The 53,555-nt window shown below is 72.1% G+C and carries 59 protein-coding genes and 1 tRNA gene (2 of these 60 cut by a window edge); 26 read left to right on the forward strand and 34 right to left on the reverse strand.

Annotation, left to right across the window (positions count from 1 at the left end; all coding sequences use genetic code 11):
• Both U5911_RS10195 and U5911_RS10200 read right to left on the reverse strand, forming a co-directional pair.
• Positions 1-486, reverse strand: partial view of a GAF domain-containing protein gene (locus tag U5911_RS10195; RefSeq protein WP_336036930.1) — the 5' portion only. 228 nt of this gene lie to the left of the window's left edge; only the first 486 of its 714 coding nucleotides appear in the window; its start codon is at positions 484-486; its stop codon lies beyond the left edge, outside the window.
• Between the two features lie 34 nt (positions 487-520).
• The gene (locus U5911_RS10200; RefSeq protein ID WP_336036931.1) at positions 521-775 is read right to left on the reverse strand and encodes a hypothetical protein; all 255 of its coding nucleotides are present in this window, start codon (positions 773-775) and stop codon (positions 521-523) included.
• A 401-nt stretch (positions 776-1,176) separates the two neighbouring features.
• Here U5911_RS10200 and U5911_RS10205 point away from each other — a divergent pair, with 401 nt between their 5' ends.
• From U5911_RS10205 to U5911_RS10220, 4 genes are read left to right on the forward strand one after another with little or no spacing between them, the layout of a single operon-like run.
• Entirely contained in the window at positions 1,177-3,228 is a 2,052-nt protein-coding gene (locus U5911_RS10205; RefSeq protein WP_336036932.1) for a PrkA family serine protein kinase, read from the forward strand.
• Positions 3,225-5,489: a PrkA family serine protein kinase gene (locus tag U5911_RS10210; protein ID WP_336036933.1), complete on the forward strand. Its 2,265-nt coding sequence runs from the start codon at positions 3,225-3,227 to the stop codon at positions 5,487-5,489. The genes U5911_RS10205 and U5911_RS10210 overlap by 4 nt, the downstream gene beginning before the upstream one ends.
• The gene (locus U5911_RS10215; RefSeq protein WP_336036934.1) at positions 5,480-6,769 is read left to right on the forward strand and encodes a YeaH/YhbH family protein; all 1,290 of its coding nucleotides are present in this window, start codon (positions 5,480-5,482) and stop codon (positions 6,767-6,769) included. Before U5911_RS10210 ends, U5911_RS10215 begins: the two co-directional genes overlap by 10 nt.
• Positions 6,759-8,735, forward strand: coding sequence for a SpoVR family protein (locus tag U5911_RS10220; protein ID WP_336036935.1), 1,977 nt, complete (start codon positions 6,759-6,761; stop codon positions 8,733-8,735). Before U5911_RS10215 ends, U5911_RS10220 begins: the two co-directional genes overlap by 11 nt.
• 40 nt (positions 8,736-8,775) lie before the next feature.
• Here U5911_RS10220 and U5911_RS10225 read toward each other — a convergent pair whose 3' ends face one another.
• From U5911_RS10225 to U5911_RS10235, 3 genes are all read right to left on the reverse strand, one after another.
• Complete coding sequence (locus U5911_RS10225; RefSeq protein WP_336036936.1) at positions 8,776-9,330, reverse strand: class I SAM-dependent methyltransferase; 555 nt, start codon at positions 9,328-9,330, stop codon at positions 8,776-8,778.
• 89 nt (positions 9,331-9,419) lie between these two features.
• Positions 9,420-9,806 carry a thioredoxin family protein gene (locus tag U5911_RS10230; protein WP_336036937.1) on the reverse strand — a complete coding sequence of 129 codons (387 nt, stop codon included), beginning with the start codon at positions 9,804-9,806 and terminating at the stop codon, positions 9,420-9,422.
• A 288-nt stretch (positions 9,807-10,094) separates the two neighbouring features.
• Positions 10,095-10,541: a hypothetical protein gene (locus U5911_RS10235; protein WP_336036938.1), complete on the reverse strand. Its 447-nt coding sequence runs from the start codon at positions 10,539-10,541 to the stop codon at positions 10,095-10,097.
• A 248-nt stretch (positions 10,542-10,789) separates the two neighbouring features.
• Between U5911_RS10235 and U5911_RS10240 the strand changes: the two genes are divergently transcribed.
• Complete coding sequence (locus U5911_RS10240; protein ID WP_336036939.1) at positions 10,790-12,532, forward strand: DUF7343 domain-containing protein; 1,743 nt, start codon at positions 10,790-10,792, stop codon at positions 12,530-12,532.
• A gap of 10 nt (positions 12,533-12,542) precedes the next feature.
• Here U5911_RS10240 and U5911_RS10245 read toward each other — a convergent pair whose 3' ends face one another.
• Positions 12,543-12,989, reverse strand: a complete 447-nt coding sequence (locus U5911_RS10245; protein ID WP_336036940.1) for a universal stress protein — start codon at positions 12,987-12,989, stop codon at positions 12,543-12,545.
• 101 nt (positions 12,990-13,090) lie between these two features.
• Between U5911_RS10245 and U5911_RS10250 the strand changes: the two genes are divergently transcribed.
• Complete coding sequence (locus tag U5911_RS10250; protein WP_336036941.1) at positions 13,091-13,801, forward strand: DICT sensory domain-containing protein; 711 nt, start codon at positions 13,091-13,093, stop codon at positions 13,799-13,801.
• 53 nt (positions 13,802-13,854) lie between these two features.
• On the opposite strand, the gene U5911_RS10255 is transcribed toward U5911_RS10250, so the two are convergent.
• The gene (locus tag U5911_RS10255; protein WP_336036942.1) at positions 13,855-14,157 is read right to left on the reverse strand and encodes a hypothetical protein; all 303 of its coding nucleotides are present in this window, start codon (positions 14,155-14,157) and stop codon (positions 13,855-13,857) included.
• Between the two features lie 80 nt (positions 14,158-14,237).
• On the opposite strand from U5911_RS10255, the gene U5911_RS10260 reads away from it, so the two are divergent.
• On the forward strand, positions 14,238-15,989 hold the full coding sequence (locus tag U5911_RS10260) for a Rieske 2Fe-2S domain-containing protein (protein WP_336036943.1): 1,752 nt from the start codon (positions 14,238-14,240) through the stop codon (positions 15,987-15,989).
• A 25-nt stretch (positions 15,990-16,014) separates the two neighbouring features.
• On the opposite strand, the gene U5911_RS10265 is transcribed toward U5911_RS10260, so the two are convergent.
• Positions 16,015-16,242, reverse strand: coding sequence for a DUF8142 family protein (locus U5911_RS10265; RefSeq protein ID WP_336036944.1), 228 nt, complete (start codon positions 16,240-16,242; stop codon positions 16,015-16,017).
• A 356-nt stretch (positions 16,243-16,598) separates the two neighbouring features.
• Here U5911_RS10265 and U5911_RS10270 point away from each other — a divergent pair, with 356 nt between their 5' ends.
• The gene (locus U5911_RS10270) at positions 16,599-16,895 is read left to right on the forward strand and encodes a hypothetical protein (RefSeq protein ID WP_336036945.1); all 297 of its coding nucleotides are present in this window, start codon (positions 16,599-16,601) and stop codon (positions 16,893-16,895) included.
• A 38-nt stretch (positions 16,896-16,933) separates the two neighbouring features.
• Positions 16,934-17,368 (forward strand): DUF7112 family protein, encoded by a 435-nt coding sequence (locus tag U5911_RS10275; protein WP_336036946.1) that lies wholly within the window; start codon positions 16,934-16,936, stop codon positions 17,366-17,368.
• A 19-nt stretch (positions 17,369-17,387) separates the two neighbouring features.
• Here U5911_RS10275 and U5911_RS10280 read toward each other — a convergent pair whose 3' ends face one another.
• Positions 17,388-19,469 carry a GAF domain-containing sensor histidine kinase gene (locus U5911_RS10280; protein ID WP_336036947.1) on the reverse strand — a complete coding sequence of 694 codons (2,082 nt, stop codon included), beginning with the start codon at positions 19,467-19,469 and terminating at the stop codon, positions 17,388-17,390.
• A gap of 4 nt (positions 19,470-19,473) precedes the next feature.
• Positions 19,474-20,058 (reverse strand): response regulator, encoded by a 585-nt coding sequence (locus U5911_RS10285; RefSeq protein WP_336036948.1) that lies wholly within the window; start codon positions 20,056-20,058, stop codon positions 19,474-19,476.
• Between the two features lie 366 nt (positions 20,059-20,424).
• Between U5911_RS10285 and U5911_RS10290 the strand changes: the two genes are divergently transcribed.
• A complete protein-coding gene (locus U5911_RS10290) occupies positions 20,425-21,402 on the forward strand; it encodes a transcription initiation factor IIB (protein WP_336036949.1) in 978 nt (325 codons plus the stop codon).
• A 91-nt stretch (positions 21,403-21,493) separates the two neighbouring features.
• On the opposite strand, the gene U5911_RS10295 is transcribed toward U5911_RS10290, so the two are convergent.
• A complete protein-coding gene (locus tag U5911_RS10295) occupies positions 21,494-22,051 on the reverse strand; it encodes a DUF1684 domain-containing protein (RefSeq protein ID WP_336036950.1) in 558 nt (185 codons plus the stop codon).
• Between the two features lie 88 nt (positions 22,052-22,139).
• On the opposite strand from U5911_RS10295, the gene rtcA reads away from it, so the two are divergent.
• On the forward strand, positions 22,140-23,147 hold the full coding sequence (gene rtcA / locus U5911_RS10300) for an RNA 3'-terminal phosphate cyclase (RefSeq protein ID WP_336036951.1): 1,008 nt from the start codon (positions 22,140-22,142) through the stop codon (positions 23,145-23,147).
• A 36-nt stretch (positions 23,148-23,183) separates the two neighbouring features.
• Here rtcA and U5911_RS10305 read toward each other — a convergent pair whose 3' ends face one another.
• Both U5911_RS10305 and U5911_RS10310 read right to left on the reverse strand, forming a co-directional pair.
• Positions 23,184-23,627 (reverse strand): NUDIX domain-containing protein, encoded by a 444-nt coding sequence (locus U5911_RS10305; protein ID WP_336036952.1) that lies wholly within the window; start codon positions 23,625-23,627, stop codon positions 23,184-23,186.
• Between the two features lie 39 nt (positions 23,628-23,666).
• Positions 23,667-24,143, reverse strand: a complete 477-nt coding sequence (locus U5911_RS10310) for a carotenoid biosynthesis protein (RefSeq protein ID WP_336036953.1) — start codon at positions 24,141-24,143, stop codon at positions 23,667-23,669.
• A gap of 80 nt (positions 24,144-24,223) precedes the next feature.
• On the opposite strand from U5911_RS10310, the gene U5911_RS10315 reads away from it, so the two are divergent.
• Positions 24,224-24,631 (forward strand): hypothetical protein, encoded by a 408-nt coding sequence (locus U5911_RS10315; protein ID WP_336036954.1) that lies wholly within the window; start codon positions 24,224-24,226, stop codon positions 24,629-24,631.
• On the opposite strand, the gene U5911_RS10320 is transcribed toward U5911_RS10315, so the two are convergent.
• From U5911_RS10320 to U5911_RS10335, 4 genes are all read right to left on the reverse strand, one after another.
• On the reverse strand, positions 24,628-25,398 hold the full coding sequence (locus tag U5911_RS10320; protein ID WP_336036955.1) for an ABC transporter permease: 771 nt from the start codon (positions 25,396-25,398) through the stop codon (positions 24,628-24,630). The genes U5911_RS10315 and U5911_RS10320 overlap by 4 nt on opposite strands.
• Positions 25,395-26,402, reverse strand: coding sequence for an ABC transporter ATP-binding protein (locus tag U5911_RS10325; RefSeq protein WP_336036956.1), 1,008 nt, complete (start codon positions 26,400-26,402; stop codon positions 25,395-25,397). Before U5911_RS10325 ends, U5911_RS10320 begins: the two co-directional genes overlap by 4 nt.
• A 215-nt stretch (positions 26,403-26,617) precedes the next feature.
• Positions 26,618-29,299 carry a phosphoenolpyruvate carboxylase gene (gene ppc / locus U5911_RS10330; RefSeq protein WP_336036957.1) on the reverse strand — a complete coding sequence of 894 codons (2,682 nt, stop codon included), beginning with the start codon at positions 29,297-29,299 and terminating at the stop codon, positions 26,618-26,620.
• An 84-nt stretch (positions 29,300-29,383) separates the two neighbouring features.
• Entirely contained in the window at positions 29,384-30,325 is a 942-nt protein-coding gene (locus tag U5911_RS10335; protein ID WP_336036958.1) for a hypothetical protein, read from the reverse strand.
• A 90-nt stretch (positions 30,326-30,415) separates the two neighbouring features.
• On the opposite strand from U5911_RS10335, the gene U5911_RS10340 reads away from it, so the two are divergent.
• Positions 30,416-31,342, forward strand: a complete 927-nt coding sequence (locus U5911_RS10340) for a ketopantoate reductase family protein (protein ID WP_336036959.1) — start codon at positions 30,416-30,418, stop codon at positions 31,340-31,342.
• A 106-nt stretch (positions 31,343-31,448) separates the two neighbouring features.
• Here U5911_RS10340 and U5911_RS10345 read toward each other — a convergent pair whose 3' ends face one another.
• From U5911_RS10345 to U5911_RS10365, 5 genes are all read right to left on the reverse strand, one after another.
• Positions 31,449-32,702, reverse strand: coding sequence for a hypothetical protein (locus U5911_RS10345; protein ID WP_336036960.1), 1,254 nt, complete (start codon positions 32,700-32,702; stop codon positions 31,449-31,451).
• A gap of 173 nt (positions 32,703-32,875) precedes the next feature.
• On the reverse strand, positions 32,876-33,484 hold the full coding sequence (locus tag U5911_RS10350; protein WP_336036961.1) for a DUF6663 family protein: 609 nt from the start codon (positions 33,482-33,484) through the stop codon (positions 32,876-32,878).
• Between the two features lie 295 nt (positions 33,485-33,779).
• Positions 33,780-34,721, reverse strand: a complete 942-nt coding sequence (locus U5911_RS10355) for a winged helix-turn-helix domain-containing protein (RefSeq protein WP_336036962.1) — start codon at positions 34,719-34,721, stop codon at positions 33,780-33,782.
• 56 nt (positions 34,722-34,777) lie between these two features.
• The gene (locus U5911_RS10360; protein ID WP_336036963.1) at positions 34,778-35,281 is read right to left on the reverse strand and encodes a metal-dependent hydrolase; all 504 of its coding nucleotides are present in this window, start codon (positions 35,279-35,281) and stop codon (positions 34,778-34,780) included.
• 48 nt (positions 35,282-35,329) lie between these two features.
• The gene (locus tag U5911_RS10365) at positions 35,330-35,581 is read right to left on the reverse strand and encodes a hypothetical protein (RefSeq protein ID WP_336036964.1); all 252 of its coding nucleotides are present in this window, start codon (positions 35,579-35,581) and stop codon (positions 35,330-35,332) included.
• A 180-nt stretch (positions 35,582-35,761) separates the two neighbouring features.
• Between U5911_RS10365 and U5911_RS10370 the strand changes: the two genes are divergently transcribed.
• The 8 genes from U5911_RS10370 to U5911_RS10405 all read left to right on the forward strand — a co-directional run bounded on the left by U5911_RS10370 (position 35,762) and on the right by U5911_RS10405 (position 42,743).
• Complete coding sequence (locus tag U5911_RS10370) at positions 35,762-37,459, forward strand: right-handed parallel beta-helix repeat-containing protein (protein WP_336036965.1); 1,698 nt, start codon at positions 35,762-35,764, stop codon at positions 37,457-37,459.
• A gap of 73 nt (positions 37,460-37,532) precedes the next feature.
• A complete protein-coding gene (locus U5911_RS10375; protein WP_336036966.1) occupies positions 37,533-38,639 on the forward strand; it encodes a M24 family metallopeptidase in 1,107 nt (368 codons plus the stop codon).
• Between the two features lie 672 nt (positions 38,640-39,311).
• Positions 39,312-40,307, forward strand: coding sequence for a CapA family protein (locus U5911_RS10380; protein WP_336036967.1), 996 nt, complete (start codon positions 39,312-39,314; stop codon positions 40,305-40,307).
• A 125-nt stretch (positions 40,308-40,432) separates the two neighbouring features.
• Positions 40,433-40,747 carry a sortase family protein gene (locus U5911_RS10385; protein ID WP_336036968.1) on the forward strand — a complete coding sequence of 105 codons (315 nt, stop codon included), beginning with the start codon at positions 40,433-40,435 and terminating at the stop codon, positions 40,745-40,747.
• A gap of 49 nt (positions 40,748-40,796) precedes the next feature.
• A complete protein-coding gene (locus tag U5911_RS10390; protein WP_336036969.1) occupies positions 40,797-40,937 on the forward strand; it encodes a hypothetical protein in 141 nt (46 codons plus the stop codon).
• Between the two features lie 42 nt (positions 40,938-40,979).
• On the forward strand, positions 40,980-41,741 hold the full coding sequence (locus U5911_RS10395; RefSeq protein ID WP_336036970.1) for a proteasome assembly chaperone family protein: 762 nt from the start codon (positions 40,980-40,982) through the stop codon (positions 41,739-41,741).
• A gap of 299 nt (positions 41,742-42,040) precedes the next feature.
• Positions 42,041-42,238, forward strand: a complete 198-nt coding sequence (locus U5911_RS10400; RefSeq protein ID WP_336036971.1) for a DUF7501 family protein — start codon at positions 42,041-42,043, stop codon at positions 42,236-42,238.
• A 58-nt stretch (positions 42,239-42,296) separates the two neighbouring features.
• Entirely contained in the window at positions 42,297-42,743 is a 447-nt protein-coding gene (locus U5911_RS10405; RefSeq protein ID WP_336036972.1) for an Hsp20/alpha crystallin family protein, read from the forward strand.
• A gap of 22 nt (positions 42,744-42,765) precedes the next feature.
• On the opposite strand, the gene U5911_RS10410 is transcribed toward U5911_RS10405, so the two are convergent.
• On the reverse strand, positions 42,766-43,407 hold the full coding sequence (locus U5911_RS10410; protein ID WP_336036973.1) for a dienelactone hydrolase family protein: 642 nt from the start codon (positions 43,405-43,407) through the stop codon (positions 42,766-42,768).
• A 234-nt stretch (positions 43,408-43,641) separates the two neighbouring features.
• Between U5911_RS10410 and U5911_RS10415 the strand changes: the two genes are divergently transcribed.
• The gene (locus U5911_RS10415; RefSeq protein ID WP_336036974.1) at positions 43,642-44,274 is read left to right on the forward strand and encodes a phosphoribosyltransferase; all 633 of its coding nucleotides are present in this window, start codon (positions 43,642-43,644) and stop codon (positions 44,272-44,274) included.
• A 114-nt stretch (positions 44,275-44,388) separates the two neighbouring features.
• On the opposite strand, the gene U5911_RS10420 is transcribed toward U5911_RS10415, so the two are convergent.
• The 3 genes from U5911_RS10420 to U5911_RS10430 all read right to left on the reverse strand — a co-directional run bounded on the left by U5911_RS10420 (position 44,389) and on the right by U5911_RS10430 (position 46,325).
• Positions 44,389-44,769 (reverse strand): Hsp20/alpha crystallin family protein, encoded by a 381-nt coding sequence (locus U5911_RS10420; RefSeq protein ID WP_336036975.1) that lies wholly within the window; start codon positions 44,767-44,769, stop codon positions 44,389-44,391.
• Between the two features lie 105 nt (positions 44,770-44,874).
• Positions 44,875-45,039, reverse strand: coding sequence for a hypothetical protein (locus U5911_RS10425; protein ID WP_336036976.1), 165 nt, complete (start codon positions 45,037-45,039; stop codon positions 44,875-44,877).
• Between the two features lie 71 nt (positions 45,040-45,110).
• A complete protein-coding gene (locus tag U5911_RS10430; protein WP_336036977.1) occupies positions 45,111-46,325 on the reverse strand; it encodes a CBS domain-containing protein in 1,215 nt (404 codons plus the stop codon).
• A gap of 134 nt (positions 46,326-46,459) precedes the next feature.
• Between U5911_RS10430 and U5911_RS10435 the strand changes: the two genes are divergently transcribed.
• A complete protein-coding gene (locus U5911_RS10435; protein ID WP_336036978.1) occupies positions 46,460-46,615 on the forward strand; it encodes a C2H2-type zinc finger protein in 156 nt (51 codons plus the stop codon).
• Between the two features lie 813 nt (positions 46,616-47,428).
• Here the strand turns inward: U5911_RS10435 and U5911_RS10440 are convergent.
• Positions 47,429-47,502: transfer RNA gene (locus U5911_RS10440), tRNA-Thr, on the reverse strand.
• Between the two features lie 154 nt (positions 47,503-47,656).
• Here U5911_RS10440 and U5911_RS10445 point away from each other — a divergent pair.
• From U5911_RS10445 to U5911_RS10455, 3 genes are all read left to right on the forward strand, one after another.
• The gene (locus U5911_RS10445) at positions 47,657-48,016 is read left to right on the forward strand and encodes a 4a-hydroxytetrahydrobiopterin dehydratase (protein WP_336036979.1); all 360 of its coding nucleotides are present in this window, start codon (positions 47,657-47,659) and stop codon (positions 48,014-48,016) included.
• An 88-nt stretch (positions 48,017-48,104) separates the two neighbouring features.
• Entirely contained in the window at positions 48,105-48,779 is a 675-nt protein-coding gene (locus U5911_RS10450; protein ID WP_336036980.1) for a phosphoglycolate phosphatase, read from the forward strand.
• 58 nt (positions 48,780-48,837) lie between these two features.
• Entirely contained in the window at positions 48,838-49,866 is a 1,029-nt protein-coding gene (locus tag U5911_RS10455; RefSeq protein ID WP_336036981.1) for a PfkB family carbohydrate kinase, read from the forward strand.
• Between the two features lie 6 nt (positions 49,867-49,872).
• On the opposite strand, the gene U5911_RS10460 is transcribed toward U5911_RS10455, so the two are convergent.
• From U5911_RS10460 to paaB, 7 genes are all read right to left on the reverse strand, one after another.
• The gene (locus U5911_RS10460; RefSeq protein WP_336036982.1) at positions 49,873-50,196 is read right to left on the reverse strand and encodes a DUF5789 family protein; all 324 of its coding nucleotides are present in this window, start codon (positions 50,194-50,196) and stop codon (positions 49,873-49,875) included.
• Between the two features lie 64 nt (positions 50,197-50,260).
• Positions 50,261-51,019 (reverse strand): ribonuclease H-like domain-containing protein, encoded by a 759-nt coding sequence (locus tag U5911_RS10465; RefSeq protein WP_336036983.1) that lies wholly within the window; start codon positions 51,017-51,019, stop codon positions 50,261-50,263.
• A gap of 74 nt (positions 51,020-51,093) precedes the next feature.
• Positions 51,094-51,735, reverse strand: coding sequence for a helix-turn-helix domain-containing protein (locus tag U5911_RS10470; RefSeq protein ID WP_336036984.1), 642 nt, complete (start codon positions 51,733-51,735; stop codon positions 51,094-51,096).
• Between the two features lie 281 nt (positions 51,736-52,016).
• A complete protein-coding gene (gene paaE / locus U5911_RS10475) occupies positions 52,017-52,178 on the reverse strand; it encodes a 1,2-phenylacetyl-CoA epoxidase subunit PaaE (RefSeq protein WP_336036985.1) in 162 nt (53 codons plus the stop codon).
• Positions 52,175-52,567 (reverse strand): 1,2-phenylacetyl-CoA epoxidase subunit PaaD, encoded by a 393-nt coding sequence (gene paaD, locus U5911_RS10480; RefSeq protein WP_336036986.1) that lies wholly within the window; start codon positions 52,565-52,567, stop codon positions 52,175-52,177. The genes paaE and paaD overlap by 4 nt, the downstream gene beginning before the upstream one ends.
• On the reverse strand, positions 52,564-53,373 hold the full coding sequence (paaC, locus tag U5911_RS10485; protein ID WP_336036987.1) for a 1,2-phenylacetyl-CoA epoxidase subunit PaaC: 810 nt from the start codon (positions 53,371-53,373) through the stop codon (positions 52,564-52,566). Before paaC ends, paaD begins: the two co-directional genes overlap by 4 nt.
• Positions 53,373-53,555 carry the 3' portion of a 1,2-phenylacetyl-CoA epoxidase subunit PaaB gene (gene paaB / locus U5911_RS10490; RefSeq protein ID WP_336036988.1) on the reverse strand. Its footprint extends 138 nt past the window's final position, so only the last 183 of its 321 coding nucleotides appear in the window; its start codon lies beyond the right edge, outside the window — the gene reads right to left on this strand; it ends in the stop codon at positions 53,373-53,375. The genes paaC and paaB overlap by 1 nt, the downstream gene beginning before the upstream one ends.

Below are 53,555 nucleotides of genomic sequence, written 5' to 3' on the forward strand. Positions count from 1 at the left end.
GACGGCCTCGCCGGTCAGCCCGACGGTCGCGTTGTTCGAGCGCTCGGCGAACGCCTCCGTGAGCGGGAACTCGGCGCGCGAGTGGTCGCCGACGTACGCCTCCTTCACGAGGACCGCCTCGCCGTCGGAGGCGGTGGCGCGGCGGTAGACGCCCAGCCAGTCCGGGTTGGTCTCCTCGGCGAGGCGGCGCACCGTCTCGTCGAGGGCGACGAGGCGCGCGGTGTTCGGGTGGTCGCGGAGGCGCTCGGGGTCGTACTCCAGGCCGCAGATGGGCGCGAGGTTGTAGGGGTCGTCCGCGAGGCCGACGCCGCAGGCGCCGTCCTCGCCGCGCTCGGGGACCGGGTACACGTAGCGGTCCTCGACCGTCTCGGCGTCGACCGTGGCGTGGGGCGGCCGCGCGACGAGGGCGGCGCCGCGCTCGGCGGCGTCGGCGTGGTCGGCGAACTCCGGCAGGCCCACGGCCCGGAGGTAGGACTCGTGGTTCATACGTGGTGGTCGTCCTCCAGACTGAAAGCGTCGTTCACTCCGGCAGGGCGCCCGCCTCCAGCGCGCGCTCGCCGCGCTCGGTGAGCCGGTAGACGACCTCGCCGGAGACGGCCTCCACGAGCCCGCGGGCCGCGAGCTCCCGGCACCGCGTCTCGACGTACGGCGCGTGCATCCCGATGCGGTTCGCGACGATGGCGGGGTACTCGGGGTCGCTGTCCGCGAGGAACTCCAGGATGGCCGTGTCGGCGGGTCGGCTCCACGCTGGTCGGCTGGGCGCTGCACCGTGCATACAGCTACTGTGTCGCTCGGTACCATATAACACTATTGTCCGGGCGGCCGCCGCCCGCGAACGTCGGTCCAGGCGGCCGCCGCCCGCGAACGCCGAGCGTCGGGGGGTAGGACCGGGCTACGCGTCGCCCGCTGCGCATTTACTTCACCTCCACGAGGGGTCTCGCGCGACTGCGAGCCGACGGCGGCGACCGGCGCGTCCGTGCCGTCGCCACGTCGCCGAGTTCCGCGCACGGAGCGCGCGCTCGCGGCGCCGCGGCGTGCGAACCCGGGCGCAATAGTTATACGTTAACAATCCCCAATGTAATAGTCGTGCCGGTGTGGCACCCGGCAGTCGCCGCCCGTGGCCGCCAGTCGCTCGACGCCGCCCCAGGAGTGTCACACGGCCCGAAACGAACCAACATGACGGAAACCCTCGACCGCCTGGCCGAACAGTACCAGCGATCGGTGCCGTCGGACCTCCGGGACGCCCACGGGTTCGACTGGTACCTCGAGACCCTGTACGACGACCCGACCGTCGCGCGGAACGCCCACCAGCGGCTCGCGGACATGTTCGACCACTACGGCACGGACACCGACGGCGACGTCGTCGAGTACAAACTGGCATCCGAGGACCCACTCGGCGAGGGTGCGAACACCTTCTTCGGGCGCGAAGTCCACGAGGCCATCCACGAGTTCGTCAACAAGGTCAAGAGTGGCGCGCGCGGACTCGGCCCGGAGAAGCGAATCATCCTCCTGCTCGGTCCCGTCGGCTCCGGGAAGTCCGACGTCGACCGGCAGGTGCGCCGCTACTACGAGGACTACACCGCCACCGAGGACGGCCGCCTCTACACGTTCCGGTGGACGGACCTCTGCTCGGTCGTCGGCGACCAGGACCCCAACGACGACACGGTCGTCTCGCCGATGCACCAGGACCCGCTCGTGTTGCTCCCCCACGAGCAGCGCCAGCGGGTCCTCGAGGACCTCAACGACGAACTGGACGCACCGTACACGCTGCGCAACGACCAGAGCCTCGACCCCGAGAGCGAGTTCTACATGGACGAACTGCTCGCGCACTACGAGGACGACCTCGAGGCCGTGCTCTCGAACCACGTCGAGGTGGTCCGGCTGGTCGCCAGCGAGAACCGCCGGGACTGCATCGAGACGTTCGAACCGAAAGACAAGAAGAACCAGGACGAGACCGAACTCACCGGCGACGTCAACTACTCGAAGCTCGCGGTGTACGGCGAGAGCGACCCGCGCGCCTTCGACTACGCGGGCGCGTTCTGCAACGCCAACCGCGGCATCTTCTCCGGGGAGGAGCTGCTGAAGCTCCAGCGGGAGTTCCTCTACGACTTCCTGCACGCCACCCAGGAGCAGACCATCAAGCCGACGAACAACCCCCGAATCGACATCGACCAGGTCATCGTCGGCCGCACGAACATGCCGGAGTACCGCGACAAGCGCGCCGACGAGAAGATGGAGGCGTTCAACGACCGCACGAAGCGCGTCGACTTCCCGTACGTCCTCGAGTACGAACAGGAGGCGAGGATCTACGAGAAGCTGCTCGCGAACGCGGACATCCCGGACGTCCACGTCGAGCCCCACACCCTCGACATGGCCGGCCTGTTCGGCGTGCTGACCAGGCTCCGCGAGCCCGACGCGGACACCGTCGGGCTCGTCGAGAAGGCGAAGGCGTACAACGGCGAGCTCGACGACGTCGACGACGTCGACCCCGAGAAGCTCCGCGAGGAGGCCGCCGAATCCGGCGAGAGCGAGGGGATGTCCGGCGTCAGCCCGCGGTTCGTCGGCGACGAGGTCGCCGCCGCCATCATGGAGTCGATGGACCGCGACCGCGAGTTCCTCTCGCCGCTGACGGTCTTCAACCGCCTCGAGGACAACGTCGACCAGCACGGCTCCATCCCGGAGGGCAACGTCGAGGGGTACCGCCGGCTCCTGGAGCTCGTCCGCGAGGAGTACCGCGAGCGCGCCATCGAGGACGTCCGCCACGCGCTCGCGTACGACCTCGACGAGATCCAACAGCAGGGCGAGAAGTACATGGACCACGTGATGGCGTACATCGACGACGACACCGTCGCGGACGAGCTCACGGGCCGCCAGCAGGAGCCCGACGAGACGTTCCTGCGGGCCGTCGAGGAGCAACTCGCGGTCCCAGAGGACCGCAAGGACGACTTCCGCCAGGAGGTCTCGAACTGGGTGAGCCGGCGGGCCCGCGAGGGCGAACCGTTCCACCCCCAGGACAACGACCGGCTGCGCCGCGCGCTCGAGCAGAAGCTCTGGGAGGACAAGAAACACAACATCAACTTCTCGGCGCTCGTCTCGAACGCGGAGATCGACGAGGAGCACAACGACTGGGTGGCCGCACTCGTGGACCGCGGGTACTCCGAGGGCGGGGCGAGAGAGGTCCTGGAGTTCGCGGGCGCCGAGGTGGCGAAAGCGGAACTGGAGTCGTGACCGACCGCGACTTCGTCGCGACGGCGAACCGCGCGCTGCGGGACGCCTACGACGACCCGATGGACCTCGGGGAGTACGTCGACCGCGTCTTCGAGGAGCCGCTGGCGGCGGCGTCGGCCAGCCGCTACCTGCTCGCCGCCGTCGAGAGCGAGGGCACGCGGACCGTCGTGGAGAGCGGCGAGGAACTGGAGCGCTACCGGTTCTTCGACGACCCACACAACGACGGCGAGCACGCGGTCCTCGGGAACACGGCGACGCTGAACGCGTTCGTCGACGACCTTCGCGCGGCGGCCGCGGGCCGCGGGAACGACGAGACCATCGTCTGGTTCGCTGGCCCGACCGCCACGGGGAAGTCCGAACTGAAGCGGTGTCTCGTCAACGGCCTGCGCGAGTTCTCGAAGACCGAGGCGGGCCGCCGGTACACCGTGGAGTGGAACGTCGCGGGCGACCGGGACCCCACGGGGCTGACGTACGGCGACCGGAGCGGCCGCGAGGACGACTGGTACGAGAGCCCCGTGCAGGTGAACCCGCTGGCGGTCTTCCCGCCGGAGGTCCGCCGCGACCTCCTCGCGGCGGTCAACGAGGACCGCGGCGACGCCGACCGCGTGGGCGTCGACGTCGACCTCGACCCGTTCTCCCGGGAGGCCTACGAGACCCTCGAGGCGGCGTACCGCCGCGAGGGGCGCAGCGACCTGTTCAGCGCCGTCACGGACGCCTCGCACCTGCGCGTGCGGAACTACGTCGTCGACCGCGGCAGGGGCGTCGGCGTGCTCCACTCGGAGGACGACGGCACGCCGAAAGAGCGCCTCGTCGGGTCGTGGATGCCGGGCCTGCTCGCGGACCTCGACTCCCGCGGGCGGAAAAACCCGCAGGCGTTCAGCTACGACGGCGTGCTCAGCCAGGGCAACGGCTGCCTGACGGTCGTCGAGGACGCCAGCCAGCACGCCGACCTGCTGCGGAAGCTGTTGAACGTCCCCGACGAGCGCCGCGTGAAACTCGACAAGGGCATCGGGATGGACCTCGACACCCAGCTGGTCGTCATCTCGAACCTCGATCTGGAGGCCCAGCTGAACCAGCACGACGACCGCCAGGGGTTCGACCCCCTGAAGGCGCTGAAGCGCCGGCTCTCCAGGCACCGCTTCGACTACCTCGTGAACGTCGAACTGGAGGCCCAGCTGCTGCGCCGCGAGCTCACGGGCGACACCGACGTGTGGACGACGACCGACCGCGAGGAGCGCGCCGAGCGAGTGCGCGCGCCGCTGACCGTGCCGGTGCGGGACCGGGACGGCGCCGCCGACCGCGAGCTCGCGCCCCACGCCGTCGAGGCGGCGGCGACGTACGGCGTGGCGACGCGGCTTGACGGCGCGCCGGAGGGCCTCGACGTCGTCGAGAAGGCGCTGCTGTTCGACCGCGGGTACGTCGGCGAGGGCGACGACCGCCGGGACGCCGAGGAGTTCGACTTCGACGGCGACGCTGACGGCCGGAACGGCATCCCCGTGACGTACACGCGGGACGTGCTCGCGGACCTCCTGCAGTCGCCGGCCGACCGCAGCCACCCCAGCCTCCCCGTGGAGGACGTGGTGACGCCCGGGGACGTGCTGGACGCGATGGTCGACGGGCTGGCGGACGCGCCCGTGTTCTCGGACGCCGAGCAGTCCGCGTTCGAGGACCGCCTCGTCCCCGTGAAAGACTACGTCCACGGGCAGGTGGAGGCCGAGGTCCTGGACGCGCTGCTCGCCGACCAGGGCGCGACCGCGGCAGCAGTCCGGCGGTACGTCGAGCACGTCCACGCGTGGGCGACCGACGACACCGTGACGAACGACCGCGGCGAGGCCGTCGAGCCGGACGCGATGGCGATGAAGGTGTTCGAGACGGAGACCCTCGGCCGGTTCGACGACGCCGACTACCGCGGCGACGAGCCGACCGAGGACGTGCGGGCGTTCCGCGAGGACGCGGTCCTGACCGCGGTGACGCGGCACGCCTGGCAGCAGCGCGACGATGCGTTCCGCGCCGGGGACGTCGACCTCGCGGCCGTGCCGGTGCTCGAGGACGTGCTCGCGGGCAACGACTGGGCCGACGTCGAGCGCGTCCACCCGGACTTCGACCCGGCGCAGTGGGCGAACCCGCCGGCCGACACCGCGACGGCCGAACTGAAAGCGCGAGCCGTCGAGTTCCTCGTCGCGGAGCGGGAGTACTCGCCGGCGAGCGCGGAACTGGCGACGCGGACCGTCGTCGAGGAGGTGGCGCACAGATGGGACTGAGAGACGACCGCGAGCGGTTCCGCGAGGTGGGCGAGCAGCGCCGCCAGGACCTCGCCGAGTTCGTCCAGTACGGCGACCTCACCGGCAGCGACCCGGACGAGGTCCGCGTCCCGGTGAAGCTCGTCGACCTGCCGGAGTTCCGCTACGACCGCCTCGACCGCGGCGGCGTCGGCCGGGGCGACGTCGAGCCCGGCGACAGCGTCGGCGAGCCCGGGGAGGCAGACGCCGTGGGCGGGGAGGCCGGCGAGGAGGGCGGCGAGCACGAGTACTACGAGATGGACCCCGAGGAGTTCGCCGCGGAGCTCGACGACCGGCTCGGCCTCGACCTCGAGCCGAAGGGGAAGCAGGTGGTCGAGGAGGTCGAGGGCGCGTTCAACGACACCGCGCGCCGAGGCCCCCGGAGCACCCTGGACTTCGAGCACCTCTACAAGCAGGGCCTGAAGCGGAAGCTCGCGATGGACTTCGACGAGGCGTACGTGACGGAGGCGCTGCGCGTGGCCGGCTGGGGGCCGGCGGAGGCCTTCCGGTGGGCGCGCGAGCGACACGTCCCCGTCTCGAAGGCGTGGCTCGAGGACCGCGCACGCGGCCTCGAGGACGCCGAGCGGTGGGCGTCCGTCGAGGAGATGGAGCGCGAGTGCGAACCGGAGCCGACGCACGCCCGGCTGCGGGAGGGCGGCGCGGGCCGCGTGCCGCTGCGCCGCGAGGACGAGCAGTTCCGCCACCCCGAGGTCGAGCAGCGCCGCGAGCGCAACGTCGTCGTGGTGAACATCCGGGACGTCTCCGGGTCGATGCGCGAGCACAAGCGCGAGCTCGTCGAGCGCACGTTCACGCCCCTGGACTGGTACCTCACCGGGAAGTACGACCGCGCGGAGTTCGTCTACATCGCCCACGACGCAGACGCCTGGGAGGTCGACCGGTCGGAGTTCTTCGGCATCCAGTCCGGCGGCGGCACGCGCATCTCCGCGGCCTACGAGCTCGCCAGCGAGGTGCTGGCGGACTACCCGTTCGCGGACTGGAACCGCTACGTGTTCGCCGCCGGCGACGGCGAGAACAGCAGCAACGACACCGAGGACAACGTCGTCCCGCTGATGGAGTCCATCGACGCGAACCTCCACGCGTACGTCCAGACCCAGCCGGGGGGCGCGAGCCACGGCACCCACGCCGACCAGCTCCGGGCGGCGTTCGGGGACGGCGACGGCGTCGCGGTGGCGTCCGTCGACAGCGCCGACGACGTCCTCGACGCCATCGAGACGATCCTCACAACCGAAGATGCAGACTGACAACGAGAAACGACGGACGGCTGCGACGCTCGTGGAACCGGTCGGGGAGGCGACCGCGCTCGCCGAGCGCCTCGGCCTCGACCCCTGCGACGTCAACTACTGGGTGGTCGACCACGACGAGATGAACGAGCTCATCGCCTACGACGGGTTCCAGACGCGGTACCCGCACTGGCGGTGGGGGATGCAGTACGAGCGCCAGCGCAAGCAGCGGCAGTTCCTCGGCGGGAAGGCCTTCGAGATCGTGAACAACGACGACCCGGCGCACGCGTTCCTGCAGGTCTCGAACGACCGCGCCGACCAGAAGGCGGTCGTCACGCACGTCGTCGCGCACGCGGACTTCTTCGCGAACAACGAGTGGTTCGGGCTGTTCGGCGGCGACGACGGCCCGAACGCGGCGGCGATGCTGGAGCGGCACGCGCGCCGCGTGGAGTCGATCCTCGAGGACCCCGAGGTCGACCGCGAGGCCGTCGAGCGGTTCGTCGACACCGTCTCGACGCTGGAGGACAACATCGAGCACCGGCGCGCGTACGACAGAGACGGCGACGCGGCGGCGCCGGACGCGCTGGCGGCGACACTGGACGGGCTCGCGGTCAGCGACGAGGTCCAGGACGCGGTGTTCGGCGACGACTGGGCGGACGGCGAAGACCGCGAGGAGGACGCGTCGTTCCCCGAGGAGCCCGTCTACGACCTGCTGGCGTTCCTCTGGGAGCACGGCCGGACGTACGACGCGGACGCCGAGCGCGCCGTCGAGTTCGCGGACTGGCAGCGCGAGGTGCTGGCCTTGCTGCGCCGGGAGGCGTACTACTTCGCGCCCCAGCGCGCGACGAAGGTGATGAACGAGGGGTGGGCGGCGTACTGGGAGTCGCTGATGATGGGCGAGGAGGCGTTCGCGGACGCCGACGAGTTCGTCTCCTACGCCGACCACCAGGCGCGCGTCCTGAACAGCCCCGGGTTCAACCCCTACAAGCTCGGGAAGGAGCTCTGGGAGTACGTGGAGAACCGCCGGAACCGCCGCGAGGTGGTCGAGCGGCTGCTCCGCGTCGAGGGCGTGACGTGGCGGAACTTCCACGACGCGGTCGACGCGGCCGAGGTGGTCGAGGCGCTCGCGCCGCCGGACGCGCTCGCTGGCGTCGACCCGGACGCCCTCGACGAGGTGGCGGCGCTGCCGGACGCGTACGTCGACCGCGAGGCGCTTTCCGCCGCCCGCGACGGCGACGTGGACGTCGCGCGCTACCCCTGGAAGCTGTTCACCGATGAGGGGCTGGCGCGCCGGCACTACTCGCTGGCGAAACCCCAGTACAGGGGGTTCCTCGCGAGCGCGTCGCGGACCGAACTGGAGTCGGTGAGCCGCTACCTCCTCGAGGACGACCGGTACGCGTCCGTCGACGAGGCCCTGGCGGCCGTCGACCACGCGGCGGGCTGGGACCGCATGTTCGAGGTGCGCGCCAGCCACAACGACGTGACGTTCGTCGACGAGTTCCTCACCCAGGAGTTCGTGGACGCAAACGACTACTTCGCGTACGAGTACAGCCACGCCCGCGGCGACTTCCGCGCGACGAGCACGGACGCCGCGGACGTCAAGAAGAAGCTCCTGTTGCGGTTCGCGAACCTCGGGAAGCCGACGGTCGCGGTGTACGACGCGAACTACCGGAACCGCGGCGAACTCCTGCTCGGCCACGAGTACAACGGCGTCGCGCTGGACGGCGAGCAGGCGGCCGCGACCCTCGAGCGCGTGTTCGAGCTCTGGGGGCGGCCCGTGGTGTTGCGCACCATCGCGAAGCGGGTCGAGGACGCGGAGCGCTCGAGCGCCCAGCGGAACGACCGCGCGGTGGAGCCGACCGAGGTCGGCGTGGAGCTCCGCTACGACGGCGAGGAACTGGAGCGCGAGGAGGTGCCGTGGAGCGACGTCGAACACCTCGCCGCGGACGAGGTCGACTACGACACGAAGCCCGACGACTGGCTGTAGGCGGCGTCGGCGGTCCGGCGCCGCGCGGAGCGCGTCCGTCTCAGGCGCGCGCCACGACGAACAGCGTCTCGGGCCGGTCGGTCGCGCGCTCGACGGCGAAGCCGGCGTCCGCGAGCAGGTCGGCGGCGTCCTCGGCGTCGAAGCGCTCGTCGACCGGCGGGCCGTCCTCGCCCTCGCCGGCGGCCGACCAGTCGGCGGCGACGAACGGACCGCCCTCGGCGAGCACGCGGTGGACGGCCGCGAGGCTCTCCGCGGACGCGAACTCGTGGAACGTCATCGTGGAGAACGCGCCGTCGAGTTCGCCCGCCCCGAACGGGAGGTCGGCGACGTCGGCGGTCACCAGCGAGACGTTCTCCGGGACGCCGCGGTCGCGGAACTCCTCGTGCATCTGGGGCTGGACGTCGACGGCGTCGACGCGGCCGACGAACGGCGCGACCTCGCGCGTGTAGAACCCGGTGCCGCTGCCGAGGTCGGCGACGCGGTCCTCCGGCTCCGGGTCGAGCGCGGCGACGAGTTCGTCCCGCGAGCAGTACCGGAACCGCGACGCGTCCTCGAGGTTCGCGGCGCGCTCCGGGTCGAACGTGTGAAAGCCCATCGGCTCGAGGTTGCGCGCCGGCACGCAAAAAGGTTGTCCAGTCCGCACAAGACCGTAGCCGCCGACCGCGTCGGCGTCGTCGCGGCCGGTCAGGCGACGAGGCTGCACAGCCCGTCGTAGCTGCGCGCGCCGACGGCGCGGTCGACCTCCGAGCCGCCCTCGAAGACGACGAGCGTCGGCATCCCCTGGACGCCCCACGCCTGCGCGAGCCCCTGGTGGGCGTCGACGTCGACCTTCGCGACGACGACGCCGTCGTCTGCGGCGAGGCGCTCGACGGCGGGCGCCATCATCTGGCAGGGGCCACACCAGTCCGCGTAGAAGTCCGCGAGCACGGTGTCGTGGCTGGCGAGCACGTCCTCGAAGTGCTCGCTGCCCTCGATCTCGACGGGCTGGTCCGGCTCGTCGGGCCGCTGGGCGCGCTCGACGAGCTCGGCCTTCTTCCTGGCTTTGATCTCCTCGATGGTGTCGTCGGTCATAGCCGGACGTAGGGCCCCCAGCGAATTAATGGTTTTGTACTCGGAGGACAATACCGGAGCGTCGAGTCGGCCGCCTCGGCCGAGTCGAACGGCGAGAAGCGGATGACAGACGGTCTCCCGCCGTGGTCGCACTCCCACGGTCGCGGCCGTGGGAGCCGTCGGGACGCCCGGACGTCGCTGCCGTCGGGACGCCCGGACGCCGGTTCCCTGGGGCGGCAAGACGCTCAGGCGTCAGTGCCCTGGGGCGCCGGGACGCGCGTGCGTCAATGCCCTGGGACGTCAAGACGCTCAGGCGCCGGTGCCTTCGGTCGTCTCGTCGCCGGTACCGCCGTCAGTCGTCTCGTCGCCGGCGCCGCCGTCGGTCGTCTCGTTACCCATTCCGTCGTCGGTCGTCTCGGTGCCGACGCCGCCGTCGGTCGTCTCGTTACCCATTCCGTCGTCGGTCGTCTCGGTGCCGACGCCGCCATCGGTCGTCTCGGTTCCGGTTCCGTCACCGGCACCGGCCTCCGTGGTGTCACCGCCCGTGCCGCCGTCAGTTTCGTCTCCTGTGCCTGCGCCACCGTCTGTGCCTCCGTCGGCGCCGCCGTCGACACCGCCGTCTGTCGTTCCGGCTGCGCCACCGTCGGTCCCTCCGCCGTCACCGCCGCCACCGCCCGGGCCGGCGCAGCCGGCCACGAGCAGGAGCGCGACGACGAACAGCGCCGCGAGGGGTTTCCGTGCGGGTCTCCAGTTCATGACTGCACTCGACCCTGGGAGCGGAAGCGGCGTAAAGACGGGAAGTCGTTCCGTCAGTTCCGCCACGAGTCCCGCTCGGTTCCCACTGTTTCGACTGTTTCGTCCCGACCGACCGGCGTTAGAGAGGTCTTAACGGGCGGCCGGTCGCTTACGGCTCGAATAATAACGAGGGCGGGCGACGTAGACGAGACCGACTCGCAGATGCGTACAGACTCCTCGTTCGCCACACGGCGCCCGGTGCCCCACCGATGACCCGCCGACGTCGAGCAGCGTCGGCGGCGTGCCTGCTGCTCGTCCTCGCGGCGGGCGTCGGCCAGTTCGCCGGCGGAGCGGCCGCGACGCAGGCGACCAGCCTCGAGTACACCGGCGACGGCGCCGCCTCCGGCGACCGGTCGACGCTGCTGCTGTGGGCGTCCGCGTCCCACAGCTTCGAGGTGCCCGTCGACGGCTCGGCGAACGACAGCGAGGCCGACGTCTGTCTGGTCGCCGAGCCAGCCGCGGACGGGGACGCCGTCGACCTCGCCTGCCAGCAGGTCGAGACGCCGTCGAACGGGACGACGTCGGTCACCGTCGACGTCGGCGAGTGGCCGGCGAACGCGACCGGCGAGCAGTCGGTCCGCGTGGAAGTCCGGACGGGCGAGGACACGCGGCGCGCCACCTCGCAGTCACTCGACGTGACGGTCCTCGAGCGCGACGGCGACGTCGACGACGACGGCCTGCGGAACGAACGGGAGGTCGAACTCGGGACGGGCGTCGACGTCGCGGACACGGACGGCGACGGCCTCGACGACGGCATCGAGGTCGAAACGTACGGCACCGACCCGACCGCCGCGGACACGGACGGCGACGGCCTCGACGACGGCGCCGAGGTCGACCGCTACCAGACCGACCCCACGGCACCCGACTCCGACGACGACGGCGTCTCGGACGCCCGCGAACTGGAACTGGGCACGAACCCGACGGAGGCGGACACGGACGGCGACGGCCTCGACGACGGCGCCGAGGTCAACCGCTACCAGACCGACCCCACCGACCCCGACACCGACGACGACGGCCTCGACGACGGCGCCGAGGTCGACGAGCACGGCACCGACCCCACCGACCCCGACACCGACGACGACAACCTCTCGGACAACCTCGAGGTGAACACGTACGGGACGGACCCGAAGGCGGTCGACACGGACGGCGACGGCCTCTACGACGGCGCCGAGGTCCACGAGTACGGCACCGACCCGACGAAGGCGGACACCGACGGCGACGGCCTCGACGACGACGACGAGGTCAACCGGTACGGGACGGACCCGACCGAAGCGGACACGGACGACGACGGCCTCGACGACGGCGCCGAGGTCCACGAGTACGGCACCGACCCCACCGACCCCGACACCGACGACGACGGCACGAGCGACGCGGCCGAGGTCCAGACGACGGAGACGCGGTTCCTCAGCCCCGGCGCGGCGGTGCTCGCGGTGGGCGCGGTCGTGCTCGTCTGCGAGGTCGTCGCCAGGAGCCGCGGCCGCGTCGGCGCCGGCTCGCTCCGCCAGACGGTCGGCGCGCGCGGTCCGGGCGCGGGCTCGCTGCTGCCCGGCAGCGCGACGAGCGAGGAGGCGAACGACGGTGCCGACTCTTCAGCGGCCGACGAGGGGTCCGCCGACGCGGCAGCGTCCAGCGAGGCGCGCGAGGCGGAGCCGCCGGCCGACCTGCTCTCCGACGAGCGGCGGGTGCAGCGACTGCTGGCAGACCGGGACGGCCGCGTCCAGCAGTCGGTCGTCGTCGAGGAGACCGGCTGGTCGAAGGCGAAGACGAGCCGCGTCCTCTCGCAGATGGCCGAGGACGGCGAGGTCGTGAAGGTCCAGCTCGGCCGCCGGAACGTCATCGCGGCCCCGGACTCCCTGCCGCCGGGCGTCGACTCCCCCCTCGACGACGCTGAGGGGGCGCGCGGCGACGCGAACGGGGCAGGCAGCGACTCCGAGGGGACGCGAGACGGCTGAGCGCGGCGGGTCAGGTGGTGACGACGGTGACGGCGCCGTCGAACTCCAGGATGATGCGCTGGGTGACGTCCCCGAAGATGGCCTTCCCGGTCGGCGAGCGCTTCCGGCCGGCGACGAAGACGTGGTCGGCGTCGCGCTCCTCGGCGAGCGCGAGGATCTCGTCGCCCTTCTCGCCGAGTCGGCCGACCGACTCGTACGCGACCTCGACGTCCGAGAGCACCTCGCGGCCGACGTCCCGCGCGAACTTCTCGGCGCCGTCCAGCGCCTCGTCGACGGTGTAGTTGACGTCGATGTTCGGGACGGACATCATCGACTCGCGGCGCTCGCTGTACTCCTCGTCGGTGGTGACGTGGACGAGGATCAGTTCGGCGTCCACGCCGGCGGCGAGTTCGCCGGCCTCGTGGACGAGGTCTTTCGCTGACTCGGACGCCTCGACGACGGCGATTGCGCGGTCCATGTTCCTCCGCGCTCGGTCGTCCCCCTTAAACCTCGTGGCGCCTCGCCCGTCGCGGGAAGCCGGACGAACACACTTGTACCCCTGGCGGGAACCCCCCGAGAATGAGGCTCCGCGACGTGGTGTCGGCGGTTCGGGACCGCGAGCTGACGCTCACCGTCTACACCGACCCAGAGGCCGCCGTGGTCGCAGCGCTCCGCGAGTACTTCGCGTCCCGGAACGTCGCCGTCCAGGCCGCGGGCGACGCCGACCACCCGGAACACGCGGTGCTGTCCGACGACGGCGAGTTCCTCGCGGCCGTCGGCGTCGACGGCCTCCGGTCGCTGACCGACGGCGGGACGCGCGAGGTCGGCGAGCGCGCGCCCTACGGGCCGCTGCTCGCGCACCTCGACCGCACGACGTTCACGTCGTACAGCCGCCGGCAGATGCTGGCGGCGTCCCGCGAGATCGAGGACCGGGCGTGGCGCGCGGGCGCTGGCCGGCTGGACGCTGGCTTCCAGCGCGCGTCGAACTTCGCCACCGAGCGCGAGACGTACGCGCGGCTCGCCGCCACCGACCTCGACGTGCACGTCTACGGGGTCCGCGACGAGCCGGTCGACGTGCCCGACGGCGTGGCGTTCCACGGCACCGACGCCCCGGACGTGGCCGCGACGTGGTTCGTCGTCTTCGACGGCGGCGGCGACGAACGCCAGGCGTCGGCGCTGGTCGCCGTCGAGCGCGAGGACGCCGACGGCTTCTACGGGTTCTGGACGTACGACCCCGGGCTCGTCGACGAGGTCTCGGCCGCCGTCGGCGCGCCGGAGTGCGAGGCGTAGTCGGCGGCGGCCGCGCCGCGAGTCGCGACTGGCGCCGCGAGGGGACGGGACGGCTACTCGTAGTGTCGCGTGCGGGCCGCGGTGACCAGCGCGACCGTCAGCACGACGACGCCGTACCCGGCGACCACGACGACGCCGGTCCGTTCGACCGCTTCGAGCGCCGCGAACGCGAGCGTGGCGGCCCCGAACGCGACCAGGGCGGCGCCGAGCACGCGCGCCAGCGCGGCGGGGTCCGTCGCCGTCGACTCGTCGTACAGCGGGACGGGCGACATCGTCTCGGCGCGGCGGAGCGCGAGGCCCGCGGCGGCGAGCGCGAGCCCGAGGGCGGCGTACCCGGCTGCGGCGACGGTGCCCATACGCCGTACTGCGGGAGAACCGGTATAACCGTTTCCGCCGGCGGCGAACCTTTACCCGCGCCTGCGTGGTACGTGGTGGCATGGCATCGAGCTCCGAGTCAGACCCCTTCGAGCGGGTCGCGGACGCGGCGGCCGCCCGAGCGGACAGCCCGCTGGTGGTCCGCGCCGGCGGCCGCGCCGTCGGGCTGTTCTACCACGAGGGCGCGTTCTACGCGACCGACAACCGCTGTCCCCACATGGGGTTCCCGCTCACCGACGGCTCCGTCGACGACGGCGTGCTGACCTGTCCGTGGCACCACGCGCGCTTCGAACTGTCCTGCGGCGACACCTTCGACCCGTTCGCCGACGACGTCCAGACGTACCCCGTGGAGGTCCGGGACGGCGACGTCTACGTGAACCCGCGGCCGGAGCGCGCAGAGTCACCGCGCGAACACTGGCAGGACCGCCTCGAACACGGCCTCCGCGAGAACCTCTCGCTGGTCGTCGCGAAGGCGGTCATCGGGCTGGACGACGCCGGCGTCGACGCCACCGTCCCGCTGGCGGCTGGCGCGGAGTTCGGCACGCACTACCGCGAGGACGGCTGGGGGCGCGGCCTGACGACGCTCGCCGCGACGGCGAACCTCCTCGACGACGTCCGGCCCGAGGACCGCCGGCGCGCGCTCTACGTCGGCCTCACGGAGGTCGCCGACGAGTGCGCCGGCGAGCCGCCGTTCTTCGTACAGGAGCCGCTCGGCGCGACTGACGTGCCGCCCGAGCGCCTCGCGGCCTGGTTCCGGGAGAACGTCGACCTCCGGGACGCGGACGGCGCCGAGCGCGTGCTCCGGGCGGCCGTCGCCGCGGGGCTCGACGAGGACGCCATCGCGGGGATGGTCGTCGCCGCCGCGACCGACCACCGGTACCTCGACAGCGGCCACCGCGTCGACTTCGCGAACAAGGCCTTCGAGTTGCTCGACCACGTCGGCTGGGAGCACGCCGACAGCGTGCTCCCGAGCCTCGTCCCGGGGCTGGCGGCCGCCGACCGCGCGGAGGAGGACTCGTCGTGGCGCCAGCCCGTCGACGTGGCCGGCCTCGTCTCCGACGCGGCCGACCGCCTCCCCGACCTCGCGGCCGCCGGCGAGGACGAGTCGTGGACCGAGCCCGGGGACGTCGTCGACGTGCTCCTCGGCGACGACCCGCACCGCATCGTCGGCGCGCTGACCGACGCGATCGCCGACGGCGCCACCGCCCCCGAGCTGGCGTCACTGGTGGCGTACGCGGCAGCGCGCCGCGTCGCGCAGTTCGGCACCGCCAACGAGTTCTCGGACTGGAACACCGTCCACCACACGTACACGTTCGCGAACGCCGTCGACGGCCTCGCGCGCCGCACGAGCGCCGTCGAGGTGTACCGCGGCGTCCTCGACGCCGCGGTCTCCGTCTACCTCGACCGCTTCCTGAACACGCCGCCGACGCCGCTGCCGGACCCGGCCGGCGACCGGGACCCGGCCGAGGCGCTCGCCGCCCTCCGGGAGACCTTCGAGGTGGAGGCCGCCGAGGAGGTGAACCGCGCCGGGCGCCTGACGGCGGAGTTCCTCGCGGCGGACGGGGACCCCGCGACGCTGCGGCGCGCGCTCGGCGAGGCGCTGCTCCGCGAGGACGTCGGCTTCCACCCGCGGCAGAACCTCGAGGCCGCGTTCGCGCAGTACGACCGGCTCGGCGGCGGCGACCGCGCTCGCGTCCACCTCGTCGCCACCGCCCGGTTCCTGGCGGCGCACACGCCGACCCGGCGCGCCGGCGAGCAGACGTTCACCATCGCCGACCGGCTGCACCGCGGCGAGAAGATCCACGAGACCTGACCGCGGTCGTCCCGGAGCGGCGCCGTCAGGCGTCGTCCTCGCGGTCGCCGACGAAGCCGGTCTTGAACGCGATCCAGCCGAGGACGCTGATGAAGAGGATCGGCGGGAGGATGACGAACCCCCAGAGGGGATTCAGCCCCCAGAACAGCAGGAGGACCACGTCCGCGAGGCCGAGCAGGAGGAACGGGAGGATGGCGAGGAACGCACGCGTGCGGTTCTCGTCCCCGGCCGGCGTCGGCGTCGGCGCGTCCATGCGTGCCGGTTGGTCGCGCGGGGAGAAAAGCGAACCGTTCGCCGCCGCCGTCCGGAACCGCCGACGCGCATCGCTTCCCGGGACAGCCGACACACGCCACAGACCGGGACTGGGAGAAGACTCCCGCACGGACACGCGAAACCATTCGCGGCAGGGCCTACCGTGTCAGTTTCGCAACCATCCAGGCTGATGGATGGGGGACCGAGAGAACGGAATTCCACGCGCTGTAGCGGCTGACTCCGCCGAATCGCTGGCGGACGCGAACCATCCCTTCGCTCGTCTGTAGTTTGTAGGCACTCTCGGACTACAAATCAACCCAACGTTCTTCCGGGAATCGGTCGTTACCTGCCACGCGCATGACCGGATACGACTCGGAGCACGACGACGCGACCGACTCCGGGGTGGGGGACGGGCTCGCCGGAGCCGGCCGGGTCGTCGAGCGAAACGCCTTCGCCCTGAAAGTGACGGCGTTCTACGCGGTCGCGCTCGCGGCCGGCGTCGCCGCTCGCCGCCTCGTCCACGGCCCGACGGTCGACGTGCTCCTCAGCATCGCCATCTGGTTCACGATCATCTTCGCGGTCTGTACCGCGGCACTCGGCGCCTTCGTGAAGGTCGTCGACGCGGTACAGCGGCGCCGCACCAACACCGTCTGACCGACTGCGTTTTACGGCGCCGCGACGTTCCGGCGTCCATGGGCGACACCGTCACCGACGAGACCGTCGACACCGTCTCGGGCGCGCTCGCACGCGCCGGCGGCACCAGCCGCCTGGAACTCCGACTGCCCGCAGGCGCGGCCGACGACTTCCCCGCGGGCGAGGTCGTCCGCCTCGTCGTCGACGGCGCGGAGTGCCACGCCGAACTGTCGCGGACGGCCGACGGCCAGCCAGTGGTCCGCGGCGCGTACGACACGCCCTCGCTCGCACGCGACCCCGGGAGCGCGGAGGACCGCCTCGCCGCCTGGGTCGTCGACAGCGGCCTCGAGGCGGGCCGCACGGTCCACGTCGACGTCGTCGAACCGGGGTACAAGTACGGCGTCCGCGCGCCGGGCGAGTCGGCGCGCTACGAGTCCGTCGCCGCGCCGAGTTCGAGTCTCGCGGACATCGCCCGGTCGCTGGACGAGGGCTGACCGCGGCGGCAGCGACCGGCTAGGTGAGCCGACAGCCGGTGACCGCGAACGCCGCGCCGTCCCCGGGAACGTCGTCGGGCGGCGCCGCGAGCGCCTCGACCGCCCAGCCGTGGGCCTCCGCGATGCTCTCCACGATCGCGAGCCCGAAGCCCGTGCCGTCCTCGGTCGATGACACGCCGCGCTCGAACACCTCGTCGGTGCGGTCGGCCGGGAGGCCCGGGCCGTCGTCCGCCACCACGAACCCGTCCGCTCGGGCCGTGACCGTGACGGCGACGTCGCTGCCGGCGTGCTCGACGGCGTTCCGGAAGAGGTTCTCGAAGAGTTCGCGGAGGCGCGTGCGGTCGGCCTCGACCGTCACGTCCGCCTCGACGGACAGCGTCGCCTCGGGGGCCGCCACGGACCGCCACGCGGCCGCCGCGACGTCGTCCAGCGGGACCGGCGTCGTCTCGTCGACGAGCCGCCCCTGGCGCGCCAGCCGCAGGATGTCCTCCACGAGGGTCTCCATGCGGTCGAGCGCGTCCGCAGCGCGGTCCAGGTGGTCCGGCTCGCCGGTCTCCCGTGCGAGGTCGACGCTGCCGCGCGCGACGTTGATGGGGCTGCGGAGGTCGTGGCTGACGACGCTCGCGAACTCCTCGAGGCGCTCGTTCTGGCGCTGGAGGTCCCGCTCGCGCTCCTTCCGTTCGGTGATGTCCCGGATGGAGCCCAGCACCCCGACGCCGCCGCCGTACGCGATGCTCGTCGCGGAGAACTCGCAGCTCCGCACGTCGCCGTCCGGCCGGCGGATGCGGCCCTCGAAGGTCTCCTGGCGGCCCGCCTCGGCGGTGAGCTCGCCCACGACGCGGCGGAACTTCGGCCGGTCCTCGGCGTGGACGAACTCCCAGACGTCGGCGTCGAGGAGCGCCGCGCGGTCCCGGTCGAAGAGCTCGGTCGCGCGCTCGTTCACGAACGCGAACTCGCCGTCGCGGAAGATGGTGACCGCGTCGTGGCTCTGCTCGACGAGCGTGCGGTACTTCCGCTCGCTCTCCCGGAGCGCCGCCTCCGAGCGCAGCCGCCCGAGCGTCGCGGAGACGTGCGCCATCAGCAGTTCGACGAGTTCCGCGTCCGCGGCGGAGAACGCCGCCGTCGGCTCCGCGCCCGCCTGGAAGACGCCGACGCCCTCGATGGGGACGCTCAGCACGGACCGGTAGTCGGGGTTCGCGGGGGCGGCGTCCGGGTGCTCGGCGACGTCGTCGACGACCATCGTCCGGTTGTCCTGGTAGGTCCGCCCGGCGACCCCCTCGGTCACCTCGATGGTCTTGGAGTCGCCGGCGTCGAGGTTCGTCGACGTCGCGACCGGGACGAAGTAGCCGTCCTCGACGACGTCGATGCCGCAGACGTCGAACTCGAGGATGTTCTCCGCGGCGTCGATGGCGAGGTGGTAGACGCTGCGCTCGTCCTCGCAGCCGACCATCGCCGCCGCGACGCTGTGCAGCTTCTCGAACTGCCGGCGCTCGCGCCGGACGGTGTCCCGGAGGTCGTCGCGCTCGCGTTCGGCCTCGCGCGCGGCGAGCGCGTGCCCGACGAGGGTCCCCGCCGCAGCGAGGAGGTCCCGCGTCCCCTCGTCGTCGACGCGTGCGGTCGGACCGAACGCGAGCGTCCCGTAGTAGTCGTCGCCGGCGACGACCGGGACGGTGACCGCGAAGCCGTCCTCGCGGCTGATGCAGGTCACCTGTCGGTCGGCCGGCGCGACGAGGTCCGCCTCGCCGCTCGCGTCGACGCTCACGCCCTCGTCCGCGTCGACGTCGGTCGACTGGTCCCCGTCACCCTGTAGGGCGGCGTCGCCGACGGTCGACGCGGAGGAACGATCTCCCCCTGGGCGGGTCTCGCTGCCGGTCGCGGCCGCAGCGGCGCTGCGGTACGTCGGCACGACGTCGTCGGTGGGCGGCGGCTCCGCGCCCGGCCGGCTCGCTGCGACGGCGGTCCCGTCGCTGCCGGAGAAACACGCGAACTCGTAGCCGTCGTCGACGACCGCCGCGCAGACCGCCTCGCGGACCGCCTGTACGCCGTCGGCGCGCTCGGTCGCCGCGGACACCGCCCCGACGAGGGAGTCGCCGCTGACCATCGCCTCAGTCGCTGCCCTGGGACCGACCCTGGAGGTCGCGGAACGCGACCTCGAAGTCGTCGTGCCCGAACCCCTCGGTCGTCGAGTCGATGCGGTCGCGGAGCTCGGCGATGCGGTCGTCGAGGTCCGCGAGCTGGCCGTCGAGGTCGACGTTCCCCGCGTCGGCCTCGGCCTCGAGGAGCGCGCGCTTGGAGCTGAGCGCGTACAGCTCCTGGAGGTGGTCGTCGTAGGAGGCGCGGTCGAGGAGGGTGTCGACGACGTCACGGAGTTCGTCCTGGTCGACCGGCTTGACGAGGTACTCGTCGAACCCGAGTTCGACGACGTCGACGCTCGGGCGGACGCCCGTGACCATCGCGACGCGGCAGTTGTACTCCGCGCGCCGGATGCGGTCCAGGACCTCCTCCCCGGAGAGGCCGGGCATCCGGCGGTCGAGCAGGACGACGTCGACGTCCGATCCGAGGGTGTCCAGTGCGGTCTCGCCGTCGGTGGCGGTGTCGACGTCGTAGTGCTCCGACAGCCACGCGGCGTACACGTCCGTGAGCGCCTCGTCGTCGTCGACCACGAGCACGCGTGCCCCTTCGTCGGTCATGGGAGTGGTTGCGTCCGCGGAACATCGACTACCAGCCAAGTTAAAGGTTTCTCCGCTGAGGTGTCGGCGTTCAATTTTACCGGCGGCGGCCGTTCATTCTGTCCGCGGCCCGGCGGCGGAATCCGGAGCCCGGCGAGCAAAACCATTATATTCCTTTCGCTGTCCTCCGGTTATCCCGGTCGGATCCTTAGGAGAACCCAAAACCCGCCAATACCACGGGCTCGTACCAGTATCAGTGCGGTATAGAGTGTGCTAGAAGTGCGCACAACTGCGAAACGTTTAAGTATCTGTCGCTGTTAGGATTGGTTAGAACGAGTCGGGCCGACGAGCGTTCCGTACCTCCCTCGCCCGACGTTTGTACCCACCATGAGTGACACCAGGCTCCGGACGTACTCCGGACAGCGACAGCAGACGGAGACCGAGACCGACGCAGAGACAGAGACCGACGAGAAGCTCACCTGCCCCGAGTGCGGCGGCCGCGTCGTCAACGACGAGGAGCACGGCGAGACGGTCTGCACGGACTGCGGGCTCGTCGTCGAGGAGGACGGCATAGACCGCGGCCCCGAGTGGCGCGCCTTCGACTCCAAGGAGAAAGACCAGAAGAGCCGCGTCGGCGCCCCCACCACCAACATGATGCACGACAAGGGGCTGTCGACGAACATCGGCTGGCAGGACAAGGACGCCTACGGCAACAGCCTCTCGTCGAACCAGCGCCAGAAGATGCAGCGGCTCCGCAAGTGGAACGAGCGCTTCCGCACCCGCAACAGCAAGGAGCGCAACCTCAAGCAGGCCCTCGGCGAGATCGAGCGGATGTCCTCGGCGCTCGGCCTCCCCAAGGAGGTCCGCGAGACCGCGTCGGTCATCTACCGCCGCGCCCTCAGCGAGGACCTCCTGCCCGGCCGCTCCATCGAGGGCGTCGCGACGAGCGCGCTGTACGCGGCCGCCCGCCAGATGGGGACGCCGCGGTCCATCGACGAGGTCGCGAACGTCAGCCGCATCGACGCGATGGAGTTCAAGCGCACGTACCGCTACATCGTCCGCGAGCTCGGCCTCGAGGTCGCGCCCGCCGACCCCGCCAGCTACGTGCCGCGGTTCGCGTCCGAGCTCGACCTCCCGGACGAGGTCGAGCGCCGCGCGCGCGAACTCCTCGACAACGCCAAGGAGGACGGCGTCACGAGCGGCAAGAGCCCGGTCGGCCTCGCCGCCGCCGCCATCTACGCCGCCAGCCTCCTCACCAACCACAAGGTGACCCAGAGCGAGGTCAGCGACGTCACGGACGTCAGCGAGGTCACCATCCGGAACCGCTACCAGGAGCTCCTGGAAGCCACCGAGGTCGCGGCGTAACGCGGCCGCCCGTCGCTGCCGGAGTCACCGACTGGCGCATCGCCTTTCCCGACCGCGACGCCGCGTAGCCGACGGCACGTCCGTCGTCGGCCTACTCGCGGACGCGCTCGCCCGCTCGCACGGGGACGTCGACGTGGTTCTCGGCCGGCGGGAGCACACACGAGAACGTGTCGCTGTACGCGCAGAAGGGGTTGTACGCGAGGTTGCAGTCGACGACGACGTCGTCGCCCGTCTCGGCGTCCGCCGGCACGTCGACGTCGAGGTAGCGGCCGCGCTCGTAGGTCTCCTCGCCGTTCGTCTCGTCGGTGAACGGCACGAACAGGCTGTCCTCGCCCTCCACGCGGAACGCGGCGAGCGTGTGGTGGTCGCCGCCGAGCGGGAAGCCGAGCACGGCGACGCGCTCGTACTCCGCGGGCGGCCCCCGCGTCGTCTCCAGTTTCACGGTCTCCGGGGACTGCGCGCGGCTGAACCGCGCGACCACGCGGTACTCGGGGTCGAGGTCGTAGTACGCGAGGCCCTCGAAGTCCTCGCGGTCGCCGGGCGGGATCGGCGACTGGGGGTGGTCCGCGAGGAACTCGTCTTTCTCGCGGCGGTGGCCGGCGAGTCGCTCCCGCCACGTCGCCTCGTCGAAGTCCGCCTCGGGCGCCATGCCTGCGCGTCTGACCGCCATCCTCGTAACTGTGACGGCTCGCCGCGGTGACGAATCGCTTTTCCCCCGTGGGGGCCTCGTACCAGGTATGAACATTCTCGACGGGGGCGACGGCGGCGGCCAACTGGTCCGCACCGCGCTCTCACTCTCCGCGGTCACAGGCGAACCGTTCCGGATGCGGCACGTCAGACGGGCCCGCGCGAACCCCGGCCTCCAGGCCCAGCACTGCGCGGCCATCGAGGCCGTCGCGGCGGCCTGCGACGCAGCGACGACGGGCGTCGAGGTCGGCTCCGAGTCGTTCACGTTCGAGCCCGGCGAGGCCGACGTCGAGGACGACGAGCGCGTGCTCGGCGGCAGCGTCGCCGTCGAGGTCGGCACCGCGGGCAGCGTCCCGCTCGTGTTCGACGCGCTGCTCCCGGTCGCCGTCGCGCTGGAGGAGGCGTTCACCGCGCGCCTGGAGGGCGGCACCGACGCGAAGTGGGCGCCGCCGTTCGACTACTTCCGGCACGTCAAACTCCCCCTGCTGCGAGCCCACGGCCTCGAGGCCGACGCGACCCTGGACCGCCGCGGCTTCTACCCGCGCGGCGGCGGCGAGGCGACGCTCACCGTCGAGCCCTCGACGCTGGCGTCCGTCGAACTCACCGAGCGCGGGGACCGCGAGTCCCTGACCGCGTACTCGGTCGCCGAGGAGTCGATGGCCGACGACGAGGAGGCCGAACGCCAGGCCGACGCCGCGCCCGAGGCGGCGGACGTCCGGACGTCCTACGAGCCGGCCGACTGCACGGGGTCGGCGTTCGTGCTCGCCGCTGAGTACGAGCACAGCCGCGCCGGCTTCGCGGCGCTCGGCGAGATGGGCAGAGAGCCCGAGGCGGTCGGCGCGGACGCGGTCGAGCGCTTCGAGGCGTTCGAGGACGGCGACGCCGCGGTGGACGAGTACCTCGCCGACCAGCTGCTGCCGTACGTCGCGCTCGCGGGCGGCGAGATCCGCGCGCCGGCCGTGACGACCCACGTCGAGACGTGCGTCTCGCTGCTCGAGGACTTCGGGTACGACGTGGCGGTCGAGCCGGACGGCGACACGGTCCTGCTGTCGGCCTGACGGCGGTCGCTCCCGCCTGCGGCGACGCGTCGACGCCTACAGCTCTGGGTGCAGTCCGTCCGCGGCCCGCGCCTCGTAGAACAGTGCCGTCGTGGGATGCAGCGGCGCCGGTGGGTCGTCGACCGGGAACCAGTCGAGGCGGTCGCGCTTCCCGGGTTCGCGGTCGGTGTCCGGCGTGCCGTCCGCGGGACCGGCGAGCGCGACGACCGTCCACGTCGTGCCGGTGTCGTAGTGGCTCTCGTGGTCGAAGACGCCGACGACGCGCTCGGGGTGGAACTCGAGGCCGGTCTCCTCGCGGACCTCGCGTCTGGCGGCGTCGACCGTCGACTCCGCTGCGGTCTTCCCGCCGGCGAGCAGTCCCCAGTAGCGTTCTGAATCCTCGTCGGCGGTGCGGCGCTCGAAGAGGACCGAGCCGGCTCGCTCGACGAGCGCGAGCACGCCGACCCGCACGTCCGTCCCTTCGCTGACAGGGGAGGGCATCGTTCGCGGGTGTCCGAGCGAGGCCGGTAGGTGTTTCGGTTACAGCGCGAGCGTCCCGAACGCGGCGGTCGTGGCGCTGATGAGCAGCCAGCCGGCGTAGTTCCACCACGGCACCGCGCCGTGGCGCGGTCCGGGCAGGTCGTCGGTGTACGTCCAGCGGCCGTCCGCGACGCCCCGGTTGTCCGAGAGGACGTCGTAGCCGGTGGCGAGAACGGCGGTGAGCGCGACGGCCGGCCAGTCCGTCGTGACGAGCAGCGCGACGCGGAACGCCACGTACAGCGTTCCCACCCACGCGAGCAGGACGTACAGCGGGACGCCGAGCGCCTTCGGGCCGACGTGGTGTTCGAGCCAGCCGAGGTTGACGACGACGGCTTCCGCGACGAACGCGACGGCGGCGCCGCCCGCGAAGAACGCGAGGACGGCCGCCGGCGGCCACGTGAGCGCGGCGTGGGCGAGCGCGAGGACGCCGAGGCCGGCCGCGGACGCGGCGAACGCGCGGTGACTGACGGTCGGCACGTTCGGTGCACTCGCGCACACCACGAAAAATCCCGGCGGTCCGGAGTAGGTTTTTGCTGGTGCTCGTCGTAGGTGTCAGTATGCTCGAGCGACTGTTCGCTGCCGTCGGCGTCGCGGAGATCCTCTTCCCGGAAGCGGTCGTCGAGTTCGGCGAGCGGCTCGCCGCGGCGGACGCGGGTGCGCTCGAACGGAAGCCCTGGGTGGTGGCCGCCGCGCGCGCCGAGGGCGTCCTCTGGCTGTTCTTCGCGTGGCGCTCCGAGCGCGCGTTCTCGGCGTTCAAGCTGTTCCTCGGCGCCGTCGGCGCGGCGCTGGCGCTCGCGCCGCGGCGGTTCGTCGACTGGTCGACGGCGCTCGGGTACGAGAACCCCGAGGACGTCGAGTGGCGGTCGTGGACGTACCCGCTGACGCGCGCCGTCGGCGTGCTGTACGCGCTCGTCGGCCTGCGCGAGTGGCGGCGGCGGTGCTCGCGGACCGGGGGCCGGCCCTAGTCGGTGAGGCCGTAGCCGCGCCGGAACAGCCAGACGTCGAACGCCACGACGACCGCGGTGAGGGCCGCCAGCACGACGAGCGCGGTGTCGGGCTCGATGTCGGAGACGCCGATGACCCCGTACCGGACGCCGTTGACCATGTACACCATCGGGTTGAGGTAGCTGACGGTGAGCGCGGCGCCGGCGAGCGCGTCCAGGCTGTAGAAGACGCCGCCGAAGAACACGAGCGGCCGGAGGATGAACTGGTTCAGGACGGTGAGGTGGTCGAAGTCCTCGGCGACGAGGCCGCCGACGACGCCGAACGCGGCGAACAGCGTGGTGATGACCGCGAGGAACGCGACCGCGTAGAAGGGGTTCGCGGGCCAGCGGACGGGCGTGAACGCGGCGCCGATGGCGCCGATGAGCAACCCGATGAGGACGCCGCGGAGCGCCGAGGAGACGACGTACGCGACCACCATCTCCCAGTACGCCAGCGGGCTGGTGACGGCCTCGTGGATGTACTCGTTCCAGCGGCCGTGGAAGATGGAGAAGGAGGCGTTCTCGAAGGCGTTCGACACGGCGCCGAGGGTCACGAGCCCGGGGAGGATGAACTGGATGTAGGGGACGCCGCCGACCTCGCTGATGCGCTCGCCGAGGATGACGCCGAACACGCTGAAGTAGAGGACGTTCGTGACGAACGGCGGCAGGAACGTGTTGTACGGCCGTCGCACGAACCGCAGGATCTCGCGGTGCGTGAGCGCGCGCAGGCCGCGGGACGCGAGGCTCACGGCGACACCTCCTGTTCGCCGCGCTCGCGGTCGTCCGCGGTCTCGCCGTCGGCGTCGACGTCGCCGGCGCTGCCGTCGCTCGCGGCGCCGCCCGTGCGCGTGACGTCGACGAAGACGTCCTCGAGGCTGGTGCGGGAGACGTCGACGTCGCGGACGCGGTGGCCGGCCGACTCCAGCTGGCGGACGGCGACCGGGACGGCCTCGCTGCCGTTGCGCGCGCGCAGCGTGACCGTCCGGCCGTCGACTGTCACGTCGCCGACGCCGTCCGCGGCGACCTCGGGCGTCCCGGCGGGCGGCGCGTCGAGCGTCAGCGAGACGGTGTCGGTGCCGCGCTCGGTGAGCTCGTCCGGCGTGGCGACGGTGACCTTGCGACCGGAGTCGATGATGGCGACCTCGTCGCAGAGGCGTTCGGCCTCCTCGATGTAGTGCGTGGTGAGGAGGACGGTGGTGCCGTCGTCGTTGAGGCCGCGGATGACGTCCCAGAGGTCGTGGCGGAGCTCCACGTCGACGCCCGCGGTGGGTTCGTCGAGGATGAGGAGGTCGGGGTCGGTGACCATCGCTCGCGCGAGCATGAACCGCCGCTTCATGCCGCCGGAGAGCCAGTCGAAGCGCGTCTCCGCTTTCCCGTCGAGGCCGACCGTCTCCAGGGCCGCCGCGGCGCGGCGTTCGGCTTCGTCCCGGGGGACGCCGTGGTAGCCGGCCTTGTGGAGGAGGACTTCCCGGATGGGGAAGAACCGGTCGACGTTGAACTCCTGGGGCGCGAGACCGATGGCGTCCCTGGCTTCCCGGTAGTCGTCCTCGACGTCGTGTCCGAACACCTCGGCGGTCCCGCTGGTCTTCCGCACGAGGCCGACGAGCGTCTCGATGAACGTCGTCTTCCCCGCGCCGTTCGGCCCGAGCAGCCCGAAGAACGAGCCCTCGGGGACGGACAGCGAGAGCCCGTCGAGCGCCCGGACGTCCCCGTACTCCTTCACGAGGTCGTCGGTGCGGATGGCTGGCGGCATCTACTCGCCGGAAGACGGTTCGCGCGGTTAAGGACACGGAAGTCGGCGGAACTGCCGGACAGTCGGAGCGTGCCCCGTGACGCCGACGGCCCTCAGCCGGTGTTCTGCATGCCGGCGGCGACGCCACCGGCCCTCAGCCGGTGTTCTGCACGTCGCCCCCGACGCCGACGGCCCTCAGCCGGTGTTCTGCACGTCGCCCCCGACGCCGACGGCCCTCAGCCGGTGTTCTGCATGCCGGCGGCGACGCCCATCACCGAGAGGCGGAGCGCGCGCTCGGCGGTCTCGCTGCGGTGGTTCCGGGACAGCAGCTCCACCTGCACGAGGTTCAGGGGGTCGACGTAGGGGTTGCGGCGGTCGAGGCTGTCCCGCAGCCACTCGCGGTCGACGAGGTCCGCGCGGTCCGTCACGGACAGGACCTCGTCGACGGCGCGCTCGTACTCGTCGTCGATGCGGGGCTGGAAGCGCTCGCGGAGGTCCTCGGGCGCGAGCGCGGCGTACTCGGCGGCGATCTCGGGCTCGCTGCGCGCGAGCGCGAGCGCGGCGTTGTCGACGGTCGTCCGGAAGAACGGCCACTCCTCGTACATCTCGCGGAGGAGGGCGTCGTCGTCGAGGGCGGCCAGTCCGGCGCCGAGACCGTACCAGCCCGGGAGGATGCAACGCGTCTGCGTCCACGAGAACACCCAGGGGATGGCGCGCAGGTCCTCGACCTCCCGCTCGCCGGACCGGGACGCTGGCCGGGACCCGAGGTTGAGGTTCTCCACCACCTCGATGGGCGTGACCGCCTCGAAGTAGGAGACGAATCCCTCCGTCTCGAGGAGGTCGCGGTAGGCCGCCCGCGCGGTCTCGGCCATCGTCTCCATCGCGGCCTCCCAGTCGTCGGGCAGCGAGGGGTCGGTCTCGGAGACGGCGGCGTGCCGGGAGCGCAGTTGCGCGTTCAGCATCTGCTCGAGTTCGCGCTCCGCGACCCTGGGGTTGCCGTAGGTCTCCGCGATGGACTCGCCCTGCTGGGTGAACTTCACGTCCCCGGTGACGGTCTCTTTCGGGAGCGCGAGCAGCGCCTCGTTCATGGGGCCGCCGCCGCGCGAGATGGAGCCGCCGCGGCCGTGGAAGAACCGGACGTCCACGCCGTGGTCCTCGCAGATGGCGGCGAGCGTGCGCTGGGCGCGGTCGAGCTGCCAGTTCGCGGCGAGGAAGCCGTTCTCCTTGTTGGAGTCCGAGTAGCCGAGCATCACCTCCTGCGTGCCATCCCGGGCGTCGACGAGCGCGCCGTACGCGTCGTTCTCGAACAGCGTGCCGAGGATGTCGCGGGCGTTCGAGAGCGCCGACCGCGTCTCCAGCAGCGGGACGACGTCGACGCCGGCGTGCTCGGGGAGCGCGACGACGCCGGCCTGGTCGGCGAGGAAGACGACCTCGAGGACGTGGCTCGGCTGCTCGGTCATGCTGATGCAGTACGCGTCGATGGCCTCGGGGCCGTACTCGCGGTGCCAGTCGGCGAGCGCGTCGAACCGGTCGAGGACGCGCGCCGCCTCGTCGCCGACGTCTCCGGTGTCCGCGAGGTCCAGCACGGGCTCGTCCTGGAGGGCCGCCTCGGTGAGGAAGTCGACGCGTTCGGCCTCGTCCATGCCGGCGTAGTCGACGCCCTGGGCGGCGAGCGCCTCGGCGACGGCGTGGGTGTGCTTCTCTCGGTGGTCGCGGAGGTCGAGGGCGGCGAGGTGGAGGCCGAACGTCTCGACGCGCCGAGCGAGCGGCGCGACGTGCTCGTCGGCGACGCGGTCGAGGCCGGCGTCGCGGACGGCGGCGAGGAGGTCGCGGACGTCCGAGGTGAGTTCCGCGGCGTCCTCGTAGCCGCCGGGGCGGACGTCGGTGACGCGGTCGACGCGCTCGCGGACGACGGCGACCGCCTGCCGGAACGGCTCGCCCGGGTAGCGGCCGACCGCGGACTCGACGACGCGCGGGGACTCCTCGCGGGCGGCCGCGAGCACGTCCGCGATGGCGTCGTCGGGGACGCGGTCGTCGGCCGTGGAGAGGACGCCCGCGAGGTCGTCGAGGTCGTCGACGTACCGCTCGCAGACGAGCCGCCGCTGGCGGTCGAGGACGCGCTCGGTGGTCTCCGTGGTGACGAAGGGGTTGCCGTCGCGGTCCGAGCCCGCCCAGGACCGGAACTCGAGGACGGTCGGGACGTCCGGCGGGTCGTCGTAGTGGTCGGCGAGCGCGTCCTCGAGTTCGTCGTAGACCTCGGGGACGACGTCGTAGACGGCGTTCGCGAGGTACCACTGGACGTCCCGGGCCTCGTCGAACGGCGTGGGCTGGCGGTCGCGGACGCGCCGGGTCGTCCACAGCGCCTCGACGATGGCCTCGATGCGCGCCCAGTGGCGGCGCCGCTCGCTCGGCGTGAGCCGGCGCTCGTCCAGTTCCTCGAGCAGCGCCCGGACGCGGTTCAGGTGGGCTTTGACGGTCTTGCGGCGCGCCTCCGTCGGGTGGGCGGTGAACGTCGGGACGACGCGGACGTCCTCGAGGACGCCGGCGACGTCCGCGGCTGACGCGCCGTCCGCGGCGAGCGATTCGACGGCCGCGGCGACGCTGTCGGCGAGGTCGTCGGCGGCGTCGCCGCGGCGCACCGCCCGGACGCGCTCGCGCTCCTCCGCGAGGTTGACGAGTTCGAAGTAGCCGGTGAACGCCCGCGCGAGGTCCTCGCAGCCCGCGGCGTCGGCGTCCGCGACCACCTCGCGGAGGGCGGTGCGGTCCTCGCTGTCGCCGCGCCGGTAGTCGATCGCGGCGGTGCGCGCGGCTTCCACTGCGTCGTAGGCGGCGGCGTGCTCGTGCGCGCGAACGGCGTCCCCGAGCCGCTGGCCGAGTTCGCGGACGTCGTCGCGCACGCTCCGTCCGTGCAACTCCATAGCACGCTAGTCGGTGGCAAGCCGCTTGAACCTCGGGGGAAGCCCTAGAAATTGCCACTCGGAAGCGAGTGACTATCTCCTGAATCAGGCGGCCGGGACGGGGTCGTCCGGCCCCGACTCGGGCGCGACGGAGGCGTTCGTCGCGTAGGTCACGCGGTCGTCCACCGCGGAGACGGCCACGTCGGCCCGGTAGATCGCCGGCGTCGACCGCGGCGAGGCGTCGGCGTACGCGTCCTCGTAGGTGCCGCCCGGGAGGGCGGCGAGCAGCGCCGGGCGCGGCCGGTCGACCACGAACACGTACCGCCCCTCGGCGTTCCCGCCGTGTTCGACGGCGAGGTCGTAGCTCGGAGTCACGCCCTCGGCGTACGTCCAGTTCTCGACGCTCGTGCCGTTCACCGTCCCCTCTGTCAGGTCCAGCGAGACGGTGTCGGCGCCGTGCGTGTGTGCCGCGACCTGGCTGCCGTTCCGACTGACGGTCACGTCGGTGGCGCCGCCGTCCGCCGCGACGCGCACCGACCACGACGCCGTCCCGTCCGCGACGGTGAACGTCAACGGGTCCGTCGACGACGTCGGCGTCGCGACCACGTGGAACCGCCGCGTCCCGTCAGCGCCGGTCGCGGCGGTCCAGTCGCCGTCGCCGGCGGCGTTGGTGAACGCGCGCCGGTCGGACTGCAGGACGCGCGTGCCGTTCTCGACGCCCGCCACGGACGCTTCGGTGACGTGGCCGCCCGCCGCGGCGAGCACCGACGCGTTCTCGTCCCACGTCGCGACGTCCGCCTCGAGCGCCGCGCCCAGGGTCCCGTAGTCCGTGTGGTTCTCGCGGTTCGACGCCGCGACGAGGCCGCCGACCGCGGACTCGGCGCCGCGCTCGTACCCGAGCACGTCGTCGGTCTGGCCGTGGTTGCGCGTCGCGAGGTTCTCCGTGTACACGACCGCGTTCAGCACGAGCGCGAGCACGACGAACGCGACCGCCAGCCCCAGCGCCGCCACGAGCAGCAGTTGGCCGCGGCCGTCGCGTCGGTCCATGTCTCGCGCAGTGGCGGGGCGGCTACAAAAGACTGCCGCGGCCGCCGCCGAACCCCGGACGCTTTGGCGCCGCTGTCCGTAGGCGCGACCATGCACGTGGTCGTCCTCGGCGCGGGTGCCATCGGGTCGCTGGTGGCGGGGTCGCTCGCGGCGGCCGACGAGGGCGCCGCCGCCGGCGCGTCGGTGACGCTGCTCGGCCGCGACGGCGAACACGAGCGCCGCGTCCGCGAGCGCGGACTGCGGTTCGAACGCCCCGACGGCAGCGAGACGACCGTCGACGTGGCCGCGACGAGCGACCGGGCCGCCGCGGCGCGCGCGGACCTGCTCGTGGTGTGCGTGAAGAGCTACGACACCGCCGAGGCGCTCGCGGGGGTCGCGCCGCACCTCGACGACGCGGAGGTGCTGACGCTCCAGAACGGGCTCGGCAACGCCGAGACGGTCGCCGAGCGCGTGCCCGACGAGCGCGTCGTCGTCGGGACGACCAGCCACGGCGCGGTGCTGGAGGGGCCGGGCCACCTCCGGCACGCCGGGCGCGGCGACACGACCGTCGGTCGGTGGTTCGCGGCGAACGACGACCGCGTCCGCGAGACGGCGGCGCTGCTCTCGGCCGCCGGCATCGAGACCGCGGTCACGGACGACCCCGAACGCGCCGTCTGGGCGAAGGTGCTGGTGAACCTCGGGGTCAACGCGCCGACGGCGCTGGCGCGCGTCCGGAACGGCGCGCTGGTCGACGAGCCGGCCGGCCGGCGACTGCTGGAGGGCGCGGTCGCGGAGGGCGTCGCAGTCGCCGAGGTCTGCGGCGTCGACGCGCCCGAGGACGCCGTCGAGCGGACGAGGACGGTGGCGCGCCGGACCGCGACGAACCGCTCGTCGATGCGCCAGGACCTCGAGGCTGGCGGCCGGACGGAGGTCGAGGCGCTGTACGGCGAGGTCGCGCGGCGCGCCGCCGCGCACGACGTCGACGCGCCGGTCACGCGGACGCTCGCGGACCTGCTGCGACTCGCCGAGTCCGAGTGACCAGCGTCGCCGAGTCCACGGTCCCGGAGCGCTGTCGCCGTCGAGACGGCGCTGCCGCTGGCCGGCGCGGCGCGCGAAAGAAGGCGAGTTCTGGGAGTGAGCGCCGTCAGGCGCTCTCGTTGCGCACGATCTCGTAGCCGAACTGCATCGCGTTCTCCGGCGTGATGCGAACGGACCACTCGCCGGAGTCGGGGTCCTCGAGGCGGTACGTGAACTCCTGGGTCTCGCCGCCCGACGAGTACGTGCCGTCGTCGCCGGACGCCCGGCGGTTCTCGCCGAGGTTCACGGAGCCGCGGTTCGAGACGCCGACGCGCTCGGCGTCGACCTCCTCGCCGTCCGGCGAGACGAACGTGACGTCGAAGTCGGCGGACGCGCCCTCGACGCCGCCGTAGCGGCCGGCGGACAGCGTCATGGTCACGTCCTCGGTCTCCTCGCTGACGTCGAAGCTCGTCTCGAAGGGCTCCTCGGGCTGAGTCCACACCTGGAAGCGGACGCTGACGCGCTGCCAGTGCGAGGAGCGGTCCGAACGGGCGGGGTCCTTCAGGCCGAGGTCGACTTCGGCGCGGTAGTCGCCGCGCTCGGCGTTCGCGGGCGGCGACACGTTGACCTCGATGGTCGCGCGCTCGCCGGCGCCGATTTCGTTGGGCGCGTCGAACTCGACCCACGACCGGTCGAGCGTCTCGCGGTCGTCGTACGGCCGGTAGCGATCCTCGGTGACGAGTTCGGGGTTGACGGGGACCGCCTCGTCGCCGGTGTTCTCGACGACGATCTCGCGCGTGAACGAGTCGCCGGCCTGCACCTGCGAGTGGACGTACGTGTCCGAGAGCACGCGCACGGTCGGCTCCTGCCAGACCTCCACGCTGAGGGAGACGCCGTTGACGGGCTGTGCGGGGCGGCCCGGGTAGGAGATGGTCTCGTCCGTCAGCGCGATGGCGCCGCCGTAGCGGCTGATCTCGGCGTCCTCGGGGACGGAGACCGTGACGTCGAACTCCCGGGTCTCGCCGGCGTCGAGTTCGAGGTCGTCGGTCCCGACGGACACCCAGTCCTCGGAGACGGGGCGTTCGCCGCGCGGCGGCACGAACAGGTCCGGCGAGAGCGTGACGGCCTCGTCCTCGCCGTTCTCGACGCTGATCGTGAACGTCTCGCTCTCGCCGGGCTGGAGGCGGAGGTGCTGGTACTGTTCGTCGACGTAGAGGCGCGTGTAGTTGCGCTCCTCGTCGTCGTCCGGTGATTCCTGCGCGACGGCGGTGTCGGACCCGCCGTCGCCGGGGCTGTGCTGCTGCGGAGTCGCGACCGCACTGGCGGCTGGAACGACCAGCATCGCGGCGACCGCCAGTGCGACCAGGGCTCGTCGGTTCATGGGTTGTCGGGGACCCCGGCGGCGCTGCCGCTGGAGAGCGGGAGGGCGGCCGTTCCGGGGACCGGTGTGCGTGTCGTCGCACCGACGAGGCTTAAAAGGCCCAGGAAAGTCAAACCGCGATTGAACGGCCGAAACTGTAATCAGGGGGCGGTCGGCTCGGGGCGGAGCGGCCCTCAGACTTCCGCGGGGCGCGGGCAGTCGTAGGTGTCGCGGACGGTGTCCGCGAGCACGGAGTCCTTCTGCAGGACGAGATAGACGACGACGAAGTCGTGTTCGAGCGGCCGGAAGACGAACAGTTCGTGCTCGCAGTCCTCGTGGTCGTCGAGGCGGTCGACGAGCGGTTCGATGGGGAGGGCGCCGCGGCGGATCTCGTCGAAGACGTCGCGCTCGCCGGGCTGTTCGGCGAACGCGTAGACGGCGCCGTTCGGCTCGCCGTCGGTGCTGAACGTCGGGCGGCCGGTGACGCCCTCGCCGGACTGGTGGGCCTCCTCCATGGTCTCGAGGGCGGCCTCGAACAGCCCCGTGACGGCGTCGGCGAACGTGAGGAGCGTGCGCTTCCGGACGTCGAGGGCGGCGAAGCGGGCGTCGCCGTCGTCCCACGCGAGCGTCGCGTCGACGAGGTAGCCGGGGCGGAGCGCGGCGACGTCGTCGGCGAGACCGTCGTCGCCGTCGGCTGCGACGCGCACCGGTTCGTAGTCGGCGCGGTCCACCAGCAGGAGCGCGTCGTCGCGCTCCGGCGCGCCGCCGAGCACGCGGTACGTGCTCTCCGTCGTTGTCTCCATGGCCGCTGGTTGCGCGCGAGAAGGGATAAGGCCGTCCGTCCGCGGGAGAGTCGAGAGGCCGTCCGTCGAAGAACCGGGGGCGTCCGTTCGAGGGGGGAGGTCGGTCCCGGCCGTGCCTCTGAGCGCCGGCGAGACGGGTGCGCGACCCGCGAGTACAACGCCGCGACTCCAAGAATAATCTTCCGGTAAGACAGACGGAATATCCGCAGTCGACGGGCGGTCAGCGGTCGGCGGGCGGCGGCGGGCGGTCAGCGGCCGGCGGTCGACGGGCGACGGTCGGCTCCCGGACGGCCAGTCAGTCCGCGGACACGCGACCGGAGTCGTCGGCGGCGTCCCGGCAGCGCCGCTCCGCGCTCACCACCTGGAGGTCGCCGTCCAGGGTCACGTCCATCGCCTCGGTCTCCAGGGGGATGGTCACTCGCACGCGCGTCGGGTCCGCCTCGTAGGTGGTCGTCTCGTCGGTCACGCACCACTCGAGGGTCCAGTGCTTCCGGCTGTTCAGTTCGACGCCGTGCTCGGCGTGGAACGCCACCACGCGCGAGTCGTCGAGCAGCGACAGGCCGACCGGCGACGAGATGGTGTGCTGGCACTGCGCGCACGTGTGGTCGACGCGGACGTCCAGGCCGAGGCGGTCCTCGCCGTCCGGGACGACCGACGTGTCCATGCGGCCGCCGCACTCCGGGCAGACGCCGTCCGCCGCGAGGCAGTGGAGGTGGCGGACGCGCTGGTCGAAGGCCGCCTCGATCTCGGTCGTCGAGCGGTCGCGGAGGCCGCCCGGCGGGAACGCGTACCGGCCGTACGTGCTCTCGCAGTCCGTGCAGCGGACGGCGAGGCGCTCGTCGCTGTACGCCGCCTCCAGGTCGCCGCCGCAGTCGAAGCACTCGCCCTCCACGGGGAACTCCAGGGTGACGCGCTCGGTGAACGTCCCCGCGAGAATGGCGCGGACGACCTTCTCGCCGGCGTACTGGAACTCGTAGCCGCCCTCGACCTGCCGCACGAAGTGGTCGGTGAGCTTCGAGAGGTGGTAGTTGAACTGCGCGCTGTCCCGCATCCCCACGCGCTTGCGGAGGTCGGAGAACGCGACCGGTCGCTCGGGCGCGAGCCACAGCTCCTGCAGGATGGTGATGCGCGTCTCGTTGCCGAGCAGCGCGAACGCCTCGGCGGGCGGCAGGCTGTCGTCGAGGCCGCCGTCCGGGCCGAGGGGAGCGCCGTCGAGGGGCGTGTCGGAACCGCTCATGCGCGAGGCTACGTGGACGCCCAGTATAAGCACTCCCGAAAACGAATTTCTGTAACTCAGTAGACAGGCGAGGCGAGCAGCGCGGCGCCGCCCGTCGCGAGCACGCCCGCGCCGAACAGCCCGAGGTTCCAGAGCGTGCTGTCCGCGGACGCCAGCCCGAGCGAGTAGCGGCGGCTCGACACCGGCCAGAACAGCGCCACGCCCGAGGGCGTCAGCGCGTCGGCGAGCAGGTGCGCGAGGACGGCGAACGCCGCGAGCGCGGCGGCGGCCACCGCCAGCTGCGCCGTCGCGGCCGACGCGAACGCCAGCACGCCCGCGTCGCCGGCCAGCCAGACGCCGCCGCCGACCGCTCCGCCCACGAGGCCGGCGAACAGCAGCGTGTGCGTGACGCCGCGGTGATCGACCAGCGGCAGTTCGTGGTCGGCGTCCGGCAGCGTCGTCAGCGACACCACCAGCGCGAGGCCGACCGCGGCCGTCGCGACGCGGCCGGCGGCTGCGAGCACGTACAGCACGGGGGCGTACGCGAGCAGCGCGACGCCGTAGTGACCACTCCGGTACACGGTGGCGTCTCGACCCGGAGCACATAGAGCCTTCCGGCGGCGCCGCGTTCAGGGCCGCCGCACGAGCAGGACAGCGCCGGCCAGCAGCGCGAGCACGTACGCCGGGTGGGACTGCGCGTACGTCGCGACGGCCGGCGCCGCAGCGGCGACGCCCTCCGACGCCACCGCCGCGTCGACGTCGCGGTCCGACGCCTGCGCCCACAGCGCGGCGTGTGCGAGGGCTCCGACTCCGAACACCGCGCCGACCAGCTGGAGCGTCCGCCCGGCGAGCGCGTCCGCGACCGACTCGCGAATCGACATACCGCACGGTACGCGACCCGCCGGATAAATGTGGGAGACACGCCGACGGCGCTCCGAATGCGACCTGTCGGGACGGCGACGCCACCCGGTCGGTGGGCGACGCCGACCGGTCGCATCCGTGTCGGCACGCGACGCCACCTGGACAGAACACAGACCAACGCCGTCGCCGTCACGTTCCCCATGCCCTCGCTCCGCGTCGCCGCCGTCGCGCTCGTCGTCGTTCTCGGCGGCCTGGCCGCCGCCGCACCGCTGTCCGACTCCGCAGTCCTCCCGACCGACGGCGCCGCGCAGGCGGACGCGACGCCCCTCGACGACTGCACGACAATCACGGAACCCGGGACGTACGAACTCACCGCCGACCTCCGGGGCAGCGACGGCCCGTGCCTGCACGTCCGCGCGAGCGGCGTCACCGTCGACGGCAACGGGCACGCCGTGGTCGGGGACGGCACCGAGGACAGCGTCGGCGTGCTCGTCTACGCGGGCGCGCCGGCCGAATCGACCGACGAGACGCTCGGCGACGTGACCGTCCGGGACGTCGCGGCACGCGGCTGGGAGCGCGGCGTCCAGGTCGGGGACGCACGCGGCCTCGACACGGAAGCGACGCTCCGGGACGTCACGGCGTCCGAGAACGGCAACGCCGGCGTCTACGTCGCAGAGGCGGAGGGCGTGACCGTCGACGGCCTCGACGTCGACCGCAACGACAACGGCCTCGCGCTCTGGGAGGTCCAGGACAGCGCGTTCACGGACGTGACCGCGACCGACAACCGGAACCGCGGCGTCGCGCTCTGGCAGGAGGTCTCGGGCGTCGAACTCCGGGACCTCACGGCGACCGGGAACGGGAACGACGGCTACGCGGCCGCCGGCCTCTACGCGTCGACGGACGCGCGCGGCAACACCGTCGCGGACGCGGTGCTGGCGGACAACGACGGCGCCGGCGTCAGGTTCTCCGACAGCGGCGAGAACGTCCTCCGGGACGCCGTCGTCGAGGGGAACACGGGACCGGGCGTCCACGCAGTGCCATCGTACGACGACCGCCTGCGGAACGTCACCGTCCGCGACAACGGCGGGCCGGCGGTCCGCGCCGAGGAGGGCGAACTGACCGCGACCGGAGTGGGGGTCGACGGCGCGGCGACCGCGTCCTTCGAGCAGGAACCGATCACGCTGAGCGGGACCGACGCGACGGCGCTCCCGTCGCCGCCCGACGGCGACCTCGCGGCCGACCGCGGCCTGGACGTGACCGACGTCGACGAGGGCGTCACCGTCACGTTCGACGACGTCGGCGACGCGGCGGTCGCCCTCTGGCGCTTCGACGGCGACGACTGGACGCAGGTCGCCGACGCCGACCACGACGCCGACGCGGGCACCGTCACCGGGACCGTCCGCGAGGACGGCGTGGTCGTGCCGGTCCGTGCGACCGCACAGGACGAACCCACCACGACGCCGCCGACGACCACGCCGACCACAGCGACGCCGACGACCACGCCGACCACAGCGACGCCGACGACCACGCCGACAGAGGAGACACCGACCACGAGTCGCCCGGAGACCACCGACCGGCCGGGCGACGGGGGCGACTCGGACGCCTGGACGCTCGCGGTGCTGTCGACGCGCGCGGGCCACGACTTCGCGTACATCGCAGTCGTCGACGGCGACGCCGAGACGGCGAGCACCGGGGACGTCGCGGCGGACGGCGACGACCGCGTGCTCGACAACGGCGACGGCACGGTGACCATCGTCGGCAGCACCGGCGACGAGTCCGGCGACGCGTTCCGCGTCGAGGGCGAGGTCGTGTCCTTCTACACGCCGGCCGACCGCTCGGCGTACGCCGTCGAGCGCGGCGGCGAGGACGTCACCGACGACCTGCCGGGACCGCGGTAGTCACCCGGCCGCGGCGCGTCCGCGCCGCCGCGGACGGCAGAGCGTTTAGGTTGCCGCGCGACGGACGGCGAGTATGTCCGTCTACGAGGAGCGCACCCGCGAGTGCCAGCGGCGACTCCGGGAGCGCGGCGCCAGCGGCGTCGTCCTGTTCCCGAGTCCGAACCTCTCGTACCTCGCCGGATTCGGCGAGGAGCCCGGCGAGCGCCACCTCCTGTTGTTCGTGCCCGCCGAGGGCGACCCGGCGTTCGTCGCGCCGGAGCTGTACGCCGACCAGCTCCGGGAGGCGACGTGGGTCGAGGACCTGCGACTGTGGACGGACGTCGAGGACCCGCTGCCGCTGCTCGCCGAGACGGCCCGCGACCTCGGGCTGGACGAGGGGGAACTGCTCGTGGACCCGACGATGTGGGCGCGGTTCACGCAGGACCTCCGGGAGGCCGTTCCGGACGCCACGTGGGGGCTCGCGGACGCGGTGCTCGGGCCGCTGCGCGTGCGGAAGGACGACGCCGAACTGGACGCGCTCCGGCGCGCCGCCGAGGTGGCCGACGCCGCGATGCGGGACGTCCGCGATCTCGGCGCGGACGCGGTCGGGAGGACCGAGACCGACCTCGCGCGGTTCGTCGAGGAGCGCCTGGTCGCCCACGGCGGCGACGGGACGTCCTTCGAGACCATCGTCGGCAGCGGCCCGAACGGCGCGAAACCCCACCACCACTGCTCGGACCGCGAGGTCCGGCCGGGCGACCCGGTGGTGCTGGACTTCGGGACGCGCGTCGACGGCTACCCGAGCGACCAGACCCGCACGGTCGTCTTCGAGGGCGACCCGCCAGCGGGGTTCGAGAGCGTCCACGACGTGGTCCGCGAGGCCCAGCAGGCCGCCGTCGACGCCGTCGAACCCGGCGTCCCGGCCGAGGACGTCGACGCGGCGGCACGCGAGGTCATCGAGGACGCCGGCTACGGCGACGAGTTCGTCCACCGCACGGGCCACGGCGTCGGCCTGGAGGTCCACGAGGAGCCCTACGTCGTCGGCGGGAACGACCGCCCCCTGGAGCCCGGGATGGTGTTCTCGGTCGAACCCGGAGTCTACCTCGAGGGCGAGTTCGGCGTCCGCGTCGAGGACCTCGTCGTCGTCACCGAGGACGGCGGCGAGCGCCTCAACCACACCGACCGCGGCTGGCGCGTCTGAGAGCGACACCGGACCTGTCGCCGCCGCGACCGACAGTCGGCACAGCGACCCAGGGGAGCCGGACGGCCACCGCCTTCAGTCGCCAAATAACACTATCTTATTCGATAGGAACGTCGAACAGACAGCTTTCCGTAACTAACTCGGGGGCTGATCGGTGGGCAACGAATAGTACCTTCGTACGGGTCATTGGCCGACTTAAAGACTGATTAGCTGGCGTACAGACCGCGGGAAGCCAGCCAGCTGGACGCGGCCATAATAGTACATTTTGCTAGTATCTCAGATAAAATCTTCCAGATATTCCCATAAAACGCCCAGATACACGATATTTGAGTTGTTTACGACTCAAAAGAAGGTGTTTCTGCCAGAATAGTAGTATTCGATTTCTTTACAGTGTACGATTCTGTTGTTTCGGTGATTTCACCCGGGAGCGATAGCGACGGTAACGACCCGACAGTGACTACCCGACAGTGACTACCCGGACAACGACGACCCGACAGTGACGAGTGGGCGAGAGTCGTCAGCGACAGCCGTGGTGGCCAGACGCGCAATGGAGGACTGCGGAAGGGAGCCACGCTAGTGCAGTATTTTGTGGGTTCGGCGCGAACGGACGGACGTGGAACCGTTCGACCCGGCCGCGGACACCGACGACCGCGACCACGCGACGCTCGACCGATGAGTACGCGACTCGGCTTCACGGGCGACGTGATGCTCGGCCGCCTCGTCGACGAGTCCCAGCGACGCCGACCCGTCGCGGCGGTCTGGGGGGACGTGCTCGACCGCCTGCGGGCGCTCGACGGACTCTTCGTCAACCTCGAGTGCTGTCTGTCGACCGGGGGTCGGCCGTGGCGGCGGACGGAGCGCGCGTTCCACTTCCGGGCCGACCCCGAGTGGGCGGTCCCCGCGCTCGAGCGCGCCGGCGTGGACTGCTGCGCGCTCGCGAACAACCACGTCCTCGACTTCGAGGTGCCGGCGCTCGAGGACACGCTCTCGCACCTCGAGGACGCCGGCATCGCGCGCGCCGGCGCCGGACGGACGCGCACCGACGCGTTCGCGCCGGCCACCCTGACCGTGGCGGACCTCGACGTCGCGTTCGTCTCGCTCACCGACAACACCCCCGAGTACGCCGCGACGGAGACGTCGCCCGGCACGGCGCGCGTCGAGTTCGACGTCGACGACGAGGAGGGCCGGGCCGCCGTCGAGGGCGCGCTGGAGCGGGCGCGAGCGCGCGACCCGGACCTGCTGGTGGCGTCGCTACACTGGGGGCCGAACATGGTCGAGACGCCGCCGGACTCGTTCCGCGCGTTCGCTCGCTGGCTCGTCGACGAGGGCGTCGACGTCGTCCACGGCCACAGCGCGCACGTCTTCCAGGGGGTCGAGGTCTACCGCGGGCGGCCGGTGCTGTACGACACCGGCGACTTCGTCGACGACTACGCGGTCGACGAACGCCTCCGGAACGACCGGAGCTTCCTGTTCGAGGTGCGGCTGTCCCGCACCGGGACCCCCGTCGAACTCCGCTTGCACCCCACGGAGATCGAGGGCTGCGCGGTCCACGAGGCCGGCGAGGAGGCGGCCGCGTGGAGCCGCGAGCGGCTGCGGGCGCGGTCGGCGCCGTTCGAGACGACCTTCGAGCGAGCGGGACGCGGGCTCGTCGTCGACCTCGACGCGTGAGCGGCGTCGCGCGGTAACCGGCGACGCGTCGCGGCAGCCGCGCGCCGTGAGCGGCGTCGCGCGCGCGCCTCGACCGCGGCCCTCGCGCCGAAACGTCGATGAGGGTGCGCGTCGAACGTGCACGCATGGTCGAATCCCGCTGGGAGGAACTCCGAGGGAAGGAGCTTCGCTACCGCGACGGGACGTGGGAGCTCACCGGCGACGTCGACGTCCGGCGGAGCGGCGCGTCGCTCGCCGTGGAAGCGCGGCAGGCCGACGACGTCCGTCACGGCACCGCGACGCTGCACTTCGGCGTAGACGAAGAGACGGACTCGCTGAACCCGGGGAACCTCGGCGTCCACTTCGACCGCCTCGAGCGGACGGCCGACGGCCAGTTCCTGGTCGTGAAGACCGCGGGCAGGACCTACCGGTACGAACTCCAGCGCGTCGAGTACGACTGAGCCGCGGCGGGCGTACTGTCTTGGTGCTCGGGCGAGAACTGTGGCGTGCATGACGGGAAGGTGTCCCTACTGCGAGGAGGAGATCACGCCGGCGAACGGCGGCGAACCACAGGACCACGCAGGCGTGGCCACGGTCTGGGTCTGTCCGGTCTGCGAGAAGATCCTCGGCGTCTCCGAGTGGATGGACTGAATGCGGCGAGCGAACGCGCGCGAGCACACAACACTACCGACGATGTCACACGAACCCACGGTCACCTTCGAACGGCTGACAGAACTGGACGCCGAGGCCCCGACGCTCGTCGAGGGGCTCCCCGGCCACGGACTGGTCGCCGCCATCGCCGCCGACCTGATCACGCGACAGCTGGACCTCGAACACCACGGGAGCGTCGTCTCGCCGGACTTCCCCCCGGTCGCGTCCTTCAAGGACGGACGCGTGCGCGACCCGGTCCGCGTGTACGCCGGCGCGGACCCGCCCGTGATGACGCTGCAGAGCGACCTCGCGCTCCCCGGTCGGGCCTTCGACGCGCTCGGCGAGTGCGTCCTCGAGGACCTCGCCGCGGAGTTCGAGCGCGCGGTCTTCCTCGCCGGGGCGCCCGCGGCGACGGAAGCGGAGCTCGGTGACGTCTTCGGCGTCGCCACGACCGACGCGGTCGAAGCCCAGCTCCGGGACGCGGGCGTCACCCCGGCGGCCGGGTACGGGCTGGTCGGCGGCATCACCGGCGCCCTGGTCTCGAAGTGCCACCGCGCCGGCGTCCCGGCGGCCGTGCTCGTGGTGAAGGCCAACCCCTACCTCCCCGACCCGGCGGCCGCCCGGTCGGTCATCGAGACCGCGCTCGAACCGCTCGTCGACTTCGACGTCGACACGACCGAACTCGACGAACAGGCCGACCAGATCCGGGCGCAGATGGAACAGATAGCCCGCCACTACCGCCAGACTGCGGAGCCCCAGGACGCCGACGCCGAGGAGTCCGCCACGCCGAACATGTACCAGTGACTGCGCGACCACCGGTCGCAGGGCCGGTACGCGCCGGTTACTCGCGCTCGCCCCTGGCCGTTACAGACGTAGTTCCGTAATCAGTTAGCCGTGGGTTACACGGCGGGGGCCTCCGGGGCATCGGTCGCGAGAGTGGCCGCCGGGGCGCCGGTCACGAGAGTGGCCGCCGGGGCACCGGCGCGAGAGTGGCCGCCGGGGCACCGGTCGCGACGGCGCGACGCTGTCGCGACCCCACACCACAGGCGAGCCCCGCGGCGGCCGCAGAAGGATATATTCCGCGGGCCGCCGAACGGCGTGGTATGGCCGGACACTCGCACCCGCCACGGGACTCGCCGGAGTGGGACGACCCCGACTTCTGTCCGTTCTGTGGCGCGAAGCTGACCGACGGCGGCGCAGGGTTCGTCGACCACCTCGAGGACGCACCGGAGTGCGCGCGGCGGTTCGAACAGTGGCGCGAGCAGGTCGTGGACGACGTCGGCGGCGAGTGGGGCGGGTGACCGCCGACCCCATACTATTTTCGTGGTGGTCGACGTACGTCCTCCCGGAGGTCTACCAATGAGCGCACGCAGCAACCCATTCGAGGAGCTGGAACGCCTCTTCGAGCGGATGAGCCGCCAGTTCGACGAACCGTCCCGGATGTGGGCGTCCGACGGCCCCCTCGAGCGGTGGCGGTCGGAGTTCGAGGAGATGGCCGTCGACGTCGTCGAGCACGACGACGAGTTCGTCGTCGCCGTCGACCTGCCCGGGTTCGAGAAGGACGACGTCGACATCCGGGTCACGGACCACACGCTCCGCATCGAGGCCGAACGCGAGGAGGAGTTCGCGGAGGAGGACGCCCAGTACCTGCGACGCGAGCGCCGCCACGAGTCGATGCACCGGTCTGTCCAGCTCCCCGACGAGGTCGACACGGACGGCGTGAACGCCCGCATGAAGAACGGCGTGCTGACCGTCACGCTGCCGAAGATCGAGACCGAGGACGCGCGCAGCATCGAGGTCGAGTAGTTCCGCCGCCTCGCGGCGTCACTCAGGACAGGTGGTCGTCGAACCAGGCAGCGGCGCGGTCGGCGACCGCCTCGAGTTCCCCCGGTCCCTCGAAGAGGTGGCCGGCGCCCTCGACGACCGACAGTTCCTTCCTGCAGGTGAGGTCCGCGAACGCCGCGCGGTTGAGCGCGAGGACGTCGGTGTCCGCGCCGCCGACGACGAACAGCGTCGCGGCCGTCACGTCCGGGACCTGTTCGGACGCCATGTCGACGCGGCCGCCCCGGGACACGACGGCGCCGACGTCGTCGCCGAGTCGGGCCGCAGCGCGCAGCGCCGCCGCGGCGCCGGTGCTCGACCCGAAGTAGCCGAGGCGCAGGTCCCGCGTCCCCTCGCGTCCGCGCAGCCACTCGGTCGCCGCGAGGAGGCGGTCGGTGAGCAGGTCGACGTCGAAGCGCGTCTCGTAGGTCCGGTCCTCCTCGGCCGTGAGCAGGTCGAACAGCAGCGTGCCGAGGCCGCGCTCCCGGAGGACCGCCGCGACGAAGTTGTTTCGGGGGCTCTTCCTGCTGCTGCCGCTCCCGTGCGCGAAGACGACCAGCCCGGTAGCGCCGGCGGGAACGACGAGTTCGCCGTCGAGTCCGACGTCCCCGGCCGGAATCGCCACGGACTCGCGAATCTGGGCGGCCATGGCCCAGGAGACGGCACCGGACACCGTGAACGTTCGCCCCGACGACCGCCGACGTTCGCCCCGACGACCGACGAGGGTCGCCCAACGACCGCCGACGTTCGCCCCGACGACCGACGAGGGTCGCTTCGCCGCCTGGCCCGGTCGGTCCGGCGTGCGCCGCGCCGAACCGTTGAACTACCTGGGCGTCGAAGCACTCGAGCACGGGCCCACGGACCACCGGCCGGGCCACCCACCATGTTCACCGACCGAACCGACGCCGGCCGACGGCTCGCCGACCGACTCGAGGCCGACGGCGTCGACGCCGACGTCGTGCTCGCGATTCCGCGCGGCGGCCTCCCGGTCGGGCGCGTCGTCGCGGACCGCCTCGGCGTCCCGCTCGACGTCGTCGCCGCGCGGAAACTCGGCGCGCCCGGGAACCCGGAGCTCGGCGTCGGCGCCGTCGCCAGCGACGGCACCGTCTGGCTGAACGACTCCCTGCTCGGCGACCTCGGCGTCGGCGACGACTACGTCGACGCGGCGGTCGAGCGCGAGCGCGCCGTCGCCGAGGAGAAGGTCCGGCGGTACCGCGGCGACCGGCCGCCGCTGGACCTCCGCGGGAAGACCGTGCTCGTCGTCGACGACGGCGTCGCGACGGGCGCCACGACGACCGCCTGCCTGCGGCAGGTCCGCAGCGAGGGCGCCGCGCGGGTCGTACTCGCCGTCCCGGTGGGACCGCCGGAGACGGTCGACCGACTCCGCGGCGAGGCCGACGCGGTGGTCTGCGTGGAGACCCCGCAGTACTTCGGGGCCGTCGGCCAGTTCTACGAGTCATTCGACCAGGTGTCCGACGAGCAGGCTCGCGCGTCCCTCGAGGCGGCCGAGGAGTGACGCGCCGCCGACAGGGACGCTGCGCCGACCATCGACTCGCCACCGGCCATCGACTCGCCACCGGCCATCGACTCGCCGCCGACCGCCGGGAAGTCACCTGGCGCGCGGACTGAGCTACTCCAGTTCGACGCGCTTCGGGCGGTTGCGCTTCTTCAGCGTGACCCACAGCACGCCGCGGTCGTAGGACGCGGAGACGCGCTTCTCGTCGACGCGCTCGGGTAGGCGGACGACGCGACGCAGTTCGCCGCGGTCGCGGTCGCGCTCCTGGCGGCGGTACGTCCCGCCGTCGTCGCCGCCGAAGTCGGCGGCGATCCGGAGCCGGTCGCCGTCGACGCTCACGTCGAGGTCCTGTTTCCGCAGTCCCGGGAGCTCCGCGGACACGACGAACTCGTCGCCGCGGTCCTCGACGTCGACGGGGAACGGCGCCGGTCGATCGTCCGTCCCGCGCAGGCGAGTCACGACGCTGTCGGGGAGCCTTCGCTTTCTCTGGGGCATGCTATCGACACGCGCACAGACGCGAGCGAGGTGCATAAACGTGGGCGACGCACTCGGGGCACTACTCCCCGGTGGCTACCCCCTCGCCGCAGCGCACTCGCGGCGCTACTCGTCGCCGGCGAGTTCGTCGTCGGCCTCGGCGTCCTCGCGTCGCTCGCGGCGGTCCTCGTCGGCGGCCGCCTCCTCGCGTTCGGTCTCGACCTCGCGCTCCCGCTGTCGGTTCTCCTCGTCGAGGCCCTTCTTGTCGCGGCCCTCTCGCGTGTCGGGCATGCGAGGACGTACGGCGGCGTCGTCCCTAACGTTTGTGCCGGGGCGAAATCCGCGGCTGCGGCCGGCGACGCCTACCGCCGGCGGCGCGCGCCGCTGAGCCACCAGCCGAACACCTTCGCCCAGTAGTCCTCCGTCGGGTGCTTCTTCGTGCGGCCGTACTCCTTGCCCTCGAGGATCTGGCGCTCGAGGACGTTGCGCGCCAGCCGCAGCGCGTGGCCGGCGCCGTACCCCTCGCCGGTGCCGACGAAGTGCCCCTTGTCGGTGAACAGGCGGATTCGCGCCATGATCAGGGGCGTGCCGCGGAGCGTCTCGTCGTGCTCGTGGAGGAAGACGTTCGCCTCGAGGACGTCGAGGTCGCCGTACTTCGACGCGACGCCCTCGATCATCTCCGTGACGTCCTCGCGTCCGACGTCGTCGAGGAGGTCGACGTTCGTGATCTGGACGGGCAGCCGCGTCTCCCCGGTCCACGTGAGCGCGCGGAGGACGTCGGTGTCGGTGACCATGCCGACGGGGTCGCCGTCCGCCGTGACGACGAGCGACGAGATGCCGGCGTCGAGCATCACACCGACCGCGTGGTCGAGCCGCCGGTCCCGCGTCGTGGTCTCGACCGGCGCCGTCATCACGTCCTCGACCGGGATGTCCAGCAGGCGGTCGAGCCCGCCGGCCCGTTCGCCGAACCCGCCGTGGGTCTTCCCCCGGGTGTTCCCCGCTCCGGCACCCGGAGACCCGCCCTGGCCGCGCTGGAGTTCCCGCGCCGTGAAGTCGAGGACGTCGTAGAGGCTGACGACGCCGACGGGCTCGTCGTCCTCGACGACCGGGAGGTGCGTGATCCGCTCCTCGCGGAGCGTGTGCAGCACCTCACCGAGCGTCGCGTCCGGCGACGCGGCGACGAGCTCGCTCGTGTAGACGTCGTCGACGGTGAGCACGCGGAGGAACGGCTGTACTTCCGCGAGCAGCGCGTCAGCGGTGACGACGCCGACGAGGTCGCCGTCGTCGAACACGGGGAGCACTTTCGCGTCGCTCCCGACCATCAGCCGCGCGACGGTCCGGACGTCGTCGTCGACGTCGACCTTGCCGACGTGCCAGACGAGCCCGCGCGCCTTCGCGTCCGGGTCCACGTGCGTCGAGTTCAGTCGGCGCTGCGTGACGACGCCCTCGTACTCGCCGTCCTCGGTGACGACCAGTGCTTTCGCTTTCGTCTCGCGGAACGCGCCCACCAGCTCCGCGGCGCGCGCGTCCCCGTCGAACGTCTCGAACTCCGTCGATACGATGTCTGTGATGTCCATGGAACGACCCCGAGTGTGGACGTACGCTCCCCAGGGGGTTCAGTATTCGCCGCCATAGCCCGGCCCGCCGGGGCGAGCGAGGCACTCGCCGCACCCGAGCATCCAATAGCGGCGGCGTCGAACGTGGACACGCGATGCCCAAGCGCCATCACCGCTGCAACCTCTGTGGCAAGGACTTCGAGACGGGCGGCGCGCTCCGGGACCACGTCGAGCGCCGACACCCGAGGGCGGACGTGCACTGGTGGGTCGTCGCGGAGGACCCCGAACACGACCTCAAGTTCGAGCGGTAGCCGCCAGGTTCCGGTGCTCCGAACCGCCGGGTCAGCGAGCTCCGAACCCAGCAACAGACAGAACCGCATACAGTGTACCAATTTTATATTTCACGGGAGCGTGCGGCACGATGGGGCGGTCGCGGCGGCTGGCAGTGGCCCAGAACCCCGTCCCGGGCGCGTCGCGGCGCTCGCGGACGTGGCCGACACGGTGAGCACTAGACCGTTGACCCGAGATCGGACCTCGACGAGTGCAAAGCTCCGGTATACGGGGTTCGAGGCTCACTCGCTCGGTCGAGTTGGCCGCGCCACTGCGAGCGGCCCGAACCCACCGGATTTGTGCACGAGAAGCGCTATGCGCCCCGTGATACCGCAGCGTCGCCGAACTGGAGGTCTCGAAGCAGTCGACCGGCGGTGGACTTCGGTGTCGGCCACCCCTGCGGAGGTCGACGGCAACGTTCCGACGGTACCACCGGCAGCCGAGTAACAGTAAGTTTCCCGGTACGTATCGAGAGTAGTCTGTACGTATAGGTATCTGGCGTGGGTAATGGACGGTCGCTCGGCGACCACAGAGACGTCGAGCCGACGCGGACTCCGAGGGGCGAGGCGGCGCGCACCACGGTTCGCGTCGCGGTTCGCGTCTCTGGCCGCGCGTCGCGGTCCGTGTCACTGCGAGGGTCACGCAGCCCGTGTCAGTTCTGGGCCTCACGGTCCGTGTCAGTGCTGGACCGCGCGGTCCGTGTCAGTGCTGGTGGTCGTGGCGAGCGGACTCGTCGGACGTGGCACGCCCGCGGACGTCACGAGTCCGCGCTCGGCGAGGAGAACGACGGGGAGAGCCGCGAGGGGGATTCGAACCCCCGGCCTGTCGATTACAAATCGACTGCTCTGGCCAGCTGAGCTACCGCGGCGCTGCGGGCAGGCGTACGTAGGGGGCAACGACGAAATAACGTCTTTGATACCGCGGCGTCGACGCGGCGGCCCGGCGGACGGTCGGCCCGGGTGTTGCGACCGGCCGGCCGCGAGCGCCGAACTTTCAAGCGCGTCCGTTCCCTCTGTCCGCACATGCCGCCGGAGCTCGCCGACGAACCCTGCGAGGCGTGCACGTCCGAGGACGAACCGCTGACCGAGTCCGAGTACCGCGGGTACCTCGCCGACCTGGACGGCGACGTCTGGGACGTCGTCGACGACCACCACCTCGAGGGGGCCTACGAGTTCGACGACTTCCGGGACGCCCTCGAGTTCACGTACGAGGTCGGCGAACTCGCCGAGGAGGAGTGGCACCACCCCGACATCCACCTCCAGTGGGGCGAGGTCACCGTGGAGCTGTGGACCCACAAGATCGACGGCCTGCACAAGACGGACTTCGTGATGGCGGCGCGCATGGACCGCATCCATGACGACTACGCGCCGAGCGAGGCGTGAGGCGGCGCGCGGTCCGCGGACGCCGGCGCGCTCGCGGCGCTTGCCGCGAAGAGCACGGCCTTTACGCGAGCGGCTCCTCCGGCGCGACATGGTCGCGCCGCTTGCCGTGGACATCGACGGAACGCTGAGTCGCGCGGACCGCTCCATCGACGGCCGCGTGCTGGACGCGCTCCGCGAGTGGGACGCCCCCGTGGTCGTGGCGACGGGGAAGGCGCTGCCGTACCCGGTGGCGCTGTGCCAGTTCGCGGGCGTCGAGGAGCGCGTCATCGCGGAGAACGGCGGCGTCGCGTACGTCGACGACGAGCTGTTCTACCTCGGCGACGACGGCGCCGCGGACGGCTTCCGGGAGTCGCTGGCGAACGCGGACTTCGACGCCGGCTGGGGGGACGCGGACCTCGTGAACCGCTGGCGGGAGACCGAGCTGGCGGTGCGCCGCGACCGGCCGCTGGCGGCCGTCCGCGAGCTCGCGAGCGAACACGACCTGAGCGTCGTCGACACGGGGTTCGCGTACCACGTGAAGGCCGCCGAGCCGAGCAAGGGCGCGGCGCTGCGGACGGTCGCCGACGAGCTGGGCGTCGAGCCGGGCGAGTTCGCGGCGGTCGGCGACTCCGCGAACGACGTCGAGTTGCTCGAGGTGGCCGGCGAGTCGTACGCGGTCGCGAACGCCGACGAGCACGCGAAGGCCGCGGCGGACGTCGTGCTCGAGGCGTCCCACGGCGACGGCTTCCTCGCTGCGGTCGACCGGATCCGGGACGGGGCCTGACGGCGCGAGCGCCCCTGCGCGCGAGAACTGTTTAGTGGCGCCGCGTGGACTCGGGCGTATGGACCTGGCCGGACGGCTCGCGGACGCGCCGTCGCCGACCGTGACGGCGCTCCCGGACGGGAGCGTCGACCGCCGGTTCGGGGTGCTGGGCGCCGACCGCGAGCCGGCGACCCGCGAGTCGTTCGTCGAGCAGGTGGCCGGTGGGCGTCGGTCGTTCGTGACGGAGCGCCGCGGCGTCGAACCCGGCGGCCAGGCGGTGAACGCCGCGCTGCAGGCGGCCGCGCTGGACGCGGCCGTCGACCTCTACGGCCACCTCGACGACGAGGTGTTCGAGGCGCTGGACGCGTCCCCGATTCGGGCGCACTCGATGGGCGCGCCGGCCGACGTGCACGTCTACGAGTTCCGGGACGCGGCGGTGATGCTGACCGCGGAGTCCCGGGACGTCCGCGAGTGGTCGTTCGACGGCCTGGCGGCGGCGGGCGGCGCGGCAGCGCTGGACGCGGACGCGGTGGTGTGGACGAACTGGGAGTCCACGCCGAACGGGACGGAGGCGCTCCGGCGGGCCGCAGCGCGTGCCGACGGCGCGGGCGGCGGTCGCTTCGTCGTGGACCCGGGAGCAGTCGTCGCGCGGCCGGCGGCCGACCGGAGCGCCTTCCTCGATGCGCTCGCCGACCTCGCAGCGGGCTCCGACGTGGTGGTGAGCGTCAACGACGAGGAACTCGAGGGGCTCGCCGCAGTCGTCGACGCGGACGCTCCGGGAACGGCGGACGCGGAGCGCACGGCGGCGCTGGCGGCCGCGGTCCGGGAGCACACCGGGGCGGCGGGCGTCGTGATGCACGGGGTCGAGGCGGCGGTGGCGGCGACCGGCGACGGCCGCCTGCGCGTGCCGAACTTCGAGACGCCGGCCCGCAGCCGGTTCACGGGCGGCGGCGACCGGTTCTCCGCCGCGCTGGCGTTCGCGCGGGCCTGCGAGTGGCCGTGGCGGCCGGCGCTCGCGCTCGGGAACGCCGCGGCGTCGCACTACGTGGAGACGGGCTCGACGGGCGACCGCGCGGCGCTGGCTGCGTACGCGGCCGAGCGGGCGTGACTGGGGTCAGCCGCCGAACAGCGAGCGCAGCCACGCGACCAGTCCGGTGCCCGAGTCGCGCTCGGCCTCGAAGGCGTCGTGGAGGTCGTCGAGGAGCTGCTGGCGGGAGTCGAAGCGCTGTCGGCCCGTCCGCTCGAGCACCGCGGACAGGTCGACCTCGCGGCCGCTCGGACTGCAGCGCACGCTCGGGTCGTCGAGTGCCTCCACGACCTCACGCCGGGACGCCGGGAAGTCCAGGTCGGCGTCCTGGAGGTGGTCGTCGACGGCCACGATGCCGAACGCGGTCGGCTCGTCCGGGTCGTCGTTCGACTGCGGTGGGCGCGCTGCCATTACGTGGTCGTGTGTGGGTCGTCCGGCGTAAAATCCACGGTCGGTGTGCACTGCCGCCAGGGGCTTACCGTTCGGCACCGACGTGCGGCTCGAACACCTCGCAGTGGAGGCGCTCGCAGACCGTCTCGAGCAGCGTCTGGAGGTTCCGGGCGTCGTAGCGGTTGTACTCGACGAGGCGGTCCAGGGCGGCCTCGTCGCCGTCCTCGTAGCGGTGCCAGAGCTCGACGGCCTCGCGGCCGTCGATGTCCATCCCGCCGCGGTCGACGCCGAGGTCGCGTTCGACCTGCTTGAGGCCGCCCGTGAGGTCGAGGCGCCGGCAGAGGTACATGAGGTCGAGGTGGGGGGCGTCGACGTCGACGCCGAACTCGTGCTCGAGGAACGGCTGGTCGAAGCGCTTGCCGTTGAACGAGACGACCATCGCGGCGTCGAGGCTGTCCGCGAGGTTCGCGGCCGTGAGGTCGTCGCCGCGGACGAGGGTCTCCGTGGAGCCGCCGCGGTGGACGCTGACGGTGGTGACGTCGCTGGCGCGCTTGTCGAGGCCGGTGGTCTCGATGTCGAAGAACGCGACGTCGCCGGCGAGGTTCTCGTAGAGCCGCCAGAGCGCGTTGTTCGGGAAGGTCTCCGCGAAGAACCGCGTGTCGTCGGCGTCGAGCGCGCGGCGGGCGTCCGCGATGAACGCCCGGACGTTCTCGGCGGTGGCGTCGCCGACGCCGGGCGCGCTCGCGTCGAAGTCGTCCCAGTGGGTGACGCCGTGGGCCCAGAGCCGGCGCTCCGTGGTCTCGCCGACGCCGGGCGCGGGGATGAACGAGTTCTCGGCGCGCATACCCTCCCGTGGACGCCTGCCGTACAAATGCCTCGCGGTCCCCGGCAGTCGGGCGGCCGCGACGGCCGCCGCGGTCAGTCGAGGGCGTTCGCGACGAACGCGGCGACGCCGCGCCGCAGTCGCTCGCTGGCGGCCTGCGTGGAGACGCCGAGTTCGTCGGCGACTTCCGAGAGGGACGCGGTCCGCGGCACGTCGTAGTAGCCGAGTTCGGCGGCGGTCACGAGCGCCCGGCGCTGCTTCGAGGAGAGCCCGTACTCGTCGTCGAGGACGGGGTCGGTCTGGCTGTAGACGCCGCGCAGGGAAACGTCGACGCCGCGGTCCTCGACGCGCGGCTGGAACGCCGAGAGGCTCTCGCGGTCGGGGAAGCGCAGGCGGGCGCGGAGGCCGTCGGCGGAGGCCGTGACGGCGAGCCGTGAGGCCTCCATGCGGTCGTCGAGGGGGTACAGCGGTTTCGCGGTCCGCTCGCTGACCTGGACGCGGTAGAGGCGTCGGTCGCCGGCGTCCTCGACGACGGTGAGGTCTGCGACGGTGTGGTCGTCGCGGGCGCGGGACTCGAACGTGTCGAGGTCGTCGCCGGTCGCCCAGACGAACAGGACGGGCCGGTCGGGGTCCTCCGCGACCGCCTGTTCGACCTCGTACCTGACGCCCGTCTCCTCGAGCGTCGGCACGAGCGGGAGATCCGGGTGTCGGAACGTGAACTCGGCGATGACGCCCACGAGTGCGTCAAGAAGTCACACACTAATATATCGTTCGGTTGTCAAGAACCGGGTGGCAGGCGTCGAGAGCGGCAGCGGTGGCGGCAGCCGTAGCGGCCGCCGCCGCCGTGTCAGAGGCACGTCCACCGAGCGTCGCGGTGAACGCATCACAGTCGACGCGCACACCTAGTGAACGCACTCCCTTTCGAGTAATGCCCTTAAATGCTCTCTCGGGAGCGGCGCCACGCGGCGGCCCGTCGGTGCGCCGCCGGTCGACCGCCGGGCGGGCGACCCGCGGCCGCCTAGCCGAAGCGCTCGAACGGCTGCTCGCAGTCCAGACAGAAGTGCATCGACCGGCACAGGCCCGGCCCCTTCGGGTGGTCGCGTTCCGTGTTCGTCGACCCGCAGTACGGGCAGGCCGCCGTCTCCGTCGGCGACGTCGTCGTCGAGGGGTCGTCGGTCATACGCTCAGCCCGAACTCGCGCAGTTGCGCCCTGCCCGACTCGGTCACCATGGCCACGGACCACGGCGGCGAGTAGCGGACGGACACCTCGGCCTCGCGGACGCCGGACGCCGTCAGCGCCGCGCACCGGACGTCGTTGGTCAGCAGGTCCTTCGCCGGACAGCCCGTGTACGTCAGCGTCATCTCCACGCTCGCGCGGTCGCCGTCCACCGTCACGCCGTAGATCAGCCCCAGGTCGACGACCGAGACCGGCATCTCCGGGTCCTCGACCTCGCGGAGGGCGTCCCAGACCTCGGCCTCGCGGCCCGTCGCCTCGGCGCCGGTCCTCGGGTAGCCCTCGGGCGCCTCGCCGTCCTCGTAGTCCGTGTACGCGCAGGCGTCGGAGCTCACGCGTTCTCACTCCGCAGGGTCGCCGGCTCGTCGAAGCCGAGTTCGCGGTACGTCGCCGTGAACGCCTCGTGCAGCGCGGCCCAGTCGGCCGTGTGCGTGCCGTCCCGGCCGACCGCGTCCGGCCGCTCCACCGCGCCGGGTTCGGGCACGGTCAGGCCCTGGGACTCGAGGTACGGCACCACCTCGTCCAGCCAGTCCGCGCGCAACTCGGCGAGCGTGCGCGTCCGCACGCCGGACTCGACGATCTCGTCCTCGAAGCGCGTCGGCGCGAACAGCGAGAGCGCGTGCGGGAACAGTCGGTCCACCGCGTCCTGCACGCGCCGGTGGGCGTCCTCGCTGCCCGTCAGGCGTTCGAGCCACGACTGCGCGTGCTCGCGGTGGTAGTCCTCCTCGCCTTGCACCTTCGGCACGCGGTCCGCCAGCGGCCCGAACGAGGAGTCCGCGAGCGCGTCCAGCCGCAGGCGTTCGGCGACGTCGTAGAGGTAGCCCCGGACGACGGTGTCCGCCCAGTCGCCCTCGGGCGTCTCGAGTTCGACGAGGGGACTGTGCAGGAACTCCCCTGGGTCGCGCTCCCAGAGCAGGTCGCGTTCCTCGTACCCGAACTCTTCCTGCAGGAGGTCGTAGTAGAGCCGGGCGTGCCCGAACTCGTCCTGGGCGACGTTCGCCAGCGCGAGGTCCGACTCGGGCGTCGGCGCGAATATCTGCCACTCCGTGTACCGCTCGCCGAGCACGTACTCGTCGTCCGCGAGGCGCAGCAGCTGGGCTTCCGCGGGCGCGAGGTCGCGGTCGGGGGACGCCCGCGGCATCAGACCTCACCCCGCTTCTCGGCGTGTTCCTCCTGGTCGGCCTCGCTCTCGGCGACCTCCTCGGCGAAGCTCGCGTCGATCTGGTTGTACGTGATCGCCCACCGGTAGGACTTGTCCGTCGTCCCGCCGAACGCGGCGTCGTCGGCGTCGACCTCGCCGATTTCGTCCTTCGGGGCGACCCA

This window comes from Halobacterium yunchengense, assembly GCF_037031165.1.
Lineage (GTDB): Archaea > Halobacteriota > Halobacteria > Halobacteriales > Halobacteriaceae > Halobacterium > Halobacterium yunchengense.

Bases quoted from the DNA above. Each gene is read 5' to 3' on its own strand.
- U5911_RS10275 (WP_336036946.1), top strand. From the start codon at position 16,934: ATGGGCGACACCGTCACCGACGAGACCGTCGACACCGTCTCGGGCGCG.
- U5911_RS10345 (WP_336036960.1), bottom strand. From the start codon at position 32,702: ATGAACCGACGAGCCCTGGTCGCACTGGCGGTCGCCGCGATGCTGGTC.
- U5911_RS10445 (WP_336036979.1), top strand. From the start codon at position 47,657: ATGCCGCCGGAGCTCGCCGACGAACCCTGCGAGGCGTGCACGTCCGAG.
- rtcA (WP_336036951.1), top strand. From the start codon at position 22,140: ATGAACATTCTCGACGGGGGCGACGGCGGCGGCCAACTGGTCCGCACC.
- U5911_RS10305 (WP_336036952.1), bottom strand. From the start codon at position 23,627: ATGCCCTCCCCTGTCAGCGAAGGGACGGACGTGCGGGTCGGCGTGCTC.
- U5911_RS10350 (WP_336036961.1), bottom strand. From the start codon at position 33,484: ATGGAGACAACGACGGAGAGCACGTACCGCGTGCTCGGCGGCGCGCCG.
- U5911_RS10420 (WP_336036975.1), bottom strand. From the start codon at position 44,769: ATGCCCCAGAGAAAGCGAAGGCTCCCCGACAGCGTCGTGACTCGCCTG.
- U5911_RS10225 (WP_336036936.1), bottom strand. From the start codon at position 9,330: ATGGGCTTTCACACGTTCGACCCGGAGCGCGCCGCGAACCTCGAGGAC.
- U5911_RS10365 (WP_336036964.1), bottom strand. From the start codon at position 35,581: ATGTCGATTCGCGAGTCGGTCGCGGACGCGCTCGCCGGGCGGACGCTC.
- U5911_RS10380 (WP_336036967.1), top strand. From the start codon at position 39,312: ATGAGTACGCGACTCGGCTTCACGGGCGACGTGATGCTCGGCCGCCTC.
- U5911_RS10325 (WP_336036956.1), bottom strand. From the start codon at position 26,402: ATGCCGCCAGCCATCCGCACCGACGACCTCGTGAAGGAGTACGGGGAC.
- U5911_RS10385 (WP_336036968.1), top strand. From the start codon at position 40,433: ATGGTCGAATCCCGCTGGGAGGAACTCCGAGGGAAGGAGCTTCGCTAC.
- U5911_RS10235 (WP_336036938.1), bottom strand. From the start codon at position 10,541: ATGAACTGGAGACCCGCACGGAAACCCCTCGCGGCGCTGTTCGTCGTC.
- paaE (WP_336036985.1), bottom strand. From the start codon at position 52,178: ATGACCGACGACCCCTCGACGACGACGTCGCCGACGGAGACGGCGGCC.
- U5911_RS10230 (WP_336036937.1), bottom strand. From the start codon at position 9,806: ATGACCGACGACACCATCGAGGAGATCAAAGCCAGGAAGAAGGCCGAG.
- U5911_RS10435 (WP_336036978.1), top strand. From the start codon at position 46,460: ATGCCCAAGCGCCATCACCGCTGCAACCTCTGTGGCAAGGACTTCGAG.
- U5911_RS10450 (WP_336036980.1), top strand. From the start codon at position 48,105: ATGGTCGCGCCGCTTGCCGTGGACATCGACGGAACGCTGAGTCGCGCG.
- U5911_RS10460 (WP_336036982.1), bottom strand. From the start codon at position 50,196: ATGGCAGCGCGCCCACCGCAGTCGAACGACGACCCGGACGAGCCGACC.
- U5911_RS10390 (WP_336036969.1), top strand. From the start codon at position 40,797: ATGACGGGAAGGTGTCCCTACTGCGAGGAGGAGATCACGCCGGCGAAC.
- U5911_RS10430 (WP_336036977.1), bottom strand. From the start codon at position 46,325: ATGGACATCACAGACATCGTATCGACGGAGTTCGAGACGTTCGACGGG.
- U5911_RS10465 (WP_336036983.1), bottom strand. From the start codon at position 51,019: ATGCGCGCCGAGAACTCGTTCATCCCCGCGCCCGGCGTCGGCGAGACC.
- U5911_RS10425 (WP_336036976.1), bottom strand. From the start codon at position 45,039: ATGCCCGACACGCGAGAGGGCCGCGACAAGAAGGGCCTCGACGAGGAG.
- paaC (WP_336036987.1), bottom strand. From the start codon at position 53,373: ATGCCGCGGGCGTCCCCCGACCGCGACCTCGCGCCCGCGGAAGCCCAG.
- U5911_RS10410 (WP_336036973.1), bottom strand. From the start codon at position 43,407: ATGGCCGCCCAGATTCGCGAGTCCGTGGCGATTCCGGCCGGGGACGTC.
- U5911_RS10395 (WP_336036970.1), top strand. From the start codon at position 40,980: ATGTCACACGAACCCACGGTCACCTTCGAACGGCTGACAGAACTGGAC.
- U5911_RS10295 (WP_336036950.1), bottom strand. From the start codon at position 22,051: ATGGCGCCCGAGGCGGACTTCGACGAGGCGACGTGGCGGGAGCGACTC.
- U5911_RS10270 (WP_336036945.1), top strand. From the start codon at position 16,599: ATGACCGGATACGACTCGGAGCACGACGACGCGACCGACTCCGGGGTG.
- U5911_RS10375 (WP_336036966.1), top strand. From the start codon at position 37,533: ATGTCCGTCTACGAGGAGCGCACCCGCGAGTGCCAGCGGCGACTCCGG.
- U5911_RS10215 (WP_336036934.1), top strand. From the start codon at position 5,480: ATGGGACTGAGAGACGACCGCGAGCGGTTCCGCGAGGTGGGCGAGCAG.
- U5911_RS10205 (WP_336036932.1), top strand. From the start codon at position 1,177: ATGACGGAAACCCTCGACCGCCTGGCCGAACAGTACCAGCGATCGGTG.
- U5911_RS10315 (WP_336036954.1), top strand. From the start codon at position 24,224: ATGCTCGAGCGACTGTTCGCTGCCGTCGGCGTCGCGGAGATCCTCTTC.
- U5911_RS10285 (WP_336036948.1), bottom strand. From the start codon at position 20,058: ATGACCGACGAAGGGGCACGCGTGCTCGTGGTCGACGACGACGAGGCG.
- U5911_RS10335 (WP_336036958.1), bottom strand. From the start codon at position 30,325: ATGGACCGACGCGACGGCCGCGGCCAACTGCTGCTCGTGGCGGCGCTG.
- U5911_RS10290 (WP_336036949.1), top strand. From the start codon at position 20,425: ATGAGTGACACCAGGCTCCGGACGTACTCCGGACAGCGACAGCAGACG.
- U5911_RS10405 (WP_336036972.1), top strand. From the start codon at position 42,297: ATGAGCGCACGCAGCAACCCATTCGAGGAGCTGGAACGCCTCTTCGAG.
- U5911_RS10250 (WP_336036941.1), top strand. From the start codon at position 13,091: ATGAGGCTCCGCGACGTGGTGTCGGCGGTTCGGGACCGCGAGCTGACG.
- U5911_RS10255 (WP_336036942.1), bottom strand. From the start codon at position 14,157: ATGGGCACCGTCGCCGCAGCCGGGTACGCCGCCCTCGGGCTCGCGCTC.
- U5911_RS10415 (WP_336036974.1), top strand. From the start codon at position 43,642: ATGTTCACCGACCGAACCGACGCCGGCCGACGGCTCGCCGACCGACTC.
- U5911_RS10200 (WP_336036931.1), bottom strand. From the start codon at position 775: ATGCACGGTGCAGCGCCCAGCCGACCAGCGTGGAGCCGACCCGCCGAC.
- U5911_RS10355 (WP_336036962.1), bottom strand. From the start codon at position 34,721: ATGAGCGGTTCCGACACGCCCCTCGACGGCGCTCCCCTCGGCCCGGAC.
- U5911_RS10455 (WP_336036981.1), top strand. From the start codon at position 48,838: ATGGACCTGGCCGGACGGCTCGCGGACGCGCCGTCGCCGACCGTGACG.
- U5911_RS10280 (WP_336036947.1), bottom strand. From the start codon at position 19,469: ATGGTCAGCGGCGACTCCCTCGTCGGGGCGGTGTCCGCGGCGACCGAG.
- U5911_RS10340 (WP_336036959.1), top strand. From the start codon at position 30,416: ATGCACGTGGTCGTCCTCGGCGCGGGTGCCATCGGGTCGCTGGTGGCG.
- U5911_RS10220 (WP_336036935.1), top strand. From the start codon at position 6,759: ATGCAGACTGACAACGAGAAACGACGGACGGCTGCGACGCTCGTGGAA.
- U5911_RS10370 (WP_336036965.1), top strand. From the start codon at position 35,762: ATGCCCTCGCTCCGCGTCGCCGCCGTCGCGCTCGTCGTCGTTCTCGGC.
- U5911_RS10245 (WP_336036940.1), bottom strand. From the start codon at position 12,989: ATGGACCGCGCAATCGCCGTCGTCGAGGCGTCCGAGTCAGCGAAAGAC.
- U5911_RS10265 (WP_336036944.1), bottom strand. From the start codon at position 16,242: ATGGACGCGCCGACGCCGACGCCGGCCGGGGACGAGAACCGCACGCGT.
- U5911_RS10240 (WP_336036939.1), top strand. From the start codon at position 10,790: ATGACCCGCCGACGTCGAGCAGCGTCGGCGGCGTGCCTGCTGCTCGTC.
- U5911_RS10400 (WP_336036971.1), top strand. From the start codon at position 42,041: ATGGCCGGACACTCGCACCCGCCACGGGACTCGCCGGAGTGGGACGAC.
- U5911_RS10260 (WP_336036943.1), top strand. From the start codon at position 14,238: ATGGCATCGAGCTCCGAGTCAGACCCCTTCGAGCGGGTCGCGGACGCG.
- ppc (WP_336036957.1), bottom strand. From the start codon at position 29,299: ATGGAGTTGCACGGACGGAGCGTGCGCGACGACGTCCGCGAACTCGGC.